Source organism: Blastococcus sp. CT_GayMR16, assembly GCF_004570875.1.
Taxonomy (GTDB): domain Bacteria; phylum Actinomycetota; class Actinomycetes; order Mycobacteriales; family Geodermatophilaceae; genus Blastococcus_B.
Window position 1 is genome coordinate 218,157 of the sequence record NZ_SPQK01000002.1, and the last position, 55,729, is coordinate 273,885.

Annotated in this window: 56 protein-coding genes and 1 tRNA gene (2 of these 57 only partly in view); 43 read left to right on the forward strand and 14 right to left on the reverse strand. The window is 73.2% G+C overall.

Annotated elements, in window-relative coordinates; translation table 11 throughout:
* Positions 1-44, reverse strand: the 5' end (the start) of a protein-coding gene (locus tag E4P38_RS03705; RefSeq protein ID WP_135130363.1) for a helix-turn-helix transcriptional regulator. The gene continues 835 nt to the left of window position 1, outside the view; only the first 44 of its 879 coding nucleotides appear in the window; it begins with the start codon at positions 42-44; the stop codon falls past the left edge of the window.
* Positions 45-178: 134 nt separating this feature from the next.
* On the opposite strand from E4P38_RS03705, the gene E4P38_RS03710 reads away from it, so the two are divergent.
* The 5 genes from E4P38_RS03710 to E4P38_RS03730 all read left to right on the forward strand — a co-directional run bounded on the left by E4P38_RS03710 (position 179) and on the right by E4P38_RS03730 (position 2,501).
* Complete coding sequence (locus E4P38_RS03710; RefSeq protein WP_135130364.1) at positions 179-853, forward strand: TIGR04222 domain-containing membrane protein; 675 nt, start codon at positions 179-181, stop codon at positions 851-853.
* Between the two features lie 42 nt (positions 854-895).
* On the forward strand, positions 896-1,276 hold the full coding sequence (locus tag E4P38_RS03715; protein WP_245160759.1) for a response regulator transcription factor: 381 nt from the start codon (positions 896-898) through the stop codon (positions 1,274-1,276).
* Between the two features lie 78 nt (positions 1,277-1,354).
* Positions 1,355-1,768 (forward strand): hypothetical protein, encoded by a 414-nt coding sequence (locus E4P38_RS03720; RefSeq protein WP_135130365.1) that lies wholly within the window; start codon positions 1,355-1,357, stop codon positions 1,766-1,768.
* A gap of 90 nt (positions 1,769-1,858) precedes the next feature.
* Entirely contained in the window at positions 1,859-2,209 is a 351-nt protein-coding gene (locus E4P38_RS03725) for a hypothetical protein (protein WP_135130366.1), read from the forward strand.
* A 91-nt stretch (positions 2,210-2,300) separates the two neighbouring features.
* On the forward strand, positions 2,301-2,501 hold the full coding sequence (locus E4P38_RS03730; protein ID WP_135130367.1) for a hypothetical protein: 201 nt from the start codon (positions 2,301-2,303) through the stop codon (positions 2,499-2,501).
* A 3-nt stretch (positions 2,502-2,504) separates the two neighbouring features.
* On the opposite strand, the gene E4P38_RS03735 is transcribed toward E4P38_RS03730, so the two are convergent.
* From E4P38_RS03735 to E4P38_RS03745, 3 genes are all read right to left on the reverse strand, one after another.
* Positions 2,505-3,263, reverse strand: coding sequence for an adenosylcobinamide-GDP ribazoletransferase (locus E4P38_RS03735; RefSeq protein WP_135130368.1), 759 nt, complete (start codon positions 3,261-3,263; stop codon positions 2,505-2,507).
* Positions 3,260-3,781: a bifunctional adenosylcobinamide kinase/adenosylcobinamide-phosphate guanylyltransferase gene (cobU, locus tag E4P38_RS03740; protein ID WP_135130369.1), complete on the reverse strand. Its 522-nt coding sequence runs from the start codon at positions 3,779-3,781 to the stop codon at positions 3,260-3,262. The genes E4P38_RS03735 and cobU overlap by 4 nt, the downstream gene beginning before the upstream one ends.
* Positions 3,782-3,860: 79 nt before the next feature.
* Positions 3,861-4,412, reverse strand: a complete 552-nt coding sequence (locus E4P38_RS03745) for a histidine phosphatase family protein (RefSeq protein ID WP_135130370.1) — start codon at positions 4,410-4,412, stop codon at positions 3,861-3,863.
* Positions 4,413-4,476: 64 nt separating this feature from the next.
* On the opposite strand from E4P38_RS03745, the gene E4P38_RS03750 reads away from it, so the two are divergent.
* Positions 4,477-5,265 carry an oxidoreductase gene (locus E4P38_RS03750; RefSeq protein ID WP_135130371.1) on the forward strand — a complete coding sequence of 263 codons (789 nt, stop codon included), beginning with the start codon at positions 4,477-4,479 and terminating at the stop codon, positions 5,263-5,265.
* 36 nt (positions 5,266-5,301) lie between these two features.
* Positions 5,302-6,291: an aldo/keto reductase gene (locus E4P38_RS03755; RefSeq protein ID WP_135130372.1), complete on the forward strand. Its 990-nt coding sequence runs from the start codon at positions 5,302-5,304 to the stop codon at positions 6,289-6,291.
* On the opposite strand, the gene E4P38_RS03760 is transcribed toward E4P38_RS03755, so the two are convergent.
* On the reverse strand, positions 6,272-6,538 hold the full coding sequence (locus tag E4P38_RS03760) for a hypothetical protein (protein WP_135130373.1): 267 nt from the start codon (positions 6,536-6,538) through the stop codon (positions 6,272-6,274). The genes E4P38_RS03755 and E4P38_RS03760 overlap by 20 nt on opposite strands.
* A gap of 52 nt (positions 6,539-6,590) precedes the next feature.
* A complete protein-coding gene (locus tag E4P38_RS03765) occupies positions 6,591-7,445 on the reverse strand; it encodes an HAD family hydrolase (protein WP_135130374.1) in 855 nt (284 codons plus the stop codon).
* Between the two features lie 126 nt (positions 7,446-7,571).
* Here E4P38_RS03765 and ssd point away from each other — a divergent pair, with 126 nt between their 5' ends.
* The 7 genes from ssd (at position 7,572) to E4P38_RS03805 (ending at position 14,159) form a co-directional block, all read left to right on the forward strand.
* Positions 7,572-8,675, forward strand: a complete 1,104-nt coding sequence (gene ssd, locus E4P38_RS03770; protein ID WP_135130376.1) for a septum site-determining protein Ssd — start codon at positions 7,572-7,574, stop codon at positions 8,673-8,675.
* Positions 8,672-9,823, forward strand: a complete 1,152-nt coding sequence (locus E4P38_RS03775) for a TadA family conjugal transfer-associated ATPase (RefSeq protein WP_135130378.1) — start codon at positions 8,672-8,674, stop codon at positions 9,821-9,823. Before ssd ends, E4P38_RS03775 begins: the two co-directional genes overlap by 4 nt.
* Complete coding sequence (locus E4P38_RS03780) at positions 9,820-10,617, forward strand: pilus assembly protein TadB (RefSeq protein ID WP_135130379.1); 798 nt, start codon at positions 9,820-9,822, stop codon at positions 10,615-10,617. Before E4P38_RS03775 ends, E4P38_RS03780 begins: the two co-directional genes overlap by 4 nt.
* Positions 10,618-10,724: 107 nt before the next feature.
* Entirely contained in the window at positions 10,725-11,321 is a 597-nt protein-coding gene (locus tag E4P38_RS03785; RefSeq protein ID WP_245160760.1) for a type II secretion system F family protein, read from the forward strand.
* 127 nt (positions 11,322-11,448) lie between these two features.
* Positions 11,449-11,718, forward strand: coding sequence for a DUF4244 domain-containing protein (locus tag E4P38_RS03790; protein WP_135130383.1), 270 nt, complete (start codon positions 11,449-11,451; stop codon positions 11,716-11,718).
* Positions 11,719-11,720: 2 nt separating this feature from the next.
* On the forward strand, positions 11,721-12,110 hold the full coding sequence (locus tag E4P38_RS03795; protein WP_245160761.1) for a TadE family type IV pilus minor pilin: 390 nt from the start codon (positions 11,721-11,723) through the stop codon (positions 12,108-12,110).
* A 579-nt stretch (positions 12,111-12,689) separates the two neighbouring features.
* Positions 12,690-14,159, forward strand: a complete 1,470-nt coding sequence (locus E4P38_RS03805) for a hypothetical protein (RefSeq protein ID WP_135130385.1) — start codon at positions 12,690-12,692, stop codon at positions 14,157-14,159.
* A 46-nt stretch (positions 14,160-14,205) separates the two neighbouring features.
* Here E4P38_RS03805 and E4P38_RS03810 read toward each other — a convergent pair whose 3' ends face one another.
* Positions 14,206-16,602: a DEAD/DEAH box helicase gene (locus E4P38_RS03810; RefSeq protein ID WP_245160762.1), complete on the reverse strand. Its 2,397-nt coding sequence runs from the start codon at positions 16,600-16,602 to the stop codon at positions 14,206-14,208.
* A 219-nt stretch (positions 16,603-16,821) separates the two neighbouring features.
* Between E4P38_RS03810 and E4P38_RS03815 the strand changes: the two genes are divergently transcribed.
* From E4P38_RS03815 to E4P38_RS03835, 5 genes are all read left to right on the forward strand, one after another.
* Complete coding sequence (locus E4P38_RS03815; RefSeq protein WP_135130386.1) at positions 16,822-19,083, forward strand: sodium-translocating pyrophosphatase; 2,262 nt, start codon at positions 16,822-16,824, stop codon at positions 19,081-19,083.
* Between the two features lie 167 nt (positions 19,084-19,250).
* Positions 19,251-19,574, forward strand: coding sequence for a hypothetical protein (locus E4P38_RS03820; protein WP_135130387.1), 324 nt, complete (start codon positions 19,251-19,253; stop codon positions 19,572-19,574).
* Positions 19,571-21,052 carry an alpha/beta hydrolase gene (locus E4P38_RS03825; protein ID WP_135130389.1) on the forward strand — a complete coding sequence of 494 codons (1,482 nt, stop codon included), beginning with the start codon at positions 19,571-19,573 and terminating at the stop codon, positions 21,050-21,052. Before E4P38_RS03820 ends, E4P38_RS03825 begins: the two co-directional genes overlap by 4 nt.
* 286 nt (positions 21,053-21,338) lie before the next feature.
* Complete coding sequence (topA, locus tag E4P38_RS03830) at positions 21,339-24,188, forward strand: type I DNA topoisomerase (RefSeq protein WP_135130391.1); 2,850 nt, start codon at positions 21,339-21,341, stop codon at positions 24,186-24,188.
* An 8-nt stretch (positions 24,189-24,196) separates the two neighbouring features.
* Positions 24,197-24,952, forward strand: coding sequence for a class I SAM-dependent methyltransferase (locus E4P38_RS03835; protein WP_245160763.1), 756 nt, complete (start codon positions 24,197-24,199; stop codon positions 24,950-24,952).
* Positions 24,953-24,965: 13 nt separating this feature from the next.
* Here the strand turns inward: E4P38_RS03835 and E4P38_RS03840 are convergent, their stop codons facing one another.
* The gene (locus tag E4P38_RS03840; protein WP_135130393.1) at positions 24,966-25,334 is read right to left on the reverse strand and encodes a VOC family protein; all 369 of its coding nucleotides are present in this window, start codon (positions 25,332-25,334) and stop codon (positions 24,966-24,968) included.
* 22 nt (positions 25,335-25,356) lie between these two features.
* Positions 25,357-26,187 carry a trans-aconitate 2-methyltransferase gene (locus E4P38_RS03845; RefSeq protein ID WP_135130394.1) on the reverse strand — a complete coding sequence of 277 codons (831 nt, stop codon included), beginning with the start codon at positions 26,185-26,187 and terminating at the stop codon, positions 25,357-25,359.
* Positions 26,188-26,385: 198 nt separating this feature from the next.
* On the opposite strand from E4P38_RS03845, the gene tmk reads away from it, so the two are divergent.
* From tmk to E4P38_RS03860, 3 genes are all read left to right on the forward strand, one after another.
* Positions 26,386-28,620 carry a dTMP kinase gene (gene tmk / locus E4P38_RS03850; RefSeq protein WP_135130396.1) on the forward strand — a complete coding sequence of 745 codons (2,235 nt, stop codon included), beginning with the start codon at positions 26,386-26,388 and terminating at the stop codon, positions 28,618-28,620.
* Positions 28,617-29,795 (forward strand): DNA polymerase III subunit delta', encoded by a 1,179-nt coding sequence (locus tag E4P38_RS03855; RefSeq protein WP_135130398.1) that lies wholly within the window; start codon positions 28,617-28,619, stop codon positions 29,793-29,795. Before tmk ends, E4P38_RS03855 begins: the two co-directional genes overlap by 4 nt.
* Positions 29,796-29,852: 57 nt before the next feature.
* Positions 29,853-29,925, forward strand: a tRNA-Thr gene (locus E4P38_RS03860).
* A 66-nt stretch (positions 29,926-29,991) separates the two neighbouring features.
* Here E4P38_RS03860 and E4P38_RS03865 read toward each other — a convergent pair.
* Both E4P38_RS03865 and E4P38_RS03870 read right to left on the reverse strand, forming a co-directional pair.
* Positions 29,992-30,366 carry a VOC family protein gene (locus tag E4P38_RS03865; RefSeq protein WP_135130400.1) on the reverse strand — a complete coding sequence of 125 codons (375 nt, stop codon included), beginning with the start codon at positions 30,364-30,366 and terminating at the stop codon, positions 29,992-29,994.
* A 116-nt stretch (positions 30,367-30,482) separates the two neighbouring features.
* Positions 30,483-30,977, reverse strand: coding sequence for an inorganic diphosphatase (locus tag E4P38_RS03870; protein ID WP_135130401.1), 495 nt, complete (start codon positions 30,975-30,977; stop codon positions 30,483-30,485).
* A gap of 128 nt (positions 30,978-31,105) precedes the next feature.
* On the opposite strand from E4P38_RS03870, the gene dacB reads away from it, so the two are divergent.
* The 10 genes from dacB to E4P38_RS03920 all read left to right on the forward strand — a co-directional run bounded on the left by dacB (position 31,106) and on the right by E4P38_RS03920 (position 40,367).
* On the forward strand, positions 31,106-32,455 hold the full coding sequence (gene dacB, locus E4P38_RS03875) for a D-alanyl-D-alanine carboxypeptidase/D-alanyl-D-alanine-endopeptidase (protein ID WP_245160764.1): 1,350 nt from the start codon (positions 31,106-31,108) through the stop codon (positions 32,453-32,455).
* 30 nt (positions 32,456-32,485) lie between these two features.
* Positions 32,486-33,568, forward strand: a complete 1,083-nt coding sequence (locus E4P38_RS03880; protein ID WP_135130404.1) for a zinc-dependent metalloprotease — start codon at positions 32,486-32,488, stop codon at positions 33,566-33,568.
* A 19-nt stretch (positions 33,569-33,587) separates the two neighbouring features.
* Positions 33,588-34,595: a tRNA lysidine(34) synthetase TilS gene (gene tilS / locus E4P38_RS03885; protein ID WP_135130406.1), complete on the forward strand. Its 1,008-nt coding sequence runs from the start codon at positions 33,588-33,590 to the stop codon at positions 34,593-34,595.
* On the forward strand, positions 34,592-35,176 hold the full coding sequence (gene hpt, locus E4P38_RS03890; protein ID WP_348633775.1) for a hypoxanthine phosphoribosyltransferase: 585 nt from the start codon (positions 34,592-34,594) through the stop codon (positions 35,174-35,176). The genes tilS and hpt overlap by 4 nt, the downstream gene beginning before the upstream one ends.
* A gap of 337 nt (positions 35,177-35,513) precedes the next feature.
* The gene (gene ftsH, locus E4P38_RS03895; RefSeq protein ID WP_135130408.1) at positions 35,514-37,514 is read left to right on the forward strand and encodes an ATP-dependent zinc metalloprotease FtsH; all 2,001 of its coding nucleotides are present in this window, start codon (positions 35,514-35,516) and stop codon (positions 37,512-37,514) included.
* The gene (gene folE, locus E4P38_RS03900; RefSeq protein WP_135130410.1) at positions 37,511-38,128 is read left to right on the forward strand and encodes a GTP cyclohydrolase I FolE; all 618 of its coding nucleotides are present in this window, start codon (positions 37,511-37,513) and stop codon (positions 38,126-38,128) included. The genes ftsH and folE overlap by 4 nt, the downstream gene beginning before the upstream one ends.
* Complete coding sequence (folP, locus tag E4P38_RS03905) at positions 38,125-38,973, forward strand: dihydropteroate synthase (RefSeq protein WP_167760438.1); 849 nt, start codon at positions 38,125-38,127, stop codon at positions 38,971-38,973. The genes folE and folP overlap by 4 nt, the downstream gene beginning before the upstream one ends.
* Positions 38,966-39,355, forward strand: a complete 390-nt coding sequence (folB, locus tag E4P38_RS03910; protein WP_135130412.1) for a dihydroneopterin aldolase — start codon at positions 38,966-38,968, stop codon at positions 39,353-39,355. The genes folP and folB overlap by 8 nt, the downstream gene beginning before the upstream one ends.
* A complete protein-coding gene (gene folK / locus E4P38_RS03915) occupies positions 39,352-39,855 on the forward strand; it encodes a 2-amino-4-hydroxy-6-hydroxymethyldihydropteridine diphosphokinase (protein WP_135130414.1) in 504 nt (167 codons plus the stop codon). The genes folB and folK overlap by 4 nt, the downstream gene beginning before the upstream one ends.
* Positions 39,852-40,367 carry a DUF3180 domain-containing protein gene (locus E4P38_RS03920; RefSeq protein WP_135130415.1) on the forward strand — a complete coding sequence of 172 codons (516 nt, stop codon included), beginning with the start codon at positions 39,852-39,854 and terminating at the stop codon, positions 40,365-40,367. Before folK ends, E4P38_RS03920 begins: the two co-directional genes overlap by 4 nt.
* Before the next feature lie 146 nt (positions 40,368-40,513).
* On the opposite strand, the gene E4P38_RS03925 is transcribed toward E4P38_RS03920, so the two are convergent.
* Entirely contained in the window at positions 40,514-41,707 is a 1,194-nt protein-coding gene (locus E4P38_RS03925; protein ID WP_135130416.1) for an ATP-binding cassette domain-containing protein, read from the reverse strand.
* A 56-nt stretch (positions 41,708-41,763) separates the two neighbouring features.
* On the opposite strand from E4P38_RS03925, the gene E4P38_RS03930 reads away from it, so the two are divergent.
* The 3 genes from E4P38_RS03930 (at position 41,764) to E4P38_RS03940 (ending at position 44,315) form a co-directional block, all read left to right on the forward strand.
* On the forward strand, positions 41,764-42,441 hold the full coding sequence (locus E4P38_RS03930; RefSeq protein WP_135130418.1) for an ABC transporter permease subunit: 678 nt from the start codon (positions 41,764-41,766) through the stop codon (positions 42,439-42,441).
* Positions 42,438-43,172, forward strand: a complete 735-nt coding sequence (locus E4P38_RS03935; RefSeq protein WP_135130420.1) for an ABC transporter permease — start codon at positions 42,438-42,440, stop codon at positions 43,170-43,172. The genes E4P38_RS03930 and E4P38_RS03935 overlap by 4 nt, the downstream gene beginning before the upstream one ends.
* Positions 43,173-43,319: 147 nt before the next feature.
* Positions 43,320-44,315, forward strand: a complete 996-nt coding sequence (locus tag E4P38_RS03940; protein WP_135130422.1) for a glycine betaine ABC transporter substrate-binding protein — start codon at positions 43,320-43,322, stop codon at positions 44,313-44,315.
* A 48-nt stretch (positions 44,316-44,363) separates the two neighbouring features.
* Here E4P38_RS03940 and E4P38_RS03945 read toward each other — a convergent pair whose 3' ends face one another.
* Positions 44,364-44,969: a DUF1684 domain-containing protein gene (locus E4P38_RS03945; RefSeq protein WP_135130424.1), complete on the reverse strand. Its 606-nt coding sequence runs from the start codon at positions 44,967-44,969 to the stop codon at positions 44,364-44,366.
* Between the two features lie 91 nt (positions 44,970-45,060).
* On the opposite strand from E4P38_RS03945, the gene E4P38_RS03950 reads away from it, so the two are divergent.
* On the forward strand, positions 45,061-46,686 hold the full coding sequence (locus tag E4P38_RS03950; protein ID WP_135130425.1) for a DUF6779 domain-containing protein: 1,626 nt from the start codon (positions 45,061-45,063) through the stop codon (positions 46,684-46,686).
* Positions 46,687-46,688: 2 nt separating this feature from the next.
* On the opposite strand, the gene E4P38_RS03955 is transcribed toward E4P38_RS03950, so the two are convergent.
* Complete coding sequence (locus E4P38_RS03955; RefSeq protein ID WP_135130623.1) at positions 46,689-47,429, reverse strand: SDR family oxidoreductase; 741 nt, start codon at positions 47,427-47,429, stop codon at positions 46,689-46,691.
* Positions 47,430-47,743: 314 nt separating this feature from the next.
* Between E4P38_RS03955 and E4P38_RS03960 the strand changes: the two genes are divergently transcribed.
* From E4P38_RS03960 to E4P38_RS03990, 7 genes are all read left to right on the forward strand, one after another.
* Positions 47,744-48,703 carry a Rossmann-like and DUF2520 domain-containing protein gene (locus tag E4P38_RS03960; RefSeq protein ID WP_135130427.1) on the forward strand — a complete coding sequence of 320 codons (960 nt, stop codon included), beginning with the start codon at positions 47,744-47,746 and terminating at the stop codon, positions 48,701-48,703.
* Between the two features lie 28 nt (positions 48,704-48,731).
* Positions 48,732-49,589: a pantoate--beta-alanine ligase gene (gene panC / locus E4P38_RS03965; protein ID WP_245160765.1), complete on the forward strand. Its 858-nt coding sequence runs from the start codon at positions 48,732-48,734 to the stop codon at positions 49,587-49,589.
* A complete protein-coding gene (panD, locus tag E4P38_RS03970) occupies positions 49,586-50,005 on the forward strand; it encodes an aspartate 1-decarboxylase (RefSeq protein ID WP_135130428.1) in 420 nt (139 codons plus the stop codon). The genes panC and panD overlap by 4 nt, the downstream gene beginning before the upstream one ends.
* Positions 50,006-50,008: 3 nt before the next feature.
* Complete coding sequence (locus E4P38_RS03975) at positions 50,009-50,803, forward strand: type III pantothenate kinase (protein WP_135130429.1); 795 nt, start codon at positions 50,009-50,011, stop codon at positions 50,801-50,803.
* 23 nt (positions 50,804-50,826) lie between these two features.
* Positions 50,827-52,332 carry a lysine--tRNA ligase gene (gene lysS / locus E4P38_RS03980; RefSeq protein ID WP_135130430.1) on the forward strand — a complete coding sequence of 502 codons (1,506 nt, stop codon included), beginning with the start codon at positions 50,827-50,829 and terminating at the stop codon, positions 52,330-52,332.
* Between the two features lie 149 nt (positions 52,333-52,481).
* Entirely contained in the window at positions 52,482-52,826 is a 345-nt protein-coding gene (locus E4P38_RS03985) for an Lsr2 family protein (RefSeq protein WP_135130432.1), read from the forward strand.
* A gap of 401 nt (positions 52,827-53,227) precedes the next feature.
* Positions 53,228-55,729, forward strand: partial view of an ATP-dependent Clp protease ATP-binding subunit gene (locus tag E4P38_RS03990; RefSeq protein WP_135130433.1) — the 5' portion only. It continues 51 nt past the right edge of the window; the window shows 2,502 of its 2,553 coding nt (coding positions 1-2,502); its start codon is at positions 53,228-53,230; its stop codon lies off the right edge, out of view.

The following is a 55,729-nucleotide window of genomic DNA, read 5'->3' on the forward strand; positions in this document are numbered from 1 at the left end:
CGCGCCAGCTGCCGCTCGCGCACCGAGGGGGAGTCGACGGCCACGTCGGCAGCGTAGATCTTGCGTGCAATATTGCAAGCAGGCTTGCCGGTCCCGAGGCGTCCTGTCACCGTTCAGATGCCGGCCGCAGCACTCCTCGACACCCCTCCCGAGCCTCGAGATCGAAGGACGTGACGCCATGACCGGACCACGCACCCTCGCCGCCGACTACGACCTGTACGAGATCGCCTACCTCGCCGGTGGGCCGCGCAGAGCCGTCGACACCGCGGTGGTCGCCCTCGTCGAGAGCGGGTGCCTACGGGTGACGCCCCACTCCGGAGGGCTGACCGTCGTGGAGCACCGCCGCCGCCACTCCCTCGAGGCCGCGGTCCTGGACGCGGTCGGCCTGCGGGGGAACCGCTCGATCGACACCGTCCGCTGGCGGCTCCAGGACGACGAGCGGCTCCACGCGGTGGGCCAGCGGCTCGAGCGCGACGGACTGGCACGTGGCCGCACGCCGATGCGCCTGCGTCACTGGCACCTGCTCGCGCTGACCGGAGAGGGACGGCGGACCCTCCGGCACCTGCGGTCCGACCCGCCGACCGACCGGGTCGCCGGCGAGACCGGCGCGCTGGTGGTCGCCCTGTCCGGACCGGAACGCATGGCGGACGCCGACGTCCGGGCGGCCGTCTTCGAGCCGCCACGGCCCGCTCGGTCCCGCTGGTCGGCCCCACGTGACCGGTACGCCGCCGGGTACAGCCCGCACTCCCACGGCTGGTCCGGTGGGGCCGCGGACAGCGGCGGCTTCGGCGGCTTCGGCGGCGGCTTCTGCGGTGACGGCGGCAGCGGGGGCGGGGACGGCGGCGGCTGCTGAACCCGGCCGCTCGTCACCCCGTCGTTCGACGACGACGAGGACGTGTTCGCCGCGCTGCGGGCCGGTGCTGTCGGATATCTGCTCAAGGACGTCTCGGGCGACCGCCTGGTCGAGGCGCTGCTGGCCGCGGCGCGGGGCGAGTCGGTGTTGCAGCCCTCGGTCGCCGCCAAGGTGGTCGCCCGGTTCGCGGCCATGCCCGACGACGCCGCACCACGACCCCAGCCGTTGGTCGTGCCACTGTCCGATCGCGAGCTCGCGGTGCTGCGGCTGCTGGGCGACGGATGCAGCAACCGGGAGATCGCCTCGTCGCTGTTCCTCGCCGAGGGGACCGTCAAGAACCACGTCACCAACGTGCTGGCCAAGCTGGGCGCGCGCGACCGTACGCAGGCGGCCCTCCGGGGACGGTCACTCGGGCTGGTCTGAGGCGAGGTCACGGAGGTGACCTCAGGTCATGACCTCTGGCACCTGGCAGTGCCCTCGCCGCACCCGAGGCTTTGCCCCATGGACACGCAGACCCGGAACCCGTCGACCCGTCCCACCTCGCGCGGCCGCGCCGTGTGGCACCTCGTCCGGCACTACCTCGAGATGGTCGTGGCGATGCTCGTCGGCATGATCGTGCTCGGTCCAGTGGAGGACCTGGTGTGGCCCGCCCTGACCACCCGCACGGACGTCGGGGTGATGGTCATGGCGACCAACATGGCGATCGGGATGGGCGCCTGGATGCGATTCCGCGGCCACTCGTGGCGGCCGATCGCGGAGATGTCGGCGTCGATGTACGTGCCGTTCGCCATGCTGCTCGTGCCCTTCTGGGCCGGGGCGATCGACGGGGGCACGCTGATGACCTGGGGCCACGTCCTGATGCTGCCGGCGATGGCGCTGGCCCTGCTCCTGCGACCGGCCGAGTACGCGCACTGAGCAGGTCGGAACTCGAAGGGCCGTGTCCGCGGGCTCCGGTTGCGCGACACTGGCCGCCTGACCTCGTCGTCCCCGTCCGGACGGAGCATCGTGGCGACCTATTCGGTGAACCCCGCAGGGGTGGCGCACGCCCGGGAACTGATCGACGCGCGGCAGTACGTGCTGCGGAGCGAGTGGGGGCGCGTGCAGCCCTCTGCCGAGGACGAGAACGACTTCCTCGGCGGGCACTCCTGGGACGACTACTCGGCCTGGCACCTGGGCCTGACCGAGGGTGCGACCGACGAGACCAAGGGCCGGTACGCCTTCGTCTACGGCGACTTCCGCCGGGTGCACCGCATGGGGCTCATCGCCTGCCAGTACCGGGCGGCCGAGTGGGGCCACAAGGAGATCGAGCTGGCCGCGCACGATCTCCTCCAGCGCCTGGACGCCACGAAAGCCTGAGGTGCTGCGCAGCGTGACGGCACGCCGGGATCCGGAGCGCGCCGCGACGTGGGCCGGCGATCCCTGGGACCCGGGAGAGCACCCTCCCGCCATGGGCATCCTCGATCGGTTGAAGGCCACGATGGGAGCCGCCACCAAGGCCAAGGGGCGAGGTGGCAAGAGTGGTGGGACGGCCGAGCGGAACGTGGGCGGCAGGATCGCCGGGCTGCGGGGCCGGAAGGGTCGCCGCCGCGGCGGCCCCGAGAGCCCGGCGCCGGGCGGCGGGGAGAACGAACGGAACGTGGGCGGCTGACCCTCAGCGCAGCACGGCCGCGGCGACCACCAGGACCGCCGTCGTCGCCGTCTCTCCCATCGCCCCCATGACATCGCCGGTCACGCCGCCCAGCCGGGTGCGCGCCCGGCGGTAGACGAGTTCGGCGGCGACCAGGCCGGCCGCCGCGGCGCCCAGGAGGCGCCCGCTCACCGCCGGATCCGCGCCGCTCCCGGCGACGACGACACCGACGACCACGAGCGCGCAGGCCGCCAGCCACGGCGCCGACACCGTGGCTGCGACCAGGCGGCCGAGCGATGACCCGTCCGCCATCGCGACCCCGGACAGCCCCGTACGCGTCATGGCCAGCCGCGACACCACCACCGCCGTCCAGAGGGCGAGCCAGCCGACGTCGGTCGCGAGGAGCGCGGCCAGGCAGGCGGCTTGCAGCAGCAGGGTCAGCACCAGGGTGACCACCCCGAACGGGCCGATGTCGCTCTGGCGCATCACCTGCAGCGCCCGTTCCCGCTCCCGCAGCGGGCCGAGCCCGTCGGCGGTGTCGGCCAGGCCGTCCAGGTGCAGTCCGCGGGTCAGGACGGCCAGGACGGCGATCCCGAGCACGGCCCCCGCCAGAGGGGAGATCCACCGGTCTCCGAGGACGGCGGCGCCCGTGGCGATGCCGCCGAGCAGGAACCCGACCAGCGGAGCCCACGGCAGCACCCCGCGCGTCGACGCGGCGGTCCGCGCCGGAACCGGCAGCACCGAGAGCAGCGCGGCCGACTCCAGCGGCCCGGTCCACCTCATCGAAGCCGCTGGGGGAGTCCCGCGACGACGAACCACACCTCGTCGGCGGTGCCGGCCAGCCGCTGGTTCACCGCGCCGAGGGTGTCGCGGAACAGCCGACCCGACGAGGTCTCGGGGACCACGCCCAGCCCGACCTCGTCGCTCACCGCCACGACATGTGCTGCCGTCATGGTCCACGCGTTGACCAGGGAGTCGCAGCGGGCGGCCAGTCGCTCCGCCGCACCCGGTTCCTCGGTCCACACGCCGGTCTCGTCCATCAGTGCCGCGACCCAGGTAGTGACGCTGTCGACGAGGATCGTGCCGCCGCGCAGCAGGTCGCTCGGCGCCGTCGTCTCCACGGTGGTCCACGACGCCGGCCGCCGGGCGCGGTGGGCGGCGACCCGCCCGGCCCACTCGGCGTCGTGCGCGGGCCCGGCGGAGGTCGCCAGGTACGTGACGTCCGTGCGTCCCTCGAGCAGGGACTCCGCGTACACGGACTTGCCCGACCGCGAGCCGCCCAGCACCAGGACCCTGGTCATGGCTCGACTCCGAGCTCGTTGCGCTCCTCGGTCGCCGGTGCTCCCTGCGATGCTCGCTCGCTCGTCGTCATTGCGGCACTCACTCGCAGATCTCCAGCCGGGTCACCGTGCCGTTGTGCGGCGTGACCACCGGCATCGCGTCCGGCCCGAGACCCGCGGCGACGGCCTGGGCGGCCCGGATCGTGTCCCCGTGGGTGACCAGCGCGATCACGTCGGCCGGCGGCTCGGCGCACAGGTGCGTCAGGAAGGCCTCGACCCGGCCGTGCAGCTCGGCCAGGCTCTCGCCGCCCGCGGCCGCCCAGTGCGGGTCGTTCCAGTCGACGACGTCCCACAGCTCGCGGGACGGGCGGCCCTCGAGATCGCCGTAACCCTGCTCGCGCAGCGCAGGAGTCATCACCGTCGTCAACCCGGTCGTCCGAGCGCAGTGCTCGGCCGTCTGCACCGCGCGCAGGAGGTCGCTGGAGAGGAGGGCGCCCGGCTGCAACCGCGCCAGCTCTTCCGCTGCCGCGGCGGCCTGCTCGTGGCCGAGGCCGGTCAGCGGTACGTGCGGGGTCTGGCCCTGCATCAGCCCGGCGGCGTTCCACTCGCTCTGCCCGTGTCGCACGAGCAGCAGGGTGAGGGGTCGGGACATGGCAGGAGGGAGCGTAGGCGAGGGGCGTGCGGGGCCGGTTTCGCCGCCTCGTACCGTCGTGGGCGTGACCATTCCCGTCCGTCCCGGCGCCGCGCGACCTGCCACGCGCACGGGAGCGCCCGACCCGCTGGCGCCACTCCTCGACCTCCCCGAGGTGCGCGAGGCCGCGGACGCCGCCCGTGCCGGGATCGACCGCCTGCTCGGCCACAAGGTGCTGCGCCGGGAGTCGGCCGGGGTCAGCACCGAGTCCGCCCTGCGCGGTGCCCGGGCGTCGGCCGCCCTGGAGGGCGTGGACGTCCCCCTCGCCGAGCTGCGCGCGGGCAACGCCGAGGACCCGGTGGTGCAGGGGGCGCTCCGTGTCTCCGCGGGGATCGGGTCGATGGTCGAGACCTGGTCGCGCGCGCCGGGCCAGGTGCTCGCGCGACTGCACGTGCTGGCCGCGGCGGACCTGGTCGACAGCGGCGACCTCGGCCGGCCGGCCCCGCACGCCGGACCGCGGCTGTCCGGGCTGTTCTCCCTCGTCACCGGGACGACGTCCGCCCCTGCTGTGCTCGTGGCCGCGCTGGTGCACGGCGAACTGGCGTCGATCGCCCCGTTCGGCAGCGCCGACGGCGTGGTGGCCCGGGCCGCCGGCCGCCTGACCGGGATCACCCGCGGGCTGGACCCCAAGGCGGTGTCGGTACCGGAGGTGGGCTTCGCCGAGCTGGGCAGGGACGCGTACACCGAGGCCCTGGCCGGGTACGCGTCCGGCACCGCGCAGGGGGTCGCCGGCTGGCTGGTGCACTGTTGCCGGGCCACCGAGCACGGGGCGCTCGAGGGTCTCGCGATCTGCGAGAGCCTGCTCCGCGGCTGATCTGCGGGCCGCTCGCCGAGCGCGAACACTGGGCGGGTGGAGTACCTCGAGATCGACGGGCTGGGCCCGGTCAGCCGGATCGGGCTGGGCACCTGGCAGTTCGGCTCGCGGGAGTGGGGCTACGGAGACGCCTATGCCGATCGCGCGGCCCGGGACATCGTCCGGCGGGCCCGCGAGCTCGGCATCACCCTCTTCGACACCGCCGAGGTCTACGGGTTCGGCCGCAGCGAGCGCATCCTCGGAGAGGCGCTCGGACACGAGCGGGACGAGGTCGTCGTCGCCAGCAAGATCTTCCCGGTGGCGCCGTTCCCTGCTGTGGTGCGCCAGCGGTGGGCGGGCAGTGCGCGCCGCCTCGGGCTGACCCGGATCCCGCTCTACCAGGTGCACCAGCCCAATCCGCTGGTGCCCGACTCGGTGATCATGCCCGGGATGCGGAGCCTGCTCGAGGACGACCGGATCGGTGCTGCGGGCGTCTCCAACTACTCGCTGGCGCGGTGGCAGGCGGCCGACACCGCCCTGGGCCGTCCGGTGGTCAGCAACCAGGTGCAGTTCTCCCTCGCCCACGCCGCGCCGCTGGACGATCTGGTGCCGTTCGCCGACCGGGAGAACCGGCTGGTCATCGCCTACAGCCCACTCGCCCAGGGACTGCTGGGTGGCCGCTACACCGTCGACAACCGACCCGGCGGGGTGCGGGCGGTGAACCCGCTGTTCGGTGCCGAGAACCTGCGTCGGGTGGCACCACTCCTCGACCTGCTGCGGGAGGTGGCCGGCGCGCACCAGGCCCGGCCGGCCCAGATCGCGCTCGCCTGGCTGATCGGCCTGCCGCGGGTCGTCGTCATCCCCGGTGCCTCGAGCGTCGAGCAGCTGGAGCACAACGCCGCGGCGGCCGGGATCAGTCTGTCCGCCGACGAGCAGGCCGCACTCACCGCGGCGGCCCGGTCCTTCACGCCGGTGTCGGGTCCCCGGACCGCCGTCGACGAGATCCGTGAGCGGCTCGGCGGCTGGCTCAGTGCGGCGCGAGGCTGAGCCCGACCACCGAGGTGAGGACGACGCCCGCCGCCGCTCCCGCCGCAGCGAGGAGCCACGCCCCCGAGAGCGCTCCGGCGACGACGCCTCCCACGACGGCGAGCCAGGGGCCGGACAGGGAGAGGAACAGCCCGATGCGACCGGTGGCCGATCGGCGACGGGGGGCACTGCGCGCGGTCTGGCCGAACAGGACCGCGGCGACGCACACGGCCAGGACGGCCAGCCAGGCGAGGACCACGGTGACCACGTCGGCAGGATGAACCACCGAGCTCGAGCTCCGGGAGTGCCCCGCCGATCCGTCAGGCCCCGCGGCGCCGCCGTCGTCCGGTCAGGGGGCCGGGCACGTCGACGGCGGAGGCCGCCAGACCCGACCGGAGCGCGCGGTGCCGGGCGTACCAGGCCAGGCCGACCACCGCCGCGCCGACGCCCATCGCGGCACCGGTGACGACCGGTGTCGGCGGGGCGGAGAATCGCGCGCGCATGTTGACCGGGCGGGTGAACTGCAGCACCGGCCAGCCGTTTTCCAGCGCGGCCTTGCGCAGACCGCGGTCGGGATTCACCGCGGTCGGGTGGCCGACCGCCGAGAGCATCGGCAGGTCGGTGATGGAGTCGCTGTAGGCGTAGCAGTCGGCGAGGTCGTAGCCACCCTCGGCGGCCACCGCGAGCATGGCCGCGGCCTTGTTCGCTCCGTACGCGTAGAAGTCGATCTCGCCGGTGTAGCGGCCGTCGACGGTGACCATGCGGGTGGCGACCACCCGGTCGACTCCCAGCATCTCCCCGATCGGCTCGACCATCTCCGCTCCCGAGCTGGAGACGATCACGATCTCGCGGCCGGCTGCCCGGTGTTCCTCGATCAGGTCTGCGGCTTCGGCGTAGACGAGCGGGTCGACGATCTCGTGCAGCGTCTCGCGGACGATGTCGTGCACCGTCTCGGCGTCCCAGCCGGTGACCATGCTGGTCAGCTGCGCGCGCAGTCGTTCCATCTGCTGGGCGTCGGCGCCGGCGCGGGAGAAGACGAGCTGGGCGTAGGCGGTCTTGAGGACGGCGCGGCGATTGATCAGGCCGCCCTGGAAGAACGGCCGGCCGAAGGCCAGGGTGCTGGACTTGGCGATGACCGTCTTGTCCAGGTCGAAGAACGCCGCTGCGCGGGTCACAAGACACGACTGTAAGTGGAACGGAATCCGGTAGGAGACCTCGCGCGCCGTCCACACCCGTTCGGGTCATCCACAGTTCTTCGTTCGTTCTGGCACTGTCTGCCCGCTCGCTGGTGGGGTCGCGCCATGTCGCTGTCCCGCACGGCCACCTCCCGTGCCCCGTCCGCTCGCCCGCTCGTCGTCAGCGCCGACGAAGAACTCCTCGACGAGCTGCTCCGGTTGCTCGCGGCGGCCGGGGCAGAAGCAGAGCTGGCCACCGGTGGACCGGCGCTCCGCCGTGCGCACCGGACGGCGCCGCTGGTGCTCGTCGGGGCCGACGCGCTGGGCAATGCCGGCCTGCGTGCCCTGCCGCGCCGGCCCGGCGTGGTGGTGGTGACCACCGGTGAGCTGCCGGCTGCCGAGTGGGCGTCCGCGGTGGAGCTCGGCGCCGAGCGGGTCGCGGTGCTGCCGGGCGACGAGTCGTGGTTGCTCGCCCGGTCGTCGGCCGCAGTGCGTTCCCCGGTCGACCGCGGCTGGCTGGTGGCCGTCGGTGGCAGCTGCGGGGGCGCGGGCGCGAGCACCGTCGCGACGGCGGTGGCCGTGGCGGCTGCTCCCGGTGTCCTCCTGGTGGACGGCGACCCCTGGGGTGGGGGCCTGGACCTGCTGCTGGGCGCCGAGCGGGCGGAGGGCCTGCGCTGGCCGGACCTCGCCGGGCTGCGGGGGCGGGTGGCAGGCGACGCATTGCTGGCGGCGCTGCCCGAGGTCGGGGGCGTGCACGTGCTGGCGTCCTCGCGCGATGCTCCGGCCCCGGTTCCCGACGAGGCGCTGGCGGCGGTGATCGGCGCCGCCCGCTCCGTGGGCTGCCCCGTCGTCCTCGACCTGTCCCGGGCCGGTCCACCGGAGGGGGCGGCTGCGGTCGGCGACGCCGATCTCGCGGTGCTCGTGGTTCCCGGGCGGCTCCGGGCGGCCACCGCTGCACGTCTCCTCGTGGAGCAGCCCGGTTCGCCCTGGGCGTCCGCGCACCTGGTCGTCGGCCGGGTCCCGGGTGGTCTCGGCCGGGAGGGGGTCGCCGATGTCGTCGGCCGGCCGGTCCTGGCCGAGCTCCCGCACGACCGCAGCGTGGTGCCGAGGGGCGAGCGCGGAGAGCCGCCCGCGGTCGCCGTTCGGTCGCCGCTCGGGAGCGTGGCCCGGCGGGTGCTGACGGAGGTGCGCGCCGGAACGTCTCAGCGGATGGGCGCGGATGTCCGATGACCGCCGTCGCGCTGCTGGACCGGGTGCGCGCCCGCCTGGCGCTGGACCAGTCCGTGCCGTCGCGCACGGAGGTCGCCGCGCTGGTCCGGGAGGAGACCGGCGGCCTGCTGGGTGATGACGACGTCCTCCTCGCCGTCCGGGAGGCGGTGGACGAGCTCGCGGGGGCCGGTCCACTGGAGCCGCTCCTCCGGGAGCCCGGGGTCACCGACGTCCTGGTGAACGGGCCCGACGAGGTCTGGATCGACCGCGGGGCCGGCCTGACGCGGGCGCCGGTGCGGTTCGCCGACGACGACGCCGTCCGACGGCTGGCGGTGCGGCTGGCCGGTCTCGCCGGACGGCGGCTGGACGACGCGGCGCCCTGGGTCGATGTCGGCCTGCCCGACGGCACTCGCCTGCACGCCGTGCTCCCACCGGTGTCGGGCAGCGGGACGTGTCTGTCCCTGCGGGTGCTGCGCCGGTGCTCGCACAGTCTCGACGACCTGGGTGCCCTGGGGACGCTGCCGGGCGAGAGCGGCGACCTCCTGCGCGCTCTCGTCGCTCGCAGGCGCGCCTTCCTCGTCACCGGCGGGACGGGGTCGGGGAAGACCACCCTGCTGTCGGCGCTGCTCGGCGAGGCCGACCCCGCGGACCGGATCGTGCTCTGCGAGGACGCGGCGGAGCTGACCCCCGCGCACCCGCATGTCGTGCGGCTGCTCACCCGTCCACCCAACGTCGAGGGGGTCGGTCAGGTGAGGCTGCGCGACCTCGTCCGTCAGGCCCTGCGCATGCGCCCGGATCGGCTCGTGGTCGGGGAGGTGCGGGGTGCGGAGGTGACCGACCTGCTCGCCGCCCTGAACACCGGGCACGACGGCGGCTGCGGAACGCTGCACGCCAACCGCCCGTCGGAGGTTCCTGCCCGGTTGGAGGCCCTCGGCGTGGCGGCCGGTCTCGGGCGGGCCGCGGTCCACAGCCAGGCCGCCGCAGCTCTGGACGTGGTCGTGCACCTGCGCCGCACCCCCGCCGGGCGGCGCGTGGACGAGATCGGCGTCGTGCGGCGGGTGGGGGAGCTCGTCGCGGTCGAGCCGGGATGGCGGAGCGACGGGGGGCCGTGCCCGGGCGGGGAGCGGTTGGGGGAGTTGCTGGCCGGCAAGCGGGGCCCCGAGTGGTGACGGCGGCCCTCGTCTCCGCGATCGCGCTGCTGGCGTGGCCGGACGACGGCCTCCTCCGGCGGGCACGGGTGGCCGCGGTGCTCGGCTCCGGGATCGCCCGGCCCCGCGGGCCGACGGGCCTCCGAGACCTCCCGATCCCCCCGTCGGCCGGCGCCGTCGGGAGTCTGGCGGGGGCGCTGCTCAGCACGCCGCTCGTGGCGGTGCTCGCCGGGACCGGTGCGTTTCTGGCGGCGCGCGCATGGGGCGCGTCGCGGAAGAGCAGGGAGAGTGACGCCCGGCTGCGGTCCCTGGCCGACGGGTTGGCTGCACTGGCCGCGGACCTGCGCAGTGGACGCTCCCTCGAGACAGCGACCGGCGCGGCCGTGTCGGCCTGCGCCGACAGCGGTTGCGGGGGAGAGCTGGCCCGGGCGCTGCGGGCGCCGGAAGCCCCGCCGTCCGGTACGGCGGATCCCGCGCTCGCCGAGGCAATGGTCCGGATCGCCGCGGCGGTCCGACTGAGCACGCGCACCGGCTGTTCCCTGGCGTCCGTGGCCGGAGCGGTCGAGGACGACCTCCGGGCCCGGTCCCGACACCGGCTGGAGCTCCGCGGAGCGACCGCGGCGCCGCGGGCCAGCGCATCGCTGCTCGCCGGGTTGCCCCTCCTGGGCCTCGCGATGGGCAGCGGGGTCGGCGCCGACCCCTGGGCCGTCCTGACCGGAACCGGTGTGGGCCAGGTGCTGCTCGTCGCCGGCGTCGCCCTGGAGGCAGCCGGACTCGCGTGGACCCGTCGCCTGGTCGCGCGGGCCGTGCGGTGACGGTCGCGGTGCTCGCGCTCGCGACGGCGCTGCTCATCTGGCCGCCACGAGGACTGGGGCGCCGGTTCGGTCTGCTGCGACCAGGTCCTGGGCGGGTGTCCGCCCCGGTGTCTGCTCCGACGCGGCGGTGGTTGCTCGCGGCAGGAGCCGCACTGGCGGTGGGGCTGCTGATCGGCGGGGCGACGGGTCTGGTGGTCGCAGGCGTCGTCACGGTCGGTGGTGAGCGGATGCTGCGCCGCGCAGGCCCCGACGAGCGGGCTGCCACGCGGGCCGGCCTGCTCCGCGACCTGCCCGGTGCCTGCGACCTGCTCGGCGTGTGCCTGGCTGCGGGTCTGCCGGTGGCCGGTGCGCTGACCGCCGTGGGGGAGGCGGCCACGGGTCCGCTCGGCGCGCAGCTGCGCACCGTGGCGGCGCTCTACCGGCTGGGCGCCGAACCCCGCAGAGCCTGGGCCGACGTGCCGAGCGAGCTCGACGGCCTCGGGCGGGTGCTCGTCCGGGCCGGGGAGTCCGGTGCCGCTGTCGTGCCGGCGCTGAGGTCGCTCGCCGCGGATGTTCGCTCGGCGGAGCGGGTCGAGTCGGAGGCCGCCGTTCGCCGGGCTGGCGTATGGGTGCTGGCACCGCTCGGCGCGTGCTTCCTTCCCGCGTTCCTGTGTCTGGGCGTCGTGCCGCTGGTCCTCGGGATCGCCGGGGACGTCTTCCGCTGACGGCGTCCACAGGCGTGGTGCTTCTCCACAGATCGCCTCAGCACCTGCGTTGTCGACCTGCGCGCCGCGAGGGTCTGGTCAGGGCCCGGGAGGCGGGCAGTGACAGAAGAGATTCGAGGAGACCGTCATGACGAGCACGTCGACCGACCAGTTCGAGGCGAGCGCGGACGAGCCCGCCGCGCCCACCACGGAGCCAGCACGACGGCGGAACGTGCTCGCCCGACGGTGGGCTGCGGTCCGCGCAGCTGCGGAGGCAGGCATGAGCACCGCCGAGTACGCGGTCGGCACGGTGGCCGCCTGCGCCTTCGCCGCGGTGCTCTACCGGGTCGTCACGGGGAGCTCGATCGTCACGGGTCTGACCGACCTGGTCGAGTCCGCGCTCGCGACCCTGTCCTGACGATGGAGGTGCGCCTCGGCCGGCATCGGGTGTCCGGGCGTCGCGAGGCCGGCATGGTCACCGCGGAGACCGCCGTCGTGCTTCCGGTCCTGCTCCTCGTCCTGGCCACCACCGTCGCCGCGGTGACGGTGGTGGGCGCCCAGCTCCGGTGCGTCGACGCGGCCCGGGAGGGCGCGCGGGCCGCGGCGCGAGGTGAGCCGGTGGCGGTCGTGCAGTCGGTGGTCGCACGGGCCGCGCCGGACGGGGCGACCACCACCGTCTCCGTGGGTGCCGAGGAGGTCCGGGTCCGGGTCACCGCCCGGATCGCGCCGCTGGGCGCGGCACCGCTGTCGATCACCGTCGGCGCCGAGGCGGTGGCGCTTCGGGAACCCGGCGCTCAGGAGACGGGATGAGGCTCGGGCGGCCGGAAGGGGAGCGGGGTTCGGCGACGGTGTGGGTGCTGGCCCTGTCGGGGGTCCTGGCGCTGGTCGGGGCCTCGATCGTGCTGATCGGTGCCGCAGTCGTCGCCCGACACCGCGCCACTGCAGCAGCCGACCTGGCCGCACTTGCCGCGGCGGGTCGTGCGGTGCTCGCCGACTCCGGCGCCTGCCCCGTCGCCGCGAGGATCGCGGAGGCGAACGCGGCCGAGCTGACCGGGTGCCGAGTCGACGCGGGTGCCGTGGTCGAGGTCGACGTCCGGGTCCGCGTCCGTCTCGGCCGGCTGGGTGCCTTCGCGGCCACCGCGCAAGCGCGGGCGGGGCCGGTCGACCCGGGGACGGTCGCCTCGGCGCCGTTGCCGTCCGACGTGTTCGCCGCGTCGGCCGGCGCGGAAGCGCGCGGACATGACTACCTGCCGACGGCCGACAGGATCAGCATGGTGGACGTTCCGGATCGACGACGGCTCCTGGCGGCGACGTCCCCGACGGAGCGGCGGGATCCGGGACCCCGCAGCACTCCCGTGTGGCGGCGCGATCGGGCAAGGGAGGCCGAAGATGAAGCGACGCATCATGACGCTGGTCCTGGCACTCGGCGTGGCGCTGACTCCCGTGATCGCGCCGGTGGCTCACGCGGTTCCCGTCATGAACCGTGTACCGGCCGCCTACGCGGATGCGGTTCGCCTGCTGACGCGACCGCCCTCGGCCGTGCTGTTGCCCGCACCCCCGGCGGGAGGGACGGCCGCCCTCCTCGACGCCGTCAATCAGCACCGGCTCGGCCTCGCTGTCGTGCCACCCCTGGGAGCTCTTCCGGCCCCGCAGGTGGAGGCATTGGCCGGCGTTCCACAGCCCTACGCCGGGCGCGTGGCCGCCCTCCTCCAGACGATCCTCGCGTGCCCCGCCAGGGGCGGCCCAGCGTGCGCCACGGCCACGAACGACGCGCTCGTCGCCGTCCTGCGGACCCCGGCGCCGGCGTTCGCCGACGTCGACCTGTGGCCGACCCTCTACATCGACGGCAACGGAGGCTCCAACACCTACCGACACGACTACATCGTCCTCATCGACCGGGGTGGGAACGACACCTACGACAACAACGCGGGGGGCAACCTCGTCGACGTGCAGCGTGGCCCGGCGGGCTCGGCCGCCCCGATCAAGGCCGATGCAGTGGGCTGCGAGCAGGCCCAGGGGATCGCCACCTTGCCTGCCAACAACACCTTCGACTGCGTCTCGATGCCGCAGGTCGCGCTGCTCGACTACCGGGGGTTCGGGTTCAGCAACGACACCTACGGCGTCATGAAGTCGCCCCGCGCCTCCGACCACAATCCTCCGCCCACCGGCCCACGGGCCGTCGACGGCTCCTGCACCACCAGCTCCCTGATCCGCCGGATCGTGGTCGAGGGCTCCGGCTTCGAGGGCAATGGACTCCTCATGGACGTCGACGGCCACGACCGCTACCTGGGCAAGACGGCCGCCCAGGGCTCGGCCCACGTCTCGGGAGTGGGCGTGCTGCGCGACCTCGGGCGCGGCAACGACAGCTACCTGGCGATCCGGAACTCGCAGGGGTTCTCGCTCGTCGGCGAGCTGGGCGTCCTGCAGGACGACGGCGGGAACGACCGGTACGACACGTACATGCCGCGGAAGCGGAACCCGGCGGCGGCGTACCAGACGCCGGGCTCGGGCGGGGTGATCGACGACACCGGGACGTGCGACAACCTTCCGCGCATGGTCCAGGGCAGCGGGCTCGCGGGCGGTTACGGGCTCCTGACGGACCAGGACGGCTGGGACACCTACGTGGGCGCGCCGCCGGCCACGCAGCCGTTCGCGCCGCCGGTCCAGTTCCTGCACTCGTCGCAGGGCTTCGGCTGCAGCGGCGGCACTGGCGAGCTCCGCGACACCGGTCTCGACCACGACGTCTATCGCGAAGGTCCGACCCGGGCCGACGGCATGTCGGTCACGCAGGTGCAGACGCCGTGCGCGCCGGATGCCCCGGGTGTGAGCGTCTTCCTCGACGACGGCCCGCGCAGCTGAGCGGACGTCGGACAACTGCCGGACGTACGCCCGCTCGGGCTCAGGGTCAGAAGACGAGGTCCTCCTCGACCTCGTCCGCGGGTGCGGCGTCGTCATTCGCGGCGAGCGCATCCAGGATCACGTCGAGCACGCGCACGGCCCCGGCCTTGTCCAGGGGGTCGTTGCCGTTGCCGCACTTGGGCGACTGCACGCAGGAGGGGCAGCCGGTCTCGCACTCGCAGCTCGCCACGGTCGCCCGGGTCGCCTGCAGCCACTGCCGCAGCACCGTGAACCCGCGCTCGGCGAATCCCGCGCCACCCGGGTGCCCGTCGTAGACGACGATCGTCGCCGCGCCGGTGTCCGGGTGCAGCGCGGTCGAGAGGCCCCCGAGGTCCCACCGGTCACAGGTGGCCAGCAGCGGCAGGATCCCGATCGCGGCGTGCTCGGCGGCGTGCAGCGAGCCGGGCAGCTCGACCTCGTCGAGCTCGGCACGTTCGATCGCCCGCTCGTCGAGGGTCAGCCACACCGCCCGGGTGCGCAGCTGACGGGCGGGCAGGTCGAGCGGGAACTCCGCCAGCACCTCACCGGTGCCGAGCCGCCGCCGCTGGTAGGCCACCACCTGGTTGGTCACGTCGACGACGCCGGTGTGCGCGGTGACGATGCCGAGGGATCGGCTCCGGTCCGTGGACACCATCGCGAGATCGGTGATGTCGCGCGCGACCGTCGTCCACTCCGGGCTCTCCGCGTGCACGACGGCGCAGGCGTCGTCGACGTCGAACTCGTCGACGACGAAGGTCTCACCGCGGTGCACGTAGAGGGCTCCGTCGTACACGGTCGAGTGGGACGCATCCGCGTCGACGGTGCCGAGCAGCCGGCCGGTGTCGGCTTCGACGATCGACACCGGCTGGCCGCCACTGCCGCGGATGTCGACGTCGGGCCGTCCCCGCCCGGCCCAGTACCAGCCGGCCGGGCGCCGCCGCAGCTGACCGGCGGCCACGAGCTCGTCGAGCTGGGCCTCGGCGGCAGGACCACCGAACTCGGGAAGATCCTCCGGTCGCAGGGGCAGCTCGGCTGCGGCACAGCACAGCTGCGGGCCCAGGACGTAGGGGTTGGTCGGATCGGTGACCGTGGCTTCGATCGGACGGCCGAACACCGCCCGCGGGTGGTGGGCCAGGTAGTGGTCCAGCGGATCGTCGCGCGCGACGAAGACGACCAGCGACTCCTTCTGCGCCCGGCCGGCGCGTCCGGCCTGCTGCCACAGCGACGCCAGCGTGCCGGGGTATCCCGCCAGCACCACCGCGTCCAGCCCGGCGATGTCGATGCCGAGCTCCAGGGCGTTGGTCGTCGCCACCCCCAGCAGATCGCCGGAGGACAGGGCCCGTTCCAGCTCCCGTCGCTCCTCGGGCAGGTAGCCACCGCGGTAGGAGTCGACGCGGCGGACCAGGTCGTCGCGGCCGCGGTCGTGCAGCAGTCGACGGGCCTGCTCGGCCACGGACTCCGCGCTCCGCCGGGACCGCACGAAGGCGAGGGTCCGGGCGCCGCGTTCGACGAGGTCGGCCAGGAGTCCCGCCGCGTCCGCCGCGGCCGAGCGGCGCAGGGGAGCGCCGTGCTCGCCCGTCCGCTCGGTCAGCGGCGGCTCCCACAGCGCGAAGGTGGCTCCGGGCCGGGGTGAGCCGTCGTCGGTGACCGCTGCGACCGGCCCACCCACCAGCCGGGAGGCGGCCGCCGCGGGTTCGGCCACGGTGGCCGAGGCCAGGACGAACACCGGCTCGGCGCCGTACCGCCGGCAGATCCGCCGCAGCCGCCGCAGCACGTGCCCGACGTGCGAGCCGAACACCCCGCGGTAGGCGTGGCACTCGTCGATGACGACGTAGGCGACCCGGCGCAACGTGCTCGACCACTTCTGGTGCGCGGGGAGGATCCCCCGATGGAGCATGTCCGGGTTGGTCACGATCCAGCGTGAATGCCGCCGGACCCAGTCCCGCTCCTCGCCCGGGGTGTCCCCGTCGTAGGCCGCCGGGCGCACCGAGGGGTCTGCGAGCGCGGCCACCGAGGCCAGCTGATCCCGGGCCAGGGCCTTCGTCGGCGCCAGGTACAGGACACAGGCTCGGGGATCCTCGGCGAGCCGGGTGAGGGCCGGCAGCTGGTAGGCCAGCGACTTCCCGGACGCCGTCCCGGTGGCCACGACGACGTGCCGGCCGTCCCGCGCCAACTGGGCGGCGTCGACCTGGTGCCGCCACGGCGCGAGCACGCCGCGCTCCTCCAGTCGCGAGCGCAGGGGCGGGCTCACCCACTCCGGCCAGTCGAGCGTGCTGCTGTTGCGTACCGGGACGTGGTGGACGTGGGTGACCGGACGCTCCTCCTCGTCGGTCCCGGCGAGCACCGAGGCCAGCAGCTCCGCGCCCGGGAGAACGGGATCCATGCCGGATGCGGGGGCCGGCGGGAGCGGGTGGAGCGCAGTCACGACACCACTGTCACACCCCCTGGCGACAAGGGGGCTGAGCGGATGACAAAGATGTGATGCAGACAACAGAACGTCGTGGACGTCTACACAGCCTGTGACCTCACTTACACTCGCGCCGCGCTCCGGTGCGCGGTTGACCCGCGAGCCGAACGCAACCCTCCGCCGACCTGGGGTGCACGCACGCCTCCCGGCGGCAGTCGACCGCTTGGAGGAACACACATGCCCGACAGTTCGCTGTCCGGCGGGGACATGGCGCTGGTCGCCGTCGTCCTCGTCATCTCCCTGGCCGCCCTCGGCTTCGCCGCCTTTCTGTCCAAGGCCGTGTTGGCCGCCGACCAGGGCACCGTGAAGATGCGCGAGATCGCCGTGGCGGTTCAGGAAGGTGCGGCGGCCTATCTGAGGCGGCAGTTCCGGACGCTCGGCGTCTTCGCCGTGATCGTCTTCCTTCTCCTGCTCGTCCTTCCCGTCGCCGACGGCGGCTGGGGCACCCGCGCCGGCCGTGCCGTGTTCTTCCTGATCGGCGCCGGATTCTCCGCGGCCGTCGGGTTCATCGGGATGACCCTGGCGACCCGGGGCAACGTCCGCGTCGCCGCGGCGGCCCGTGGCGGCGGGTACGAGCCGTCGTTCCGCATCGCGTACCGCACCGGCGGTGTGGTCGGGATGATCACCATCGGGCTCGGTCTGTTCGGTTCGGCGCTGGCCCTGCTGCTGTTCGACGAGACGGCGCCCATCGTGCTCGAGGGCTTCGGCTTCGGCGGCGCCCTGCTCGCCATGTTCATGCGCGTCGGCGGCGGCATCTTCACCAAGGCGGCCGACGTCGGCGCCGACCTGGTGGGCAAGGTCGAGGCAGGCATCCCCGAGGACGACCCCCGCAACGCCGCGACCATCGCCGACAACGTGGGCGACAACGTGGGCGACTGCGCCGGCATGGCCGCCGACCTCTTCGAGTCCTACGCCGTGACCCTCGTCGCCGCGCTGATCCTCGGTCAGGTGTTCTTCGGCAACGTCGGCATGGTCTTCCCGATGCTGGTCGCCGCCATCGGCGTGATCGCCTCGGTGGTCGGGGTCCTCGCGACCCGGCCGAGCAAGAACGACGCCAGCGGCATGGTCCCGATCAACCGCGGCTTCTTCGCCTCGGCCGCGGTCTCCCTCGTGCTCGTCGCCGCGGCGTCGTTCATCTACCTGCCCAGCGTCGCCGACGTGGACGACCTGTCGGTCAGCCCGCAGGTGCTCGGGTTCCTGTCGGTGCTCGTCGGCGTCGTCCTCGCCGCGGCCATCCAGCAGCTGACCGGCTACTTCACCGAGACCAGCCGCAAGCCCGTCAAGGACATCGGCCGCAGCTCGCTGACCGGCCCCGCGACGGTGATCCTCTCCGGGATCTCGCTCGGCCTCGAGTCCGCGGTCTACGCCGCGCTCCTCATCGGTGGCGCCGTCTACGGCGCCTTCCTCATCGGTGGTGGCGCGGCCCTCTACGCCGTCGCGCTGGCCGGCTGCGGCCTGCTGACCACGGCCGGCGTCATCGTCGCCATGGACACCTTCGGCCCGGTGAGCGACAACGCGCAGGGCATCGCGGAGATGTCCGGCGATATCGACGAGCAGGGCGCCCGGGTGCTCACCGACCTCGACGCCGTCGGCAACACGACGAAGGCCATCACCAAGGGCATCGCCATCGCAACGGCCGTGCTGGCAGCGACCGCGCTGTTCGGCTCGTACAACGCGCAGGTGGGCGTGGCGCTGGACGAGGCGGGGGAGACCCTCGGCGACGCCTTCAGCCTGGTGAACCCGAACAACGTCGTCGGCGCGGTGCTCGGCGCGGCAGTGGTGTTCTTCTTCTCCGGCCTGGCGATCAGCGCCGTGTCGCGGGCCGCCGGCCGGGTGGTCTTCGAGGTCCGGGAGCAGTTCCGCACGCGGCCCGGGATCATGGACTACAGCGAGCGGCCCGACTACAGCGCCGTCGTCGACATCTGCACCAAGGACTCGCTCCGCGAGCTGGCCACTCCCGGTCTGCTCGCCGTCCTGGCTCCGGTCGCCGTGGGCTTCGGCCTCGGCATCGGCCCCCTGGCGGCCTACCTGGTGGGTGCGATCGCGGCCGGCACGCTGATGGCCGTGTTCCTCGCCAACTCCGGCGGCGCCTGGGACAACGCGAAGAAGATGGTCGAGGACGGCGCCTACGGCGGCAAGGGCAGCGAGGCGCACGCGGCCACCGTCATCGGCGACACCGTGGGCGACCCGTTCAAGGACACCGCCGGTCCGGCGATCAACCCGCTGATCAAGGTGATGAACCTCGTCGCCCTGATCATCGCGCCCGCCGTCGTCACGATGTCGGTCGGGGACGACGCGAGCACACCCCTGCGGGTGGCCATCGCGCTCGCCGCCGTCCTGGTGATCGTGGTCGCGGTCGTCATCTCCAAGCGTCGGTCGGTGGTCGTCGGCGGCGCGCCGAGCGACACCCCCGACGCACTGACCACCAGCGCTCCCTGATTCCGCACGCCCGGATCCTCCGGCCGGCAGCCCGCCGGCCGGAGGGTCCGGGCGAGGCTGTGGACGCGGACGTCCCTTGTGGACGACGCCTGCACGACGGGGCCGTGCGGCCCTAGCGTCCGTCGCCTCCGGTCCGCTCCTGGACCGGAACGACGACGGAGGCTTCGATGTCGCATCCGCTCCCCACCACGTCCTTCACCGTGCGTCCCGACGAGGTGGAGGCGCTCGCCGCCGAACTGGGCACGCTGGCCAGTGAGCTCGCCGACGACGCGGACTGGACCCGGTCCGCCGCTGCGTCCTTCCCGGTTGCCCTCGGCGGCCACGAGGGCTGGAACGCCGGCGTCGCCGCCAATGCCTGGGTCCGTCTGCAGGAGATCCTGGCCGCCCGGGCCGGCGCCCTGGCCGGCACTCTCTCGGCCGCCGCGGCCGCCTACCGGGCCGAGGACGCCGCGCTCGCGGGCCGCTCCGGCCATCGGCCGGGCCCGCGATGACCACCCCACTCGCCCACGGACCCCGCGTGCACGCCATCGCCGCCTGGGACGTCCCCCTGACCCGGCGGGCGGTCGTGTCGCTCGCGGAGACGATCGAGCGCCTCCTCGCCTGGAAGGCGCGGCTCGAAGGGGTGGGGCGCGCCATCGAATCCGGCGACTGTTGGTCCGGCCCCGCTGCCCAGAGCGCCGCGACCGCGCTCGCCGAGACGTCGGCGGTGAGCGCGGCCGTCGGGCGCGCTCTCGACGAGTCGCTCTCGGCCTACCACCGCCTCGCGGCCCAGGCCGAACTCGCCCAGGACCTCGCCACCCAGGCGCTGTCGTCGATCCGGCTGCTGGCTGACGGGGAAGCGGCACCGGCCGCGGTCCTCGCCGAGGCCGCCCTCGGGCACGCGGCGTCAGCGGCGGCGGCTGCGGAGAGTGCGGGTGACGCCCTCGCCGGCCTGGGCGTCGTCACCGCCTTCGCGAGCCTGGGCTTCGTCGATGCCGTCGCGCCCGCGGACTTCTGGGACCTGATGGGACACGTGCCGGTCATGGGGCCGATCCAGGCACCGGACCTGCCGTCGCCGCGGCCTCCTGCCGAGATCGCCACCTGGTGGGCCGGGCTGTCCGTGGCCGCGCAGCACGCTCTCATCGCCGTGTCACCGGCCGCGGTGGGGGCGCTCGACGGCGTCCCCGCCTGGGCTCGCGATCGTGCGAACCGGCGTGTCCTGGACCGAGCGCTCCGCGACCCGACCATCCCGGCCGCCCAGGCGTCCACGGCCGGGGTCGTCGCCCGGCGGATCGCGGCCGAGGAGGCAGCCGGTCGGCAGGTCCAGCTCCACCTGCTCGATCTGGCCGGCGACCGGGTGGCGCTGGCAGTGGGGGACCTGGACACCGCGGACGCGGTCGCACTCCTGGTTCCCGGCATCGCCAACACCCCGGGGAAGAGCCTCGGCGAACTGGTCACCAGAGCGAGGCGCATCAGCGAGGCGGCGACGGCCTCCGACGCCGGGACGACGGTCGCGACCATGGTCTGGCTTGGCTACAACCCGCCGAGCGGGGTCATCGGACTGTCGCGCGGACCCGCCGAGCAGGGCGGAACCGCGCTCGCGGCCGCCCTCGATGGCCTGGCGGCGGCCCGTACCGCGACCGCGACCGGGACGCCGCGCACGACGGTCGTGGCGCACAGCTACGGCACGGTCGTCGTCGACGAAGCCGCCGACGCCCCGGGAATGCTGGACGCCGATGCCCTCGCGCTCCTGGGCAGCCCGATCATGGAGGACGACGCGGCGAGCCTCGAGGTACCGGAGGTCTTCGATGCCGCTTCCAGCGGGGATCCGGTCGTGCGGATCCCGTTCGGGAACACCGAGTCGGACAGCTACGGCTCCACCGCACTGCCCGTCACGGGGGATATGGGGCACTCGGACTACTTCGAGGAGGACTACCCGACCCTTGCCGCGATCGGCGAGGTGGTCACCGGCCGGAGGAACCCGGAATGAGGCGTCCACCGCCCCGCGGGAACACGTCCGATCGCCCGGCGTTGGTCCCGGTGACGGCACGCCCACGGAAGGTCGCCCCCGGCACCTTGTCGGGCGAGTGGCTTACCGTGGCCCGCCGGGGGGCGAATCGCGGCGATGCTCCATCGTCGTGGCCTCCCGGAGTCGGGGGGCGTTCGGAACCGGATCACGGTTCGGCGCGTGCGGCGGCCCGACCGCCGCACCGGACGCACCACGCGCAGCAGTCGCACGAACTCGGCACCACCGCAGTACCACCGACAGGAGCACCGTGCCCACGAAGACCAGCGAGACCGGAAGCGAGAGCACCGACGCGACCGCCGGCGGCCCCAAGGCGCCCGCCCGGCGGAAGGCGGCCGCCTCCGGGGGCAAGCCGCTGGTCATCGTCGAGTCTCCGACCAAGGCGACCAAGATCGCCGGCTATCTGGGCTCCGGTTACATCGTCGAGGCGAGCGTCGGGCACATCCGCGACCTGCCCCGCAACGCCGCCGACGTACCGGCCGAGCACAAGGGCGCCGCCTGGGCGCGGCTCGGCGTCGACGTGGACAACTCCTTCGAGCCGCTCTACGTGGTCAGCCCCGACCGCAGGCAGCAGGTCAGTCGGCTCAAGCAGCTGGTGAAGGGCGCCAGTGAGGTCTACCTGGCGACAGACGAGGACCGCGAGGGCGAGGCCATCGCCTGGCACCTGGTCGACACGCTGAAGCCCACCGTCCCGGTGCGTCGCATGGTGTTCCACGAGATCACCCCCGAGGCGATCGCCCGCGCGGTCGCCAACCCCCGCGAGCTGGACACCGCTCTCGTCGACGCCCAGGAGACCCGGCGCATCCTCGACCGCCTCTACGGCTACGAGGTCAGCCCGGTGCTGTGGAAGAAAGTGCTGCCGAAGCTGTCGGCCGGTCGCGTCCAGTCGGTGGCCACCCGCATCGTCGTGGAGCGCGAGCGCGAGCGGATGGCCTTCCACTCCGCTGACTACTGGTCGCTGGAGGGCACCTTCGCGGTCCCGAAGCCGGCCGCGGCCACCGACGAGGGCGAGCCGACCACCGTGCGCGCCCGCCTGGTGAGTGTCGACGACAGCCGCGTGGCCACGGGCAAGGACTTCGACGCGGCGACCGGGCGCGTCAGCGGCGACGTCGTCCACCTCGACGAGGCCGGTGCCCGCGGGCTGGCAGCACGGCTCGAGGGCCGGCAGATGACGGTCGGCCGCGTCGACGAGAAGCCGTACCGCCGCCGTCCGTACGCCCCCTTCACCACCTCGACGCTGCAGATGGAGGCCGGCCGCAAGCTCGGCTGGTCATCGGCGCAGACCATGCGGGTGGCGCAGCGGCTGTACGAGAACGGCCACATCACCTACATGCGCACCGACTCGACCAACCTGTCCGACGAGGCCATCAACGCCGCGCGGCAGCAGGCCCGCGAGCTCTACGGCGACGCCTTCGTCCCGGCCGAGGCCCGGCGGTACAAGAGCAAGGCCAAGGGTGCGCAGGAGGCGCACGAGGCCATCCGGCCGGCCGGCGACAGCTTCCGCACCCCCGGACAGCTGGCCGCAGAGCTCGCGCGCGACGAGTTCCGGCTCTACGACCTGGTCTGGAAGCGCACGATCGCCTCGCAGATGTCCGACGCCGTGGGGCAGACCGTGAGCATCCGGCTGGCCGGGCGCAGCACCACCGACGAGGCGGTCGAGTTCACCGCGAGCGGCCGCACGATCACGTTCCCCGGCTTCCTCAAGGCCTACGTCGAGTCCCAGGACGAGAGCGGCCCCGCCAACGGTGACGACGACGACTCGGCCAGCGACGACGCCGAGCGCCGGCTGCCCCGCCTCGAGCGCGGGCAGAAGCTCGACACCCGTGAACTCGACGCCAAGGGACACAGCACCACCCCGCCGGCCCGCTACACCGAGCCGAGCCTGGTCGCGCGGCTCGAGGAGCTGGGCATCGGCCGCCCGTCGACCTTCGCCTCGATCATGCAGACGATCCAGGACCGCGGGTACGTCTGGAAGAAGGGCAACTCCCTGGTGCCCTCCTTCATCGCGTTCGCGGTGGTGAACCTGCTCGAGCAGCACTTCGCCCAGCTCGTCGACTACGACTTCACCGCTTCGCTGGAGGAGGAGCTCGACCAGATCGCCGGCGGCACGCTGCAGCGGGTCGACTGGCTGACCGAGTTCTACTTCGGCGGCGGGGGCCGCGGGGACGGCGGGATCGCCGAGTCCGGCGGCCTCAAGCAGATCGTCGGCCAGCGACTGGAGGAGATCGACGCCCGCGGCGTCAACTCCATCCCGCTGCGGGCCACCGGACCCGACGGGTCGCCGGTCATCGCCCGGGTGGGCCGCTACGGCCCGTACCTGCAGGCGGGTGGCGACGACGGCCCGCGGGTCAGCATTCCCGAGGATCTCGCGCCCGACGAGCTGACCAGCGAGAAGGTCACCGAGCTGCTCGAGGCCCCCTCGAGCGACCGCGAACTCGGCACCGACCCCGAGTCCGGCCACCCGGTCGTCGTCAAGGCCGGCCGGTACGGCCCGTACGTGACGACCGTCGTTCCCGAGGGCAGCAAGGACGCGCCCCGGACGGCCAGCCTCTTCAACTCCATGACGCCGGAGACGCTGACGCTCGAGCAGGCGCTCACCCTGCTGACGCTCCCGCGGACGGTCGGCGTCGCACCGGACGGCGAGGAGATCCAGGCGCTCAACGGGCGCTACGGGCCCTACCTGAAGAAGGGCACCGACTCCCGTTCGATCGACAGCGAGGACAAGCTGTTCAGCACCACGCTGGAGGAGGCGCTGGCGATCTTCGCCCAGCCCAAGCAGCGGGGACGCCGAGCCGCCGCCGAGCCGCTCAAGGAGCTCGGCCCGGACCCGGTGACCGAGGGCCAGGTGACCGTGCGCGAGGGCCGATTCGGGCCGTACGTCACCGACGGCGAGACCAATGCCAGCCTGCGCAAGGGCGACGACGTCGAGTCGATCACCATCGAGCGCGCCGCCGAACTGCTGGCCGACCGCCGCGCCCGCGGTCCGGCGACCAAGAAGAAGGCCGCCAAGAAGACGACCGCGAAGAAGACGGCGGCGAAGAAGGCCCCCGCCAAGAAGGTCGCGGCGAAGAAGACGGCAGCGCCGGTCACCGCCGGCTGACGGCGTCGGTGGCGGAGCCGAGGGAGTTCGAGCTGCGGGCCCGGGCGCTCTCCTTCGGTTCGGTGGCGGCCGAGTACGCCGCGCTGCGTCCCGGCTACCCGTCCGACGCGGTCGCGTTCCTGGTGGGAGACCGGTCCGCGCGGGTGCTGGACCTCGGGGCCGGCACCGGGCTGCTCACCGACGTCCTGCTGGCCGCCGGCCATGACGTGGTCGCCGTCGACCCCGCCCCGGAGATGCTCGCGCACCTGACCGCCCGCCATCCCCAGGTGGCCACCCTCGCCGGCGACGCCGAGGCGCTGCCGCTGGTCGACGCCGCGGTCGACGCCGTTCTCGTCGGACAGGCCGCGCACTGGTTCGACCCCCGGCCTGCGGCCGCGCAGATGCGCCGCGTGCTGCGACCCGGCGGTGTCGTCGGCCTGCTGTGGAACGTCCGCGACGACCGGATCCCCTGGGTCGCCGCCCTCTCCGAGCTGATGGCCGGCGAGGCCCTCGCCGGCGTCGAGGAGACCGTGGTGGCCGCGTTCGCCGCGGAACTCCGTGCGCACGTGGAGACGGTCGAATCCGCCGTCGTCCAGCGGCTGCCACCAGAGGACGTCGTCCGTCGGACCGCCACCAGCAGCTACGTCGTCACCATGGCAGACACCGACCGGCAGGCCTTCCTCCGGCGCGTGCGGCAGTTGGTGGACACGCACCCGGACACCCGGGGCCAGGCGCTGATCCCCGTGGCCTATCGCACCCGGGCGTTCCGGCTGACCCCGGGCTGACCGCTCGGCACGGTCACCCGGCGGGGTGCGGCTCCAGCAGTTCGAGCCGGTTGCCCACCGGGTCGGAGACGTAGAGCCGCCGGTGGCCGGGAAAGTCCGGGTCCCACTGCACGGGGTGCCCCGCTTCCTCGCACGCCGCGGCCAGCCGGTCGAGGTCTGCCGTCAACAGGCCGGGGTGCGCCTTGAGCGCCGGCCGGAAGTCCGCCTCGACCCCGCAGTGGATCTCCGCGCCGCCCGACCTGAACCAGGCGCCACCGCGGGCGGCCAGCACGGGCGGCTTGGCCACCTCGGTCATGCCGAGCACGCCGCCGTAGAAGGCGCGCAGCGCCTCCTCGCTCCCGGCGGGGCAGGCGACCTGGACGTGGTGCAGACCGGTGAGCACGGGAAGGACCTCCGGAAGAACGTCAGGACGGGCGGGACGCGACGGCGAACACCCGGCGGAACGGCAGCAGCGTCGTGCCGTCGTCCCGGGCGGGATAGGCGGTCCGGAGCGCCGCCGCGTACTCGGCGGTGAACTGCGCGGCGTCGTCGTCCGGGAGCAGGGCCAGCACCGGCCGCAGGACGGTGCTGCGGACCCAGGCGAGGACGGGATCGGTGCCGGTGAGCACGTGCAGGTACGTCGTCTCCCACACGTCGGGGGACAGGCCGCCGGCGGCCAGGACGTCGAAGTAGCCGGCCGGGTCCAGCACCGTGTCCGGCCGCGGCGCGGCCTCGGCCAGCCGGGACGCCCAGCGGGGGGAGCGGCACAGCTCCGCGAGCAGGACGTGCGTGGGAGCGCCGAAGTTGCCGGGCACCTGGACGGCGAGCCAGCCGCCGGGCCGCAGCCACCCCGCCCACTGGCGAAGCAGCTCCGCGTGACCGGGCACCCAGTGCAGGACCGCGTTGCTCACCACGACGTCGACCGGCGCGTCCGGAGCCCAGTCGCGGACGTCCCCCAGGACGAACTCGACGCGCCCGGGGACGGCGGACGTCGCGGCCGCGGCGAGCATCTCGGGGGAGGAGTCGACCCCGGTGACCCCCGCGCCGGGCCAGCGCTCGGCGAGCGTCGCGGTCATGGTGCCCTCGCCGCAGCCGAGGTCGACGACCGCCGACGGGGTCTCGGCGCCCACACGGTTGATCAGGTCGACGAACGGGCGCGCCCGCTCGCCGGCGTAGCGCAGGTAGCCGGCCGGATCCCAGCCGGTCGGGCGCGGGCGGGACCCAGCGGCGTCCCTCGACTGCTCGTCCGCACCCATCGGGAGGACCCTAGCCACCGGTTGCCGCGCGCTCCCGGCGTGGGGCGGCGGGTCTCCTCCGGGCGTAAACCTGCCGGATCCGTCGGCACCGACCGGTACCGTGAGGCCGCCGAGGGACAACTGCAGCTCACCCTCCGACCCCCGGGAGCCCCGATTCCGTCCGACCCGACGCCTCCGGCGCCGCCGCCCGACGACGCGGTGGACGCGCAGCCGGCCGAGCGGACCGCACCGCCGACCGGCGGTCCGCCGTCCGCGGGCGTCCCGGCGCCGCCGGCCGGTCGCGGGGGCGTGGGCGGGGCGGCCTCCGACGACCCGCCGGCCGGCGCGGTGGGGCTGGGCGCCAAGCTGCGGGCCGTCCTGCGGGTGCGGGACTTCCGCAAGCTCTGGCTGTCGATGTCGTTGTCCAGTTTCGGCGACTGGCTGGGTCTGCTCGCGATCACCGCCACCGCGACCTCCCTGGTCGACGGGTTCGCCGCGGCCAACTTCGCGCTCGGTGGCGTCCTGCTCTTCCGCCTGCTCCCGGCGATCGTCCTCGGGCCACTGGCCGGTGCTTTCGCCGACCGGTTCGACCGGCGCAAGACGATGGTGGTCGTCGACATCATCCGGTTCGGGCTGTTCGCGTCGATCCCCGTGGTCGACAACCTGATCTGGCTGTTCGTGGCGCAGTTCCTCATCGAGGCGTTCACGCTGTTCTGGATCCCGGCCAAGGAGGCCGCCGTCCCGAACATGCTCCGCAAGGACCAGTTGGAGCAGGCCAACCAGCTCTCCCTGGTCACCACGTACGGGCTCACTCCGGTGCTCGCGTCGATCGTCTTCGCGGTCCTGACGAGCGTCGGCGGCACGGTGTCCGACGTCATCCCCGGGGTCAACGAGGTCGACCTGGCGCTCTACCTGAACGCCTTGACCTTCCTCGTGGCCGCGTTCGTCATCTGGAACCTGCCGTCGATCAGCGGCCGCCGCGCGGCCGGTCCCGTGAAGTCGGAGGAGACGTTCCTCGGCTCGCTGAAACACGGCTTCTCCTTCGCCGGCCACACGCCGCTGGTGCGCGGTCTCATCGTCGGGATCACCGGCGCCATGGCAGCGGCCGGCGTCATCATCGCGACGGGGCAGGCCTTCGCGAACGCCCTCGGTGGCGGTGAGGCCGCCTACGGCCTGCTCTTCGGAGCCGTGTTCGTGGGACTCGGCACCGGCATCGCCTTCGGCCCGAGCATCGCCCGCGACCTCGCCCGCGAGCGGATCTTCGGCATCGCCATCGTCGGGGCGGGCGCGATGGTCCTGCTCATGTCCTGGACGTTCACGCTGTGGATCGCACTGCTGCTGGTCGTCTTCATGGGCTTCTTCGCCGGCATCGCCTACCTGGCCGGGTTCACGCTGCTCGGTACCGAGGTCGAGGACGAGATCCGCGGCCGGACCTTCGCCATCGTCCAGTCGCTGGTCCGTGCGGCGCTGATCCTGTCCCTCGCGGTGGTGCCGTTCGGGGTGGGGTTGATCGGGCAGCACGAGATCGACCTCGGGATCGGCACCGTCCCCGTGACCGGCGAGCGGGTCATGCTCTTCGTCGCCGGCCTGCTCGCCCTCGGCGTCGGGATCCTGTCCTACCGGCAGATGGACGACGGCCGGCCCGTGCCGCTGCTGGCCGACGTCGTCACCGCGCTCCGCCGGGACACCACTGCCCGCCGCCGGCTCGCCGGAGGAGGTGTGTTCATCGCCTTCGAGGGCGGTGAGGGCGCCGGGAAGTCCACCCAGGTGCGCCGCCTGCAGGAGTGGCTGACGAACGAGGGCCTGGTCGCGCGGGCCACCTTCGAACCGGGCGCGACGCAGTCCGGGGCAGGGATCCGGTCGATCGTCCTGAACCCGGCGCACACCGGGATCGCCTCGCGATCGGAGGCACTGCTCTACGCCGCCGACCGCGCCCAGCACGTGCACGACGTGCTGCGCCCGGCCCTGGACGCGGGCGAGGTGGTCATCACCGACCGGTTCGTCGACAGCTCCCTGGCGTACCAGGGCGCGGGCCGCACCATCCCGCTGGACGACGTCCGCATGCTGTCGCGCTGGGCGACCGAGGGCCTGGAGCCCGACCTCACCGTGCTGCTCGACCTCCCGCCCGAGGTGGGCCTGGCCCGTGCCCGGGGTCGGGCCGTCGCCGACCGCCTCGAGTCGGAGTCCCTGGACTTCCACCAGCGCGTGCGGCAGACCTTCGTCGCGCTCGCCGAGTCCGATCCGGACCGGTACCTGGTGGTGGACGCCCGCCAGTCGCCCGATGAGATCGCCGCGGTCATCCGCGTGCGGGTCGCCGAACTGCTCTCCGGCCTCCCGCTGCAGCAGATCCCCCAGGCTCCGGCCGAGGACGTCCCCGTGAACGGGCGCGCCCGGGTCGAGGGCCCGCACCATCCGCACGCCCAGACGGGCTCCACGCCCCAGTTGCACCCGTGACGGCGGCGGTGGAGGCGCCCGGAGTCTGGGGCCAGGTCGTCGGCCAGGCTGCCGTCGTCGCCGAACTGCGCGCGGCCATCGACAACCCCGCCGCGATGACGCACGCCTGGCTGTTCACCGGTCCGCCCGGGTCCGGCCGGTCGGTGGCGGCCCGGGCCTTCGCAGCCGCCCTGCAGTGCCCGGACGGCGGGGACGGCACGTGCCACGCCTGCCGCACGGTGCTCGCCGGCACCCACGCCGACGTGCACGTGGTGGTGCCGGACGGCCTGTCCATCGGGGCGGCCGAGGCCCGGGAGCTCGTGCGGGTGGCCGGGCGGGCGCCGTCCCAGGGGCGCTGGCAGGTGATCCTGGTCGAGGACGCCGACCGGATGACCGAGCAGGCGTCGAACGCCGTGCTCAAGATGATCGAGGAGCCGCCGCCGCGCACGGTGGTCATGCTCTGCGCGCCGAGCCTGCACCCCGACGACGTCCCGGTGACCATCCGCTCCCGGTGCCGCGTGGTGGCCCTGCGCACCCCGCCGGTGGACGCGATCGCCGACGTCCTCATGAGCCGGGACGGCGTGGACCCCGCGCTGGCGGCCTGGTCGGCCGGTGCGGCCGGCGGGCACGTCGGGCGGGCGCGGCGGCTGGCCCGCGACGAGGACGCCAGGCTGGCCCGCAAGGCCGTGCTCGACGTCCCCCTGTCGCTGGTCTCCCTGGCCGCCTGCCTCGACGCCGCCGACGACCTGGTCGGCGCGGCGCAGGAGGAGGCCGACGTCGCGACCGCCGCGCTCGACGGCGCGGAGACCGAGGCGGTCAAGGCGAGCCTCGGTGTCGGCGCCCGCGGACCGGGGATGGCCGCGGCCAGCCGTGGCGCCGGTCAGCTCAAGGAGCTGGAGCGGAAGCAGAAGTCCCGGGCCACGCGGCTCGGGCGGGACTCCCTGGACCGGGCGCTGGTCGACCTCGCCGGCCTCTACCGGGACGCTCTCGTCCTGGACGCCGCCGCAGCGGAGCCGCCGCAGCTGCTGCATCCCGATCGCCGGGCCGATGCGCAGGAACTGGCCCGCCGCATCGGCGCGGAGGGTGCGCTGCGGCGGATCGACGCGGTACTCGCCTGCCGGCTGGCGCTGGAGCAGAACGTCAAGCCGCGGATCGCCCTGGAGGCGCTGACCGTCGCGCTGCGGCTGCCCGCCTGAAGCCCTGACCCTGCGCGGATCGGGGACGGCGGTGTCGTACGCTGTTCCGGCACGTCCGCCGCCTTAGCTCAGTCGGTAGAGCATCTCACTCGTAATGAGAAGGTCGTCGGTTCGATTCCGACAGGCGGCTCTCCTCCACCAGCGGGTTCGTCCACCAGGACGGGCCCGCTGAGTCGTCTCCGGGGCCCCGTCGGGCTCAACCTGCTCGCTCGGCGGCACTCCGCTCGATGCAGAACTCGTTGCCCTCGGGGTCCCGCAGGGTCACCCAGCCGGTGCCGTCAGGGCGGCGGTGGTCCTCGTACAGGGTCGCGCCCAGGGCCAGGACGCGGTCGACCTCGGCGTCCCGCGTGCGCTCGGTCGGCACCCAGTCGATGTGCACCCGGTTCTTGACCGCCTTGACATCAGGCACGCGGATGAAGAGCAGTCCGGGAACGGGTTCGGGCGCCTCGACGAGGACCTCGTCGTCACCCGGTGCGTCCTCGTCGGAGACCGGCCAGCCGGTGACCGAGGCCCAGAACGTGCCCAGCTCGTAGGGATCGGCGCAGTCCACGGTCACGTGGCGAAGGATCATGGCGGCCGACGCTATCGGCGGCCGCGCGCGGTGGCACCCGACTAACGACGGACGGCGGCACACCTCAGTGAGGTGTGCCGCCGTCCGGGCGAGCGAGAAGACCAGGACGACCCGGATCAGGTGTGGTAGTTCCCGTCCTTGGCGCGCTGGATCGAGGCCATGATCTCGGCCTCGGCAGCCTCGCGGCCGACCCACTCGGCGCCCTCGACCGACTTGCCCGGCTCGAGGTCCTTGTAGGTCTCGAAGAAGTGCTGGATCTCCAGCCGGTCGAACTCCGACACGTCGGAGATGTCGACCAGGTGGGCCTGCCGGGGGTCCGTCGCCGGAACGGTGAGGACCTTGTCGTCCCCGCCCTTCTCATCGGTCATCCGGAACATGCCGATGGCCCGGCAGGTGATGAGGCATCCGGGGAACGTCGGCTCCTCGAGCAGCACCAGGGCGTCGAGCGGGTCGCCGTCCTGCCCCAGGGTGTTCTCGATGTAGCCGTAGTCCGCCGGATAGCGGGTGGAGGTGAACAGCATCCGGTCCAAGCGGATGCGTCCGGTGGCATGGTCCAGCTCGTACTTGTTCCGCTGGCCCTTCGGGATTTCTACCGTCACGTCGAACTGCACCCGCTTAGTGTGACCCACGGCGACCCCGCGTATTCGGCGGAGGTCCCTCTCAGGGGGTGGGCACCATCGCGTCGAGCGGTTCGACGATCGTCACAGCGAAGACAGGGCGCTTCCGGCGACGCCTCGCGATGGGGGTCATAGGCCTCGTCCTGCTGCTCATCGCGGGCATCGTCGGCGTGGGCGTGCTGCTGACCGGCGGAGGTGGGGACGACGGCACCGACGCCGTCGCCGTCCCCGAGGCCGTGCTGCCCGACCTCGGCGACTCGGTGCCCGTGCTCGCCGCGCTCTCCAGCGACGCACCCGCTCCCGACCCGACGGTCCTCAGCAGCCAGCTGACCCCGCTGCTCACGGCGGCCGGTCTCGGGGACGGCGTCTCCGCCGAGGTCGTGGACGTCGCCACCAAGGACGTCCTCCTCGACCTGGACGCCGCCGATCCGGCGACCCCCGCATCGACGGCCAAGCTGCTCACCGCCGCGGCCGCACTGACCACGCTCGAGCCGTCGGACACCCTGGAGACGACGGTCGTCGCCGGCGCGACCCCCGGTGAGGTCGTCCTGGTCGGCGGCGGCGATCTCACGCTCTCCCGCACCGCCCCGTCCCAGACGTACCCGGGGGCGCCGACGGTCGCGGACCTCGCCACCCAGGTCGTCGCTGCGATGCCGGCCGGCACGGCGGTGACCCGCGTCGTCGTCGACAGTTCGCTGTTCACCGGCCCGCTGACCGCCAGCGGCTGGGGCACGGCCGATGCGCCGTCCAGCTACGCCGCCCCGGTCACCGCCACCGCCGTCGACGGCGCCCGCGTCAGTCCGGGATCGACGGCGCGCAGCGGCCAGCCCGGTCTGGACGCCGGCTCCGCGCTGGCCGACGCCTTGGGCGCGCGCGGCGCCACGGTGGTCCTCGGCGAGGCCCCTCCGGGGGCGAAGACGCTGGCGACGGTCCGCTCCGCGCCGATCTCCCGGCTTGTGGAGCAGGCCCTCTCGATGTCGGACAACATGCTCGCCGAGGCGCTCGCCCGGCAGGTGGCCATCGCCCGCGACCTCCCGGCCAGCTTCGAGGGGGCCGCGCAGGGCGTCACCGACGCGCTCCGGGAAGCCGGGATCGACGTCACGGGGGTCACGCTCTCCGACGGCAGCGGACTCTCCCGTGAGGACCGCGTCCCCGCCTCGGTCCTCACGGCAGTGGTCGGCGGCGCCGCCGACGACAGCCTGGACGGCACGTCCGCGATCCTCTCCGGGCTCCCGGTGGCCGGCTACGACGGCACCCTGTTCGACCGGGGCGAGGCCGGCAGCGCGCCGGGCACCGTCCGCGCCAAGACCGGCACGCTGCTCGGGGTGCACGCCCTCGCCGGCACGGTGGTGACCACCGACGGGCGGCTGCTCGCCTTCGCCGTCGTGGCCGACGGGTCGGGCAGCGATGCCGCGGCGGAAGCCGCGCTGGACGAGGTGGCGGCGGCGCTGGCGGCCTGCGGCTGTCGGTGACGGGGCCCTTCCACCGGGTACCGTGAGGCGATGACTAGCGCCTCCTCGATGGTCGACTGGGATCTGGCCGGCCGCACCGCCCGGCGGCTGATGAGCGCCGGACCGGCCACGACACGTGACGAGGCCGCGGACGTCGTCCGTGAGCTGCACGAGGCGGCCGCCGTCGCCGTCGCGCACGTCGAGAAGCTGACCGGTCTGCGACCCGTTCCCGGCGGACCGGTCCCCGAGGTCGCGGTCGTCGACCGCCCCGGCTGGGTCGACGCCAACACGAGCGGCATGGCCGCGCTGCTGAACCCGCTGGTCGAGGCGCTCACGGAGAAGCAGGACTCCAAGCCCGGGGCGATCGCCACCGCCATCGGGTCGCGCGCCACGGGACTGCAGGCCGGCGGGCTGCTGGCCTTCCTCTCCTCACGCGTGCTGGGGCAGTACGAGGTCTTCGGCACGGGAGGCCGCCTGCTCCTGGTGGCCCCGAACATCGTCGCCACCGAGCGGAAGCTCGGCGTCGATCCGGCCGACTTCCGGCTCTGGGTCTGCCTCCACGAGGTCACCCACCAGTTGCAGTTCACCGCGGTCCCGTGGCTGCGCGGCCACCTCGAGTCCGAGATCGCCGAGTTCGTGGAGGCCACCGACCTCACGTCCGACGTGCTCCGCGAGCGGCTGCAGGACGTCCTCCGCAGCGTCGGGGACGCCATCCGCGGCGGGGAGGGGGAGTCGGAGGGGCTGATGGCCCTCATCCAGGACCCCGCGCAGCGCGCCGTCCTCGACCGGGTCACCGCGGTGATGAGCCTCGTGGAGGGGCACGCCGAGTACGTCATGGACGGCGTCGGTCCGGACGTCGTCCCCACGGTGAAGACCCTGCGCAAGCGGTTCGCCCAGCGACGCAAGGGCCGGGGCCCGCTGGACCGCGTCCTGCGGCGGCTGCTGGGTCTGGAGCAGAAGATGAAGCAGTACGCCGAGGGTCGGATCTTTGTCGGCGGGGTCATCGACCTGGTCGGCATGGAGGGCTTCAACCGCGTGTGGGAGGGGCCTGCGAACCTGCCGCGGCTCGAGGAGCTCACCGCCCCCGAGCTGTGGGTGGAGCGCGTCATCGGCCGCCCGGCCATCCCCGCCTGACCCCGGCTCGCCCGACGCCATGACCGGCCCTGACCCGTCGGTCGCGCGGATCCGCAGCGCCGTCCGGCCAGCGCTGACCGCCTCCGACCAGCCGGTGCTCGTCGCCTGCAGCGGGGGCGCGGACTCCCTCGCGCTGGCCGCCGGCATCGCCTTCGAGGCGCCCCGCGCAGGGGTACCGGCCGGCGCCGTGACGGTCGACCACGGCCTGCAGGCCGGCTCCGACGAACGGGCCGAGGCCACCGCGACCCTGCTGCGCAACCTCGGGCTCGCCCCGGTCACCGTCGTCCGGGTGGAGGTCGCCCGGCTTGGCGGCCCCGAGGCCGCGGCCCGGACGGCCCGCTACGACGCCCTGCGGACGGCGGCCGCCGAGCACGGGGCCCGTGTCGCCCTGGGGCACACCCTCGACGATCAGGCCGAGACCGTGCTGCTCGGGCTGGGCCGGGGGTCGGGTCCCCGGTCGGTGGCCGGGATGGTGGCGGAGCGGCCGCCCTTCTGGCGCCCGCTGCTCGGGATCCGGCGCGCGACCACATCGACGGCCTGTGCCGCGCTCGAGCTGCCGGTCTGGGACGACCCGTGGAACGACGACCCGGCCTACACCCGGGTGCGGCTGCGGACCGAGGCGCTGCCGCTGCTCGAAGAGGTGCTCGGCGGCGGTGTCGCGCCAGCGCTCGCCCGCACCGCCGGACTGCTGCGCGAGGACCTCGACCTCCTCGACGGGCTCGCCCGCGCCGCACTGGAGGAACTCGCCGGCGACCGCGGCCTGCCGGCCCGGGAGACGGCTGCGCTGCCCGCCGCGCTGCGCCGCCGGGTGCTCCGCGACTGGCTGCGCGCAGCCGCCGTGCCGGACCTGCAGGCGGTGCACCTGGCCGCCGTCGACGCGCTGCTCACCGACTGGCGGGGGCAGGGTCGGGTCGACCTACCGGGCGGCGCGGGTGTCGTCCGGACGTCTGGCACCCTGACGCTGGTTCCCGCGCAGCACGGCGGCGGGCCGCCAGCCACCCCCGACCTCGAGGAGCCTGATCCGTGACCGAGCCTGCGACGAAATCCGGAGCGCTGGGTCCCGACCACGGCTACGGCCCGGACATCGACCACGTCCTGCTGAGCGAGGAGCAGATCCAGGCCAAGATCGCCGAGCTCGCCGAACAGATCGCCACGGACTACGCCGGCAAGGAGGTCCTGCTGGTCGGTGTCCTCAAGGGCGCGGTGCTGTTCATGAGCGACTTCGCGCGGGCACTGCAGCTGCCGACGCAGATGGAGTTCATGGCCGTCTCCTCCTACGGGTCGGCCACCAGCTCCTCCGGCGTCGTGCGGATCCTCAAGGACCTCGACCGCGACATCACCGACAAGCACGTGCTCGTGCTCGAGGACATCATCGACTCCGGGCTCACGCTGTCGTGGCTGCTGAAGAACCTCGGCGGCCGCGCACCGGCGTCCCTGGAGGTCTGCGCCCTGCTGCGCAAGCCCGACGCCGTCAAGGTCGACGTCCCGGTGAAGTACATCGGGTTCGACATCCCCAACGAGTTCGTCATCGGCTACGGCCTGGACTACGCCGAGCGCTACCGCGACCTGCCCTACATCGCCACCCTGAAGCCCGAGGTCTATCAGTGACATCTGTCGGCCCTCCGGGCCGACGACCGCGGCCAGGAGCCGTCCCCGGCTCGCGCTGAGCCGGTCCGTCGCACTACGTGGGGAGCCTCCGGCCCCGCCGCGCAGCACGACCCTCGCAGGGCGGCTCGCCTCGACCCGTCGTCGGGGACCCTTCGGGCCCCACTCCTCCGGGCCATTCCGAGCGTGCGTCCAGCGGTTGCACAGGTGCCCCGGTGTACCGTCGATCACGACGACGCTGCACCCAGCGCCGGGGTGCTCGCCCCAGTCGCAGGCGGCGTCCCCGGACGATCAGGAGGGTGGACGGGCCGGCCGGAAACCCGGCGCCCGGCATCGGTGTATGGAACGTAAGAAGATCTTTCGCTCCGTGTGGTTCTGGGTCGTTCTCGTCGTCCTCGTTGCCCTCACGTTCTCCTCGCTGTTCCGCGGCAACGGTGGCTACCAGGAGGTCTCGACCTCCACGGCCCTCGAACAGTTCGCGGACGGCAACGTCCGGTCGGCGACGATCAACGACAAGGAACAGACGCTCGACCTCGAGCTGAGGAAGGCCGTCGAGGGCAGCGACAAGGTCACCGCGGCCTACCCGCTCGGTGCCTCCGACGACGTCTTCGGCATCGTGTCCGGGACCTCGGCCGACGGCACCTCCACGGGCAGCGACGCCGTCGACTTCGACACCAACGTCACCCAGGACAGCCTCCTCGTCAGCCTCCTGGTCAGCTTCCTGCCGTTCCTGATCCTCCTCCTGCTGCTGTTCTGGCTGTTCAACTCCATGCAGGGCGGTGGCCGCGGGGTCATGGCCTTCGGCAAGTCCAAGGCCAAGCAGGTCACCAAGGACACTCCCAAGACGACGTTCGCCGACGTCGCCGGCGCCGACGAGGCCGTCGAGGAGTTGTACGAGATCAAGGACTTCCTGCAGAACCCGGTCAAGTTCCAGGCCGTGGGCGCGAAGATCCCCAAGGGCGTGCTGCTGTTCGGCCCGCCCGGAACCGGCAAGACGCTCCTCGCCCGCGCCGTCGCCGGCGAGGCCGGCGTGCCGTTCTTCTCGATCTCCGGCTCGGACTTCGTCGAGATGTTCGTGGGTGTGGGTGCCAGCCGCGTGCGCGACCTGTTCGAGCAGGCCAAGCAGAACGCCCCCGCGATCATCTTCGTCGACGAGATCGACGCCGTCGGGCGGCACCGCGGCGCCGGTATGGGCGGCGGCCACGACGAGCGGGAGCAGACGCTCAACCAGATGCTCGTCGAGATGGACGGCTTCGACGTCAAGGGCGGCGTGATCATGATCGCCGCGACGAACCGGCCCGACATCCTCGACCCCGCGTTGCTGCGCCCGGGCCGCTTCGACCGGCAGATCGCCGTCGATCGGCCGGACATGCTGGGTCGCAAGGCGATCCTGTCGGTGCACGCCAAGGGCAAGCCGCTCGCGCCCGACGTCGACCTGGAGACCGTGGCCCGCCGCACCCCGGGCTTCACCGGCGCAGACCTGGCCAACGTGCTCAACGAGGCCGCGCTGCTGACCGCCCGCCACAACGGGTCGCTGATCACCGACGCCAGCCTCGAGGAGGCGATCGACCGCGTGCTCTCCGGTCCGGAGCGCAAGACGCGGGCGATGAGCGAGAAGGAGAAGAAGGTCACCGCCTACCACGAGGGCGGGCACGCCCTGGTGGCGCACGCACTGCCCAACCTGGACCCGGTGCACAAGGTGACGATCCTGCCGCGCGGCCGGTCGCTCGGGCACACGCTCGTGCTGCCGACCGAGGACAAGTACACCCAGACCCGCTCGGAGATGATCGACACGCTGGCGTACGCGCTGGGTGGCCGGGCTGCCGAGGAACTGGTCTTCCACGAGCCGACCACGGGTGCGGGGAACGACATCGAGAAGGCCACCTCGATGGCCCGCGCGATGGTCACCCAGTACGGCATGAGCGCCAAGCTCGGTGCGGTCAAGTACGGCAGCACCGACGCCGAACCGTTCCTGGGCCGCGACATGGGCTCCCGGCCGGACTACTCCGAGGCGGTGGCCGCCGACATCGACGCCGAGATCCGGGCGCTGATCGAGGCCGCGCACGACGAGGCCTGGGAGATCCTGGTCGAGTACCGGCCGGTCCTGGACCAGCTCGTGCTCGAGCTGATGGAGAAGGAGACGCTGTCCAAGGAGGACATGGCGCGCATCTGTGCGCCGGTCGTCAAGCGGCCCTCCCTCGCCCCCTACAACGGCTTCGGCAAGCGCACGCCGTCCGACCAGCCGCCCGTGCAGACCCCGTCCGAGCGGGCCGGCCAGAACGGTCACGCCGCCAACGACACGACCCCGGTCGGTGACGTCGGAGCTCCGGCTCCCCGATGAGCGAGGTCCCTGCCGAGCCCACCGACCCGGTAAGGCCGGGTCCGCGGAAGATCGACGAGGCGCGCGCCGCCGCGGCGGTCCGCGAGCTGCTGCTCGCCGTCGGCGAGGACCCCGACCGGCCGGGGCTGCAGGAAACCCCGCAACGGGTCGCCCGCGCCTACGCGGAGACCTTCGGCGGGCTCGGGCAGGACCCCTACGACATCCTGGCCACCACGTTCGACGAGAACCACGACGAGATGGTCCTGGTCAAGGACATCCCGATGTACTCGACCTGCGAGCACCATCTGGTGCCCTTCCACGGGGCCGCGCACATCGGCTACATCCCGGGTGAGGACGGCCGGGTCACCGGGCTGTCGAAGCTGGCCCGGCTGGTGGACGTCTACGCCCGGCGGCCGCAGGTCCAGGAGCGGATGACCAGCCAGATCGCCGACGCCCTCAACGACGTGCTGAAGCCGCGCGGCGTGCTGGTCGTCATCGAGGCCGAGCACCTGTGCATGGCGATGCGCGGCATCCGCAAGCCGGGCGCCACCACGGTCACCTCCGCGGTGCGCGGCATCTTCCGCGACAATCCGGCGACCCGGAGCGAGGCGATGAGCCTCGTGCTCCGTCGATGATCCCGCTGCCGCGCCCCGGTCGGTGCGTGGTGATGGGCGTCCTCAACGTCACCCCGGACTCCTTCAGCGACGGCGGCTGCTTCGCCGACACCCCCTCTGCGGTCGCGCACGGCCTGCTGATGCACGCCGCGGGCGCCGACTACGTGGACGTCGGTGGCGAGTCCACCCGTCCCGGGGCCGACCGGGTCGACGCCGAGGAGGAGTGCCGCCGCGTGCTCCCCGTCATCCGTGAGCTGAGCGCCGCGGGGGTGCGCACCAGCGTCGACACCACCCGGTCGGAGGTCGCCGAGGCCGCCATCGAGTCCGGCGCGACCCTCGTCAACGACGTCAGCGGCGGTCTCGCCGACGACGGCATGGCCAAGCTGGTCGCCGACGCCGGCGTCCCGTGGGTGCTCATGCACTGGCGTGGTCACAGCCGGGAGATGTACGCGGCCGCCCGCTACGGCGACGTCGTCACCGAGGTGTGTGCCGAGCTCACGGCCCGGGTCGAGGACGTCGTCGCCGCGGGGGTCGCGCCCGAGCAGCTGGTGCTCGACCCCGGGCTCGGCTTCGCCAAGCGCGCCGAGCACAACTGGGCCCTGCTGGCCGGGCTCGACCGGCTCGTGGGGCTGGGGCTGCCGGTGCTCGTCGGCGCCTCCCGCAAGACCTTCCTCGGCCGCCTGCTGGCCGGCGACGACGGTGCGGTGCGGCCGGCCGAGCTCCGCGACGACGCGACGCTGGCCACCACCGTCCTGGCCGCGCAGGCCGGCGCGTGGGGGGTGCGCGTGCACGACGCGGGCGCCTCGGTGGACGCCGTCCGCACCGTCGAGGCCGTGCGTGCCGCCCGGAGCGCCGTCCGTGGCTGATCCCCGCCCCGCCTCCCCGACGCCCGACCGCATCACGCTGCGCGGGGTGCGCGCCCACGCCCATCACGGCGTCTACGCCTTCGAGCGGGAGCGCGGGCAGATGTTCCGCGTCGACGCCGTCCTGGAGCTCGACACGCGCGCGGCGGCGGCGGGGGACGACCTCGACAAGACCGTCAACTACGCCGAGCTGGCGCAGAAGCTGTACGCCGTCCTGACCGGCGAGCCGGTCAACCTGCTGGAGACGCTCGCCCAGCGCCTCGCGATGGTCTGCCTGGCCGACGCCCTGGTGGACGCCGTCGAGATCACCGTGCACAAGCCGCAGGCCGAGCTCGGGGTGCCGTTCGACGACGTCACCGTCACCATCCGCCGGGAACGCCCGTGAGTCGTGCGGTGCTCTCGCTGGGCGCGAATCTCGGTGACCGGGCCGGCGCGATCCGGGCGGCGATCAAGGCCCTCAAGGACGACGGGCTGGTCGCCCGCTCGACCCTCTACGAGACCCCGCCGTGGGGTCCGGTCGAGCAGCCGCCGTACCTGAACGCCATCGTCGTGGTCTCCGGTCCGCGGGACGCCTCCGGGTGGCTGGTCCGGGCCCACGAGCTGGAGCAGGCGGCCGGCCGCACCCGCGAGCAGCGCTGGGGCCCGCGCACCCTCGACGTCGACATCGTCACGGTCACCGCGGACGACGGGACGCCGGTGCTGTCCGACGACCCGAGGCTGACGCTGCCGCATCCCCACGCGCACGAGCGGGCGTTCGTCCTGCTGCCGTGGGCGACGCTGGAACCGGGCGCGGTGCTGCCCGGCAGGGGACGGGTCGCCGACCTGCTCGCCGCGCTGCCCGCCGACGACCTGCTGGCGGTCACCCGCTGGGACCACCTGCATTGACCCCCATCCGCCGGCGCGACCTCGTCGTCCTGACCGCCGGTCTCGCCGTCGCGTCCTGGCTGCTGGTGCGCGCCTACTACGGGGAGCTCCCTCGGCTGGACTGGTGGCTGCCCCTCCCGCTGGCGGTGCTCGCCGTCGCGGAGGCGTTCGGTGCCCGGACGCTCCGCATCCGGCTCACTGCGCTCCGCGAAGCCCGGGCCGCCCACATCCGTGGCGGTGCCAAGCCGCCGACCGGACCGGTGCGGCCGGTGGAGCCGATGCTGGTTGCCCGCCTGGCCGTGCTCGCCCAGGCCAGCGCCTACGTGGGCGCGGTCTTCACCGGCATCTGGATCGGGGTGCTGATCCACGTCGCGCCGGCGCTCCGGCGCCTCCAGGCCGCGGGGTCGGACACCGTCACCGCCTCGGTGGGCATCGTCTGCTCCGCCGCGCTGGTGGCTGCCGCCCTGTGGCTGGAGTCGGTCTGCCGCGTTCCACCCGAGGACAGCGATCCCACCGAGGGCGTCTCCGCCTGAAGTTCGCCGTGGACCCGGTGCGGGGCCGGAGGCTATGACACTGTCGTCCTCCGGACGACACCGCGGCCAGGAGCCGTCCCCCTGCTGCGCTGAGCGTGTCCGTCGCGCCTTCGCGGGACCCTCCGGGCCCCACTCGGCGCGACAGATCACACCGAGCCGGCGGTCTCGGGGACGGTGCCTTCCACGGATCGGCGAAGTGCTGCGTGCAGGGAGTCCGGGGTGAGGACGCCGAGGAACCGGTCCCCGTCGAGCACCGCGACCCAGCCCGCCTCCTCCTGGAGCATCACGGCCATCGCCGTCTTCAGCGACGCGTCCACCGGCACCCAGGCCTCCATGCGCCGGGCGGCGGAGCCGACGGTGCCGCCCCCGGTGGCCCGATCGGCCGACAGCCACCCGTGCAGGTTCTCCGCATCGTCGAGGACGACGGCCCAGCGGGCGCCCGACCGCTCCATCGCCGCCCGCGCGTCGGCAACGCCGTCGCGGACGTGCACGACGGGCGGCCGCTCCAGGTCGGCGGTGTCGATGCCGGTCACCGCCAGCCGCTTGAGCCCGCGGTCGGAGCCGACGAAGTCGGCGACGAAGGCGTTGGCCGGCCGGCCCAGGAGGTCGGCAGGCGTGGCGAACTGCTCCACGTGCCCGCCCTGGCTCATCACGGCGATGCGATCGCCGATCCGCACGGCCTCCTCGATGTCGTGGGTGACGAAGACGATGGTCTTGCGCACGGTCTCCTGCAGCCGCAGGAACTCCGACTGCAGGCGCTCACGGACGACGGGGTCGACGGCGGAGAACGGTTCGTCCATCAGGAGCACCGCGGGGTCGGCGGCGAGTGCGCGCGCGACGCCGGCGCGCTGGCGCTGACCGCCCGACAGCTGCGCGGGATAGCGGTCGGCATGCAGCGCCGGGTCGAGGCCGACGATGTCCATGAGCTCGTCGACCCGGCTCTGGATCCGCGACTTGCTCCACCCGAGGAGTCTCGGGACCGTGCCGATGTTGGTGCGCACCGTCTGGTGCGGGAACAGCCCGATGCTCTGGATGACGTAGCCGATGCGGCGGCGCAGCTGATCGGGATCCACGCGGGTGACGTCCTCGCCGTCGAGCAGGATCCGCCCGGTGGAGGGCTCGATCAGCCGGTTGATCATCTTCATCGTCGTCGTCTTGCCGCACCCGGACGGGCCGACCAGGACGGTGAGCTCCCCGGCGGCGAAGGTGAGGTCGAGCTCGGCGACGCCCACGGTCCCGTCGGCGTAGACCTTGCTGACGCCCTCCAGGCGGATCTCGGCGGCCCCGCCCGTGCCGATCGGTGCGCTGGCTGATCCGGTCGACTGCGCAGTAGCGTCCACGGGGTGGCCCTCCTGGAAAGCGCCCGGTGAGCGCGGGTTCGAGTCCGTCCGGCGGCGTGACGCTCGCGGTGGACGCGGCGCCGAACCCCTGGTTCGACCCTTCCTACGTGATCGACAACTGGGACACCATTCTGCGTTACCTCACTGAGCACGTGCGGCTCACCGTCTCCGCCGTCGTCCTCGGTGCCCTGATCGCATTGCCGCTGGCGCTCCTGGCCCGCCGCAGCCGCTTCCTCGCCGGCCCCGTCCTCGGCCTGTCGACGGTGATCTACACGATCCCGTCGCTGGCCATGTTCGCCTTCATCTTCCCGTTCACGGGGCTGTCGTCGAACACCGTGCTCATCGGGCTGGTGGCGTACTCGCTGGTCATCCTCGTGCGGAACTTCCTCGCCGGGCTGCAGGGCGTCCCCGACGACGTCCGTGAGGCCGGCCGGGCCATGGGCTACGGGAACCTGCGCCTGTTCTGGCAGATCGACCTGCCGCTCGCGCTGCCCGCCTTCATGGCCGGGCTGCGGATCGCGACCGTCTCCACCGTCGCCCTCACGACCGTCGGCGTCCTCGTCGGGCACGGCGGCCTCGGCCAGCTGATCACCGGCGGCTTCAACGCGAACTTCTACCGCGCCGAGATCGTCACCGGCGCCCTCGGCTGCGTGCTCCTGGCGCTGGTGGCCGATGTGCTGCTGGCCGGCGTCGAGCGGCTGCTCACCCCCTGGGCGCGGCTGGTGCGGGCATGAACGCATTCGGGGACGCGTGGATCTACCTCAACGATCCGTTCAACTGGACCCGCGACAACGGGATCCTGGACCTCCTGGTCCAGCACCTCACGATCTCCGCGGTCGCGGTCCTCGCCGCCCTGCTGTTCGCCCTCCCGCTCGGCATCGCGCTGGGCACCTCCGGCCGCGGGGGCGGCGTCGTCGTCGTCCTGTCCAACGTGAGTCGCGCCATCCCGACGCTGGCGCTGCTCACCCTGTTCGCCGTCAGCCCGATCGGCTTCGGCCCACGGGCCACCACGATCGCGCTGGCCGTCTTCGCGTTCCCGCCGATCCTCACCAACACGTTCGTCGGCTTCCGCGGGGTCGACGCCGACGTCCGCGAGGCAGCCCGCGCCATGGGCCTGAGCCGGGGGCAGGTGATCCGCCGGGTCGACCTGCCGCTCGCGCTGCCGCTGGTCATGACCGGGGTGCGCACCTCGGCGGTCCAGGTCGTGGCGACGGCGTCCCTGGCCGCACTCGTCGCAGGAGGGGGGCTCGGCCGGATCGTGGCCCTCGGCTTCGGCCAGCAGGACTACGGCCAGATGATCGCCGGAGCGATCCTCATCGCCGCCCTCGCCCTGCTCACCGAGCTGGCCCTCGTGCTCGTCACCTGGGCCGTCACGCCGGGGCCTCGCGTCTTCCCCTTCCTGCGGCCCCGCACCCGTCCCGTGGGAACCGAGCCCGAGCCGGTGGCCGCCGGGATGCCGCTGTGAGCGCCGTCCTCCGGTAACGAAAGCGCAACCCCTGCCCAACTGGATTGCATTGCGTGCAACGGAGGGGTTCGATCAAGGCGCGGGAGTCCTCTCGCCAGACACGCGTCGCGGCCGCACGGCCGCACGGGACACAGAAGGCGGGCAGTCATGCGCGCGCGATTCCGGTTCATTGCTCCACTTGCGATCGCAGTCGCGCTGACCGCGGCGTGCGGGGAGTCGGGCTCCTCGGGCACCGGGGGTGACAGCGACAGCAGCGCGGCGTCCGGTGAGACCTGCGCGCCGGTCGCCGGCGACCAGCTCGTCGTCCTCGAGGACGACAAGCACCTGCAGAACGCCGACAACGTCATCCCGGCCGTGAACGCCCAGACCGCGAACAGCCAGCCTGCGCTGCTCCCGGCCCTCAACGCCGTATCGGGGGCACTCACCACCGACGACCTCGTCGAGATGAACGCGGCCGTGGACGTCGACCGGCAGAGCGCCGAGGACGTCGCCGCCGCCTGGGTCGAGGAGAGCGGCGTCGCCGACGGGCTGGAGCAGGGCAGCGGAGCGATCGCCGTCGGCGGCGCGGGCTTCACCGAGTCCACCGTCCTGGCCAACGTCTACGCCGACGTCCTGACGGCGGCCGGCTTCGACGCCTCGGTCCGCGAGGTGGGCAGCCGCGAGCTCTACCTCGAGGCGCTCAAGGGCGGCACGGAGATCCAGGCCTTCCCGGAGTACCTCGCCACCGTCACCGAGTTCCTCGAGGGTGACGACGCCACGCAGGTCGCCAGCGGGGACGTCGACGAGACCCTCACCGCGCTCGAGCCGCTGGCACAGGCCGCGGGGCTGGCCTTCGGTGAGCCGTCCGACGCCGTCGACCAGAACGCCTTCGCCGTCACCACGGCCTTCGCAGACAAGGTGGGCGTCGAGACGCTCTCGGAGCTGGCCGAGGCCTGCAGCGACGGGTCGCTGGTCCTGGGCGGTCCGGCCGAGTGCCCCGAGCGCCCGTTCTGCCAGCCGGGTCTCGAGGAGACCTACGGCCTGAAGTTCGCCGACTTCCAGGAGTACGGCGACACCGGCGGCCCGCTCACCAAGGCCGCCATCCAGCAGGGCGAGGTCTCGATGGGGCTGGTCTTCAGCTCCGACGGCGCGCTCGCGCAGTAGGAGGACCACCCCTCCCGAGCTCGGCGCGGGAGGGGTGGAGGGTGGCCGTCAGTAGTAGCCGCCGGGGGGCAATTGCTCCCCGGCGGCTACCTGCGTCGCCAGCCGGTTGCCCTCCGGGGCCAACGGGCACGACCAGCGCGGGTCGTAGGTGCACGACGGGTGGTAGGCGAAGTTCAGGTCCACGACCAGCCGGCCACCGGTCCCGCCCAGGTCGGCGCCCTTGACCGTGTCCAGCAGGTAGCGGCCGCCGCCGTACGTCGTTCCGCCCGCACTGCCGTCGCGCAACGGGAGGAAGACGCCGCCGCCGTAGCTGCCCAGCCACCACACGTCCAGCCGCCCCACATCGCCGAGCTGTACCGCGCCGATCCGGTCGAAGGGCACCACGCCGTCGGTGGCGGTGGGCACCTCGAGCCGCTGGGCTTCGGCCGGCTCCACGACGACGTCGAACCGCAGGGCAGGGTCGTACGGCGCGAACGGCAGACCGCGGAAGGCCTCCCGGGCCGCCTCGTCCAACGGCGAGTGTGGGTGTGTGGCGAACAACTCGTCGCGACCGTCGCGCCAGGTGCGCCAGCCGGACTCCGGGTCGCTCGCGCGCCGTGCGCCGGCGTAGAGGGCGCTCACCCGGCGGCGCCAGTCGAGCAGCGTCAGCGTCATGCGGCCACTCTGGCAGCAGTCCGGTCACGACGCGGCTGCGACCTCGGTGATCGACCGCGCACGGAGAGCTTCCGCCGCTAGGCTGGGGTCCATGCCCCGCCGTGAGGACGACGACGTCGCCCCCCGGCCCGGCGGCTTCAGCACCCCGGCGCTGACCCTCGTCGGCGGGTTCGCCCTCGCCGCCGCAGCCACCCTCGCGGTCTTCCTGACCGACAACCCCCAGTACCTCCGGATCGCCGTCGTGGCGGTGGCCTGGGCCTTCGTTCTGGCCGCCTTCGCCGCAGGTCGCCGCGGCACCGACCGGGCGGCCGCCGCGGCCCGGGAGCTGGAGCTGCGCCGCGCCTACGAACTCGAGCTCGAGCGGGAGGTCGCCGCCCGGCACGAGTACGAGCTGGAGCTGGAGAACGAGCTCCGCCGCGAGACCGAGGACTCGATGCGCTACGAGCTCGACGCGCTGCGCGGGGACATCGCCGCGCTGGCGAGCCTGCGTGACGAGGTCGCCCGGGTGTCCGAGCTGCGCGGTGACCTCGCGGCGCTGACCTCGCTGCGCGACGAGGTGGCGCGGGTCGCCGCGCTGCGGGACGACGTCGCCTCGCTGAACTCGCTGCACGAGGAACTGGGCCAGCTGGCCGATCTGCGCGCCGACATGGGCCGCCTCCGCGCCGAGCTCACCGAGCAGCTCTCCAGCGAGATGCTGGTCGAGCGCATCGTCATGCGGACCCAGGCCAGCCGGATGCCGGTCGACCAGGGCCGGCTCGACGCCCCGTCCCGCGCCCTGGAGGGGACGTCGAGCTGGGCCGACGACGTCCCGCCCCGTGAGCTCACCGGGGGATGGCCGGCGGTCCGCCTCGACGAGCCCCGCGGGACCCAGCAGTTCGAGCAGGTACGGGTCGAGCGCGCCGGACCGCCCCCGCCGGTGCCGGTCCCGACCTCCGCCGGCTCCTGGCGTACCCCGGACCGGGAGGCCGAGCATCGCCCGTGGGATGCCCCGCTGCCGGTCCCGCCGTGGGAGACCCCCGTCGTCCCGCCCACGGCGACGTTCCCGGCCGCGGCCCCGCCGTGGGAGACGCCTGTCGTCCCGCCCACGGCGACGTTCGCCGCTGCCGCCCCGGCGTTCACCCCGCCGCCGGTTCGGGACGAGCCCGTCGGCCCGCACCTCTGGACCACGATCGCCCGGCACGAGGAGGGCGCGCACGCCGGCCGGCACGGTGCGCACGAGAGCCCCGCGGCGCCGCCGACGTCGGCCTTCCCGATGTCGCCCTCGTACCGGGCCGCCGACGTCGCCCCCGCTCGTCCGGCCGTCCCGCCGCCGACCACGCTCACGCCGCCGCCGGTCGAGCCGCTGCCGTCGCCCCTGGAGTGGCTGGCCGCGCGTTCGCAGCTGGACCCGCAGACGTCGCCGTCGCAGCGGCCGGTGCCGCACCGCCGCCGCCGGGACGACGGCCTCTCCGCGGACCCGGTCGATCCCGCGGCCGCCCCGACCATGCAGCGGCCCGCCGTCCCTCGCGCGAAGCCTGGCCTGCGGATCGACGACCGCGGGGGATACCGCGTCGCCGTCCGCGAGGAACCGGACGAGCCCACGACGCAGGACACCCGGCTGGCCGAGATCCTGGCCGAGAACGGCGTCACCCCGGCCCCCGGTGGGCGCCGGCGCCGCCGCTACCGCGACGAGGACGAGCCCGACGACGTCCTGGCCCGGGTGCTCGGCCGGAACTGAGCTCAGCGACCGACGGAGAGCCGTCCGCCGTCGAGCACCAGCGTCTGACCGGTGACCCAGCCGGCGCCATCGCCGAGCAGGTAGGCCGCGGCCTCGCCGATGTCCTCCGGCACCCCCAGCCGGCCGGCCGGGTAGCCGGCAGCCACCTCCTCCTCGCGGCCCTCGTACAGCGCCTCGGCGAACCGGGTCTTCACCACGGCCGGTGCAACCGCGTTGACGCGCACCCTCGGTCCGAGTTCGACGGCGAGCTGGGTGGTGAGATTGATGACGGCGGCCTTGCTCACCCCGTACGCGCCGATGTTCTCCGACGAGCGCAGACCGGCCACCGAGGCGACGAACAGGACCGACCCGCCGTGCTCGGCCATCCAGGCCCGCCACGCCTCCTGCACCAGACCGAGGGAGGAGACGACGTTGGTGTCGAGGATCTTGCGGAAGGCGCCGAGGTCCAGGTCGACCATCGGTCCGTAGACGGGGTTCACGCCGACGTTGCCCACCAGCATGTCCAGGCTGCCGAAGGTGTCGACCGCCGTCCGGACCGCCTCGGCCCGGTGCGCGGCGTCGCCCGCGTTGCCCGCGACCGCGACCGCCGCCGACGGTCCGCCCAGCGACTCGACCGCCGCCGCCAGCGCCTCGGGCTTGCGCGCGGTCAGGACGACCCGCGCCCCCCGGTCCACCAGGCTCTGCGCGATCGCCAGCCCGATGCCACGGCTGCCGCCGGTCACCAGGGCGGTCCGCCCATCCATCGTCCCCACGCTGTGCTCCTGTCCTCGCCCGATGCGTCACGTCCACGGTAGGGGCGGCGCGACCACCCCGATCGGGGGGTTTCCCGAGGTCGGGTGAGCGACGCCACAGGCGTCAGACGTTGCGGGGCGCCCGGAGCGGTCACACACTCGCCTTCGGCGGTCAACCTGCGCGACACATCCGGTTGCAGCGGGACGGCGCCATCGCAACACAGCTCTACCGCGCGACCGCACCACCAGCACGACAGTGACCCACGACGGCGTGGGCCACTCCCGACGTCCGGTACCCGACAGGGACTGGAACGAGAGGTGCATCGATGCCTGCTTCCCGCAGGACGCTCCGCGCTGCCGGTCTACCGCCCGCTGCCGCCGCTCCCGCCCGCCTGCGCGTGGGCATCGTGGGCGCCGGACGGGTCGGCGCCGTCCTGGGCGCGGCGCTCGCCGCAGCCGGACACGAGGTCGTCGCCGCCGCGGGCCTGTCCGCCGCCTCCGCCGAGCGGGCCGCCCGCCTGCTGCCCGGCGTCCCCTTGCTGCACACCGACGAGGTCGTCGCCGCCTCCGACCTGGTCGTCCTCGCCGTCCCCGACGACACCCTGCCCGGTCTCGTCGCCGGCCTGGCCGAGACCGGGGTCTGGCGCGCGGGTCAGATGACCTTCCACACCTCCGGCGCGCACGGCCTGGCCGTGCTCGCCGCCGCGGAGCTGGCCGGCGTCCTCCCGCTGGCGCTGCACCCGGCCATGACGTTCACCGGCACCCCCGAGGACGCCGACCGCCTCGTCGGCGCTCCGTTCGGCGTGACCAGCCACCCCGCCCACCGGGCGGTCGCCGAGACCCTGGTCCTGGAGATGGGCGGGGAGCCCTTCTTCGTCGCGGAGGCCGACCGTCGGCTCTACCACGCGGCCCTGGTCACCGGTGCCAACCACCTGGTCACCCTGGTCGCCGAGGCCGCCGACATGCTCCGGGCCGCCGGCGTGACCGACGCCGCCCGCGTGCTCGGGCCCCTCCTGACCGCGGCCCTGGACAACGGGCTGCGCCGCGGGGACCGGGCGCTCACCGGGCCGGTCAGCCGGGGCGACGTCGGCACCGTCCGCGACCACCTCGAGACGCTCACCGAGCAGGCGCCCGACTCCGTCGACGCCTACGTCGCCATGGCCCGGCGCACCACCGAACGCGCGCTGGCCGCCGGCCGGCTCAAGCGGCACGAGGGCGCCCCGCTGCTGGATCTTTTCGACGGCCACGTTCCGGGTTCCCTCGCGAGCGAGCGAGCGGAGGGGTGAACGTGGTCCTGCTACCGGTGGGCTCGCTGTGAGCGCCGTCGTGCACCGCCCCGCCGTCGCCGAGTCGGTCGGCGAGCTCCGCCGGCTCCGCGACGCGCTGCCCGGCCCGGTGGCGCTGGTGCCGACCATGGGCGCGCTGCACGAGGGGCACCGGACGCTCGTCCGGGCCGCGCGCGAGCGGGCGTCGAGCGTCGTCGTCTCGGTCTTCGTCAACCCGACCCAGTTCGCGCCCGGTGAGGACTACGACCGGTATCCGCGCACCTGGGACGCCGACCTCGCCGCCCTCGCCGACGAGGGCACCGACCTGGTCTTCCACCCCGACGTGGACGACGTCTACCCCCCGGGTGCGCTCGGCGTCACCGTGGATCCCGGTCCGCTGGGCTCGGTGCTGGAGGGCGCCGTCCGTCCCGGTCACTTCGCCGGCGTCCTGACCGTCGTCGCCAAGCTGTTCGGACTGGTGCGCCCCGACTTCGCGCTCTTCGGCGAGAAGGACTACCAGCAGCTCACCCTCATCCGCGCCATGGCGGCCGAACTCGCCCTCGGTGTCGAGGTCGTCGGGGTGCCCACGGTCCGCGAGGACGACGGCATGGCCCTGTCCAGCCGCAACCGCTACCTGGCCCCCGAGCAGCGGTCCGCGGCCGCGACGATCTCGGCGGCGCTGCGCGCCGGGGCTGCCGCCGGCCCCGAGGGTCCCGATGCGGTGCTGGCGGCCGCGCGGACGGTGCTGGCCGCCGAGCCGTCGCTCCTTCAGGACTACCTCGAACTCACCGATACCCACCTCGGACCGGCGCCCGCCTCCGGCCCCGCCCGCCTGCTGGTCGCTGCCCGCGCCGGCACCACCCGACTTCTCGACAACGTCCCCGTCGACCTGGGAGCAACCCGATGATGCGCACCATGCTCAAGTCCAAGATCCACCGCGCCACGGTGACCCAGGCCGACCTGCACTACGTGGGCTCGGTGACCATCGACGAGGACCTCCTCGACGCCGCCGACCTGCTGCCCGGCGAGCAGGTGGCCATCGTCGACGTCACCAACGGCGCCCGCCTCGAGACCTACGTGATCCCGGGCGAGCGGGGGACCGGCGTCATCGGCATCAACGGGGCGGCCGCGCACCTCGTGCACCCGGGCGACCTGGTGATCATGATCAGCTACGGCGTCATGGACGAGACCGAGGCGAAGAGCTACATCCCGCGCGTCGTCCACGTCGACGGCGCCAACCGCATCGTCGAGCTCGGCGGCGACCCGGCCGCGCCGTCCCCGGGCGTGCAGGGCCAGCGGCGCGGCGACGTCGTCGAACGCTGAGCCGTGCTGCTCACGGTCGACGTCGGTAACAGCCAGACCGTCCTCGCCACGTTCGACGGCGAGAAGCGGATCGGCTGCTGGCGGGTCACGACCGCACCCCGGGCCACCGCCGACGAGCTGCGGTTCCTGTGGCGCGGGCTGCTGCGCGACGCCGAGGTCACCGGGGTCTCGGCCTGCTCGACCGTGCCCGCGCTGCTGCCCGCGATGCGCGAGCTGCTGGACTCCCTCGAGGTGCCGGTGGTCCTGATCGGCCCCGGCGTCCGGACCGGCGTCCCGCTGCACGTGGACAACCCGCGGGAGGTCGGCTCGGACCGCGTGGTCACGGCCCTGGCCGCGCACGAGTTCTACGGCGTCCGGCCGGACGGCCGCGGCCGCCCGGTGGTGGTGGTCGACTTCGGCACATCGACCAACGTCGACGCCGTCGGGCCGGAGGGACAGTTCCTCGGCGGCGCGCTCGCCCCGGGGGTCGAGGTGAGCCTGGAGGCGCTCGCCACCCGGGCGGCCCAGCTGCGCTCGGTCGAGCTCACGGTGCCGACCCAGGCGATCGGGAAGAACACCGTGGCCGCGCTGCAGTCCGGGCTGGTGCTCGGGTTCGCGGGCCTCGTGGACGGCCTGGTCGGCCGGATCGCCGCCGAGCTGGTGGCCCAGTTCGGCGCCGCACCCGTGGTGGTGGCCACCGGCGGACTCGCCCCGCTGGTGGTGGACAGCTGCCGCTCGATCACCGAGCGCGAGCCGGACCTGACCGTCCACGGCCTCCGGCTGGCCTTCGAACGCCAGCAGGCAACCGGACGGCGATAGCGCCCCCCGTAGTCTTCCCGTCCGTGACTGATGAACCGCCCGGTCCGCCGGACGACGAACTTCCCGAACAACTCCGGGTCCGCCGGGCCAAGCTGGACCGCCTGCGCGAGAGCGGCATCGACCCGTACCCGGTGACCGTCGAGCGGACGACGACCCTGGGCGAGGTCCGCGCCACCCACCCGGACCTGCCCCCGGACACGATGACGGGGGACAAGGCGGGCGTGACCGGCCGGGTCATCTTCTTCCGCAACACCGGGAAGCTCTGCTTCGCGACGCTGCGCGAGGGCGACGCCGAACTGCAGGTGATGCTCTCCCGCGACCGCGTCGGTGAGGACTCGCTCGCAGCCTGGAAGGCCGACATCGACCTGGGTGACCACGTGCTCGTGACCGGGGAGGTGGGGACGTCACGTCGCGGCGAGCTCTCCGTCTTCGCCGATTCCTGGCAACTCACGGCCAAGGCTCTGCGTCCGCTGCCGGTGGCGCACAAGCCGATGAGCGAAGAACTGCGGGTCCGTCGCCGGTACGTCGACCTCATCGTGCGTGACGAGGCGCGGCGCACCGTCCGTCAGCGGGCGGCCGTGATGTCCACACTGCGCGACAGCCTGAATTCACGGGGTTTTCTCGAGGTCGAGACCCCGATGTTGCAGACCGTTCACGGTGGGGCCACCGCGCGGCCGTTCCGCACGCACATGAACGCGTTCGACCTCGATCTGTACCTGCGTATCGCGCCCGAACTGTTCCTCAAGCGGTGCATCGTCGGCGGGCTCGACCGGGTGTTCGAGATCAACCGGAACTTCCGCAACGAGGGCGCCGACAGCTCCCACTCGCCGGAATTCGCGATGCTCGAGATGTATCAGGCCTATGCGGACTACCAGGAGATGGCGACGCTCACACGCGAGCTGATCCAGGAGTGCTGCCAGGCGTTGTACGGCGACCACGTGGCGCGCCATCACGACGGCAGCGAGGTCGACCTGGGCGGTGTCTGGCCCCAGATCCCGCTGTACACCGCGGTGTCGGAGGCGGTCGGCGAGACGATCACCCCCGCGACGCCGATCGAGACGCTGCGCGAGATCGCCGAGCGGCACGAGGTCGGCGTGGATCCGGCCTGGATCGCGGGCAAGGTGGTCGAGGAGCTGTTCGAGGCGCTGGTCCAGCACACGCTCCAGGCGCCGACGTTCGTCATCGACTACCCCTTGGACACCTCACCGCTCACCCGCGCGCACCGCTCCGGGCCCGGACTCGCCGAGAAGTGGGACCTCTACATCGGGGGGATCGAGCGGGCCACCGCCTACTCCGAGCTCGTCGACCCGGTGGCGCAGCGCGAGCGGTTCACCGCCCAGGCGGCGCTGGCGGCGGCCGGCGACCCCGAGGCCATGGCGCTGGACGAGGACTTCCTCGAGGCGCTGGAATACGGGATGCCACCGACCGGTGGGATGGGGATGGGTATGGATCGGCTGATGATGACTCTCACCGGTCTCGGAATCCGGGAGACCATCCTGTTCCCGCTGGTCAGGCCAATTTCCTCTTAGGAACCGGGCCGAGCCGTTTCACTATAAAGGATCGCCGTCCGCAGAGGATTGACGGAATGGTGCGCCACTGTGATGTAATGGCGTCGTCGCTCTTACTGGGCGGCAATTCCGTTCGGCTCCCGGGCCGCTGCGACAAGTGAGGGTACTAAATGGCGCGCAAGGTTCAGGTCATCCTGAGCGACGACCTCGACGAGAACCTCTCGGCTGACGAGACGGTGAGTTTTTCCCTCGACGGGACCTCGTACGAGATCGACCTGGCAGACAAGAACGCCAAGGAGATGCGTGACGCCTTCTCCCGGTACGTCTCGGCCGCCCGCAAGGTGGGCCGCGGCAACCGCGCCTCCGGTGGTGGACGTTCCCGTGCGACCGGCGGCCGCATGGACCGCGAGCAGGCCGGCGCCATTCGCGACTGGGCCCGCAAGAACGGCCACGCCGTCAGCGACCGTGGGCGCATCCCGGCCAGCGTCGTCGAGGCCTACGAGGCCGCGCACTGACGGTGTCACTGTGACGGACCCGTACGCACGGTGTCGTTCGGACGCCGTCGTACTGCTGGTGTCCGTGTGACGTCCGCGCGTGTCAACGCGCGAACCGGCCCGGCTCCCCGTACGGGGGGCCGGGCCGTCGTCGTCCTCGGGACGCTCTGCGGGCACCCACCTGCGCCGACGACGCGCGTCGACGGCGTCCGCTGACGGCGTAACGGCGCCGGAAACACTGCCCTCCCCGCCACAGTTGGAACGGACAGCAACCCATCGCCCCGCCGACCGGCGACGGGACGTCGTGGTCCGCGACTACAGTGGAATGACCGGTGCCCCCCAGCGCCGACGGATGTCGGGTGCTCCTTCCCATCACCAGGGAAGGGCAGTGCCGGACCAGCCGGTCGAAGGAGAATGAGCAGATGTTCGAACGGTTCACCGACCGAGCCCGCCGCGTGGTCGTCCTCGCCCAAGAAGAGGCGCGGATGCTCAACCACAACTACATCGGCACCGAGCACATCCTCCTGGGCCTGATCCACGAGGGTGAGGGCGTCGCTGCCAAGGCACTCGAGTCCCTTGGCATCTCGCTCGAGGGTGTCCGCCAGCAGGTCGAGGAGATCATCGGACAGGGCCAGCAGGCGCCGTCCGGTCACATCCCCTTCACCCCGCGGGCGAAGAAGGTGCTCGAGCTGTCGCTGCGCGAAGCGCTGCAGCTCGGCCACAACTACATCGGCACCGAGCACATCCTGCTCGGCCTGATCCGCGAGGGCGAGGGCGTCGCCGCCCAGGTCCTGGTGAAGCTCGGCGCCGACCTCAACCGTGTCCGCCAGCAGGTGATCCAGCTGCTCTCCGGCTACCAGGGCAAGGAGCCGGCCGCGGCCGGCGGCCCCGCCGAGGGCACGCCGTCGACCTCGCTGGTCCTCGACCAGTTCGGCCGCAACCTGACCCAGGCCGCGCGCGACTCCAAGCTCGACCCGGTCATCGGGCGCGCCAAGGAGATCGAGCGGGTCATGCAGGTCCTGTCGCGGCGGACCAAGAACAACCCCGTCCTCATCGGCGAGCCCGGCGTCGGCAAGACCGCCGTCGTCGAGGGCCTGGCGCAGGCCATCGTCAAGGGCGAGGTGCCTGAGACGCTGAAGGACAAGCAGCTCTACACCCTCGATCTGGGCGCGCTCGTCGCCGGTTCCCGCTACCGCGGTGACTTCGAGGAGCGGCTGAAGAAGGTCCTGAAGGAGATCCGCACCCGCGGCGACATCATCCTGTTCATCGACGAGATCCACACCCTCGTCGGGGCCGGTGCCGCCGAAGGCGCGATCGACGCCGCCAGCATCCTCAAGCCGATGCTCGCGCGCGGTGAGCTCCAGACCATCGGTGCCACCACGCTCGACGAGTACCGCAAGCACCTGGAGAAGGACGCCGCTCTCGAGCGCCGCTTCCAGCCCATCCAGGTCGGCGAGCCGACGCTGCAGCACACCATCGAGATCCTCAAGGGTCTGCGCGACCGCTACGAGGCGCACCACCGGATCAGCATCACCGACGCCGCCCTCGTGGCTGCCGCGACGCTGGCCGACCGGTACATCTCCGACCGGTTCCTGCCGGACAAGGCGATCGACCTGATCGACGAGGCCGGTGCCCGGATGCGCATCAAGCGCATGACGGCCCCGCCGGACCTGCGCGAGTTCGACGACCGGATCGCCGGCATCCGCCGCGAGAAGGAGTCGGCGATCGACGCGCAGGACTTCGAGAAGGCCGCGTCGCTGCGCGACAAGGAGAAGACGCTCCTCTCCGAGAAGTCCGAGCGCGAGAAGCAGTGGAAGGCCGGCGACATGGACGTCGTCGCCGAGGTCGACGACGAGCAGATCGCCGAGGTCCTCGCCAACTGGACCGGTATCCCCGTCTTCAAGCTCACCGAGGAGGAGACCACTCGTCTGCTCCGCATGGAGGACGAGCTCCACAAGCGGATCATCGGCCAGGAAGAGGCCATCAAGAGCGTCAGCCAGGCGATCCGGCGCACGCGTGCAGGTCTCAAGGACCCGCGCCGTCCGGGTGGCTCCTTCATCTTCGCCGGCCCCTCGGGTGTCGGTAAGACGGAGCTGGCCAAGGCGCTGGCCCAGTTCCTCTTCGGTGAGGACGACGCCCTCATCCAGATCGACATGGGCGAGTTCCACGACCGGTTCACCGTGTCGCGGCTCGTCGGTGCCCCTCCCGGCTACGTCGGTTACGACGAGGGTGGCCAGCTGACCGAGAAGGTGCGGCGCAAGCCGTTCTCGGTGGTCCTCTTCGACGAGATCGAGAAGGCGCACGCCGATGTCTTCAACACACTGCTGCAGGTGCTGGAGGACGGCCGGCTGACCGACGGCCAGGGCCGGATCGTGGACTTCAAGAACACGATTCTGATCCTGACCACGAACCTCGGGACGCGGGACATCTCCAAGGCCGTCGGCCTCGGCTTCCAGGCCGGGAACGACACCGCCAGCAACTACGAGCGGATGAAGCTCAAGGTCAACGAGGAGCTCAAGCAGCACTTCCGGCCGGAGTTCCTCAACCGCATCGACGACATCGTCGTGTTCCACCAGCTCACCGAGGCCGAGATCGTCAACATCGTCGACCTCATGCTCGAGCGGGTCGAGGGCCAGCTGGCCAACAAGGACATGTCGCTCGAGGTCACCCCGGCGGGCAAGGCGCTGCTCGCGGCGCGTGGCTTCGACCCGGTGCTGGGTGCCCGGCCGCTGCGCCGGACCATCCAGCGCGAGATCGAGGACGCGCTGAGCGAGAAGATCCTCTACGGCGAGCTGACCGCGGGTCAGATCATCGTGGTCGACGTCGAGGACGGCGAGGACGGCGCTCCGCAGAAGTTCACCTTCCGCGGTGAGGCCAAGCCGGTCGACCTCCCCGACACCCCGCCGGTGGCCCTCTCGGGCGCC

What these genes read in the sequence shown, in the direction of transcription:
- E4P38_RS03710 (WP_135130364.1), top strand. Translation starts at nt 179, where the DNA reads ATGACCGGACCACGCACCCTCGCCGCCGACTACGACCTGTACGAGATC.
- E4P38_RS03720 (WP_135130365.1), top strand. Translation starts at nt 1,355, where the DNA reads ATGGACACGCAGACCCGGAACCCGTCGACCCGTCCCACCTCGCGCGGC.
- E4P38_RS03730 (WP_135130367.1), top strand. Translation starts at nt 2,301, where the DNA reads ATGGGCATCCTCGATCGGTTGAAGGCCACGATGGGAGCCGCCACCAAG.
- E4P38_RS03735 (WP_135130368.1), bottom strand. Translation starts at nt 3,263, where the DNA reads ATGAGGTGGACCGGGCCGCTGGAGTCGGCCGCGCTGCTCTCGGTGCTG.
- cobU (WP_135130369.1), bottom strand. Translation starts at nt 3,781, where the DNA reads ATGACCAGGGTCCTGGTGCTGGGCGGCTCGCGGTCGGGCAAGTCCGTG.
- E4P38_RS03745 (WP_135130370.1), bottom strand. Translation starts at nt 4,412, where the DNA reads ATGTCCCGACCCCTCACCCTGCTGCTCGTGCGACACGGGCAGAGCGAG.
- ssd (WP_135130376.1), top strand. Translation starts at nt 7,572, where the DNA reads ATGTCGCTGTCCCGCACGGCCACCTCCCGTGCCCCGTCCGCTCGCCCG.
- E4P38_RS03775 (WP_135130378.1), top strand. Translation starts at nt 8,672, where the DNA reads ATGACCGCCGTCGCGCTGCTGGACCGGGTGCGCGCCCGCCTGGCGCTG.
- E4P38_RS03790 (WP_135130383.1), top strand. Translation starts at nt 11,449, where the DNA reads ATGACGAGCACGTCGACCGACCAGTTCGAGGCGAGCGCGGACGAGCCC.
- E4P38_RS03795 (WP_245160761.1), top strand. Translation starts at nt 11,721, where the DNA reads ATGGAGGTGCGCCTCGGCCGGCATCGGGTGTCCGGGCGTCGCGAGGCC.
- E4P38_RS03805 (WP_135130385.1), top strand. Translation starts at nt 12,690, where the DNA reads ATGAAGCGACGCATCATGACGCTGGTCCTGGCACTCGGCGTGGCGCTG.
- E4P38_RS03815 (WP_135130386.1), top strand. Translation starts at nt 16,822, where the DNA reads ATGCCCGACAGTTCGCTGTCCGGCGGGGACATGGCGCTGGTCGCCGTC.
- E4P38_RS03820 (WP_135130387.1), top strand. Translation starts at nt 19,251, where the DNA reads ATGTCGCATCCGCTCCCCACCACGTCCTTCACCGTGCGTCCCGACGAG.
- E4P38_RS03825 (WP_135130389.1), top strand. Translation starts at nt 19,571, where the DNA reads ATGACCACCCCACTCGCCCACGGACCCCGCGTGCACGCCATCGCCGCC.
- E4P38_RS03845 (WP_135130394.1), bottom strand. Translation starts at nt 26,187, where the DNA reads ATGGGTGCGGACGAGCAGTCGAGGGACGCCGCTGGGTCCCGCCCGCGC.
- E4P38_RS03865 (WP_135130400.1), bottom strand. Translation starts at nt 30,366, where the DNA reads ATGATCCTTCGCCACGTGACCGTGGACTGCGCCGATCCCTACGAGCTG.
- dacB (WP_245160764.1), top strand. Translation starts at nt 31,106, where the DNA reads ATGGGGGTCATAGGCCTCGTCCTGCTGCTCATCGCGGGCATCGTCGGC.
- E4P38_RS03880 (WP_135130404.1), top strand. Translation starts at nt 32,486, where the DNA reads ATGACTAGCGCCTCCTCGATGGTCGACTGGGATCTGGCCGGCCGCACC.
- tilS (WP_135130406.1), top strand. Translation starts at nt 33,588, where the DNA reads ATGACCGGCCCTGACCCGTCGGTCGCGCGGATCCGCAGCGCCGTCCGG.
- ftsH (WP_135130408.1), top strand. Translation starts at nt 35,514, where the DNA reads ATGGAACGTAAGAAGATCTTTCGCTCCGTGTGGTTCTGGGTCGTTCTC.
- folE (WP_135130410.1), top strand. Translation starts at nt 37,511, where the DNA reads ATGAGCGAGGTCCCTGCCGAGCCCACCGACCCGGTAAGGCCGGGTCCG.
- folP (WP_167760438.1), top strand. Translation starts at nt 38,125, where the DNA reads ATGATCCCGCTGCCGCGCCCCGGTCGGTGCGTGGTGATGGGCGTCCTC.
- E4P38_RS03935 (WP_135130420.1), top strand. Translation starts at nt 42,438, where the DNA reads ATGAACGCATTCGGGGACGCGTGGATCTACCTCAACGATCCGTTCAAC.
- E4P38_RS03940 (WP_135130422.1), top strand. Translation starts at nt 43,320, where the DNA reads ATGCGCGCGCGATTCCGGTTCATTGCTCCACTTGCGATCGCAGTCGCG.
- E4P38_RS03945 (WP_135130424.1), bottom strand. Translation starts at nt 44,969, where the DNA reads ATGACGCTGACGCTGCTCGACTGGCGCCGCCGGGTGAGCGCCCTCTAC.
- E4P38_RS03950 (WP_135130425.1), top strand. Translation starts at nt 45,061, where the DNA reads ATGCCCCGCCGTGAGGACGACGACGTCGCCCCCCGGCCCGGCGGCTTC.
- E4P38_RS03955 (WP_135130623.1), bottom strand. Translation starts at nt 47,429, where the DNA reads ATGGATGGGCGGACCGCCCTGGTGACCGGCGGCAGCCGTGGCATCGGG.
- E4P38_RS03960 (WP_135130427.1), top strand. Translation starts at nt 47,744, where the DNA reads ATGCCTGCTTCCCGCAGGACGCTCCGCGCTGCCGGTCTACCGCCCGCT.
- panD (WP_135130428.1), top strand. Translation starts at nt 49,586, where the DNA reads ATGATGCGCACCATGCTCAAGTCCAAGATCCACCGCGCCACGGTGACC.
- E4P38_RS03985 (WP_135130432.1), top strand. Translation starts at nt 52,482, where the DNA reads ATGGCGCGCAAGGTTCAGGTCATCCTGAGCGACGACCTCGACGAGAAC.